Origin of the sequence: Roseiconus nitratireducens (assembly GCF_008629675.1) — a bacterium.
GTDB classification, from domain to species: Bacteria; Planctomycetota; Planctomycetia; order Pirellulales; family Pirellulaceae; genus Stieleria; species Stieleria nitratireducens.
Window position 1 is genome coordinate 1 of the sequence record NZ_VWOX01000027.1, and the last position, 57,671, is coordinate 57,671.

Annotated in this window: 42 protein-coding genes (1 of these 42 running past the window's edge); 29 read left to right on the forward strand and 13 right to left on the reverse strand. The window is 57.9% G+C overall.

Annotation, left to right across the window (positions count from 1 at the left end; translation table 11 throughout):
• Positions 1-431 precede the first annotated feature (431 nt).
• The 3 genes from FYK55_RS26640 (at position 432) to FYK55_RS26645 (ending at position 3,746) form a co-directional block, all read left to right on the forward strand.
• Entirely contained in the window at positions 432-1,706 is a 1,275-nt protein-coding gene (locus FYK55_RS26640) for a DUF1559 domain-containing protein (RefSeq protein WP_150079686.1), read from the forward strand.
• A 354-nt stretch (positions 1,707-2,060) separates the two neighbouring features.
• Positions 2,061-2,225: a hypothetical protein gene (locus FYK55_RS29295; RefSeq protein ID WP_161604772.1), complete on the forward strand. Its 165-nt coding sequence runs from the start codon at positions 2,061-2,063 to the stop codon at positions 2,223-2,225.
• A gap of 243 nt (positions 2,226-2,468) precedes the next feature.
• The gene (locus FYK55_RS26645) at positions 2,469-3,746 is read left to right on the forward strand and encodes a DUF1559 domain-containing protein (RefSeq protein ID WP_150079687.1); all 1,278 of its coding nucleotides are present in this window, start codon (positions 2,469-2,471) and stop codon (positions 3,744-3,746) included.
• Positions 3,747-3,882: 136 nt separating this feature from the next.
• Here FYK55_RS26645 and FYK55_RS26650 read toward each other — a convergent pair whose 3' ends face one another.
• The 9 genes from FYK55_RS26650 to FYK55_RS26690 form a co-directional block, all read right to left on the reverse strand.
• Positions 3,883-4,827, reverse strand: coding sequence for an SRPBCC family protein (locus FYK55_RS26650; RefSeq protein WP_161604773.1), 945 nt, complete (start codon positions 4,825-4,827; stop codon positions 3,883-3,885).
• Between the two features lie 263 nt (positions 4,828-5,090).
• Positions 5,091-7,391 carry a CehA/McbA family metallohydrolase gene (locus tag FYK55_RS26655; RefSeq protein WP_150079689.1) on the reverse strand — a complete coding sequence of 767 codons (2,301 nt, stop codon included), beginning with the start codon at positions 7,389-7,391 and terminating at the stop codon, positions 5,091-5,093.
• Between the two features lie 22 nt (positions 7,392-7,413).
• Positions 7,414-8,769, reverse strand: coding sequence for a Gfo/Idh/MocA family protein (locus FYK55_RS26660; protein ID WP_201743821.1), 1,356 nt, complete (start codon positions 8,767-8,769; stop codon positions 7,414-7,416).
• 80 nt (positions 8,770-8,849) lie between these two features.
• Positions 8,850-11,573, reverse strand: coding sequence for a glycoside hydrolase (locus FYK55_RS26665; protein WP_150079690.1), 2,724 nt, complete (start codon positions 11,571-11,573; stop codon positions 8,850-8,852).
• Positions 11,570-14,644: a CehA/McbA family metallohydrolase gene (locus FYK55_RS26670; RefSeq protein ID WP_150079691.1), complete on the reverse strand. Its 3,075-nt coding sequence runs from the start codon at positions 14,642-14,644 to the stop codon at positions 11,570-11,572. The genes FYK55_RS26665 and FYK55_RS26670 overlap by 4 nt, the downstream gene beginning before the upstream one ends.
• Positions 14,645-14,655: 11 nt before the next feature.
• A complete protein-coding gene (locus FYK55_RS26675) occupies positions 14,656-17,319 on the reverse strand; it encodes a CehA/McbA family metallohydrolase (protein ID WP_150079692.1) in 2,664 nt (887 codons plus the stop codon).
• 1 nt (position 17,320) lies between these two features.
• Entirely contained in the window at positions 17,321-19,579 is a 2,259-nt protein-coding gene (locus FYK55_RS26680) for a CehA/McbA family metallohydrolase (protein ID WP_150079693.1), read from the reverse strand.
• On the reverse strand, positions 19,579-21,189 hold the full coding sequence (locus FYK55_RS26685) for a CehA/McbA family metallohydrolase (RefSeq protein ID WP_161604774.1): 1,611 nt from the start codon (positions 21,187-21,189) through the stop codon (positions 19,579-19,581). The genes FYK55_RS26680 and FYK55_RS26685 overlap by 1 nt, the downstream gene beginning before the upstream one ends.
• On the reverse strand, positions 21,182-22,273 hold the full coding sequence (locus FYK55_RS26690; RefSeq protein WP_161604775.1) for a carbon-nitrogen hydrolase family protein: 1,092 nt from the start codon (positions 22,271-22,273) through the stop codon (positions 21,182-21,184). Before FYK55_RS26690 ends, FYK55_RS26685 begins: the two co-directional genes overlap by 8 nt.
• Positions 22,274-22,605: 332 nt before the next feature.
• On the opposite strand from FYK55_RS26690, the gene FYK55_RS26695 reads away from it, so the two are divergent.
• The 6 genes from FYK55_RS26695 (at position 22,606) to FYK55_RS26720 (ending at position 30,060) form a co-directional block, all read left to right on the forward strand.
• A complete protein-coding gene (locus FYK55_RS26695; RefSeq protein WP_150079696.1) occupies positions 22,606-23,136 on the forward strand; it encodes a sigma-70 family RNA polymerase sigma factor in 531 nt (176 codons plus the stop codon).
• Positions 23,137-23,140: 4 nt separating this feature from the next.
• Positions 23,141-25,057 carry a lectin-like protein gene (locus tag FYK55_RS26700; protein ID WP_150079697.1) on the forward strand — a complete coding sequence of 639 codons (1,917 nt, stop codon included), beginning with the start codon at positions 23,141-23,143 and terminating at the stop codon, positions 25,055-25,057.
• A gap of 284 nt (positions 25,058-25,341) precedes the next feature.
• Positions 25,342-26,583 carry a DUF1559 domain-containing protein gene (locus FYK55_RS26705; RefSeq protein WP_150079698.1) on the forward strand — a complete coding sequence of 414 codons (1,242 nt, stop codon included), beginning with the start codon at positions 25,342-25,344 and terminating at the stop codon, positions 26,581-26,583.
• 92 nt (positions 26,584-26,675) lie between these two features.
• Positions 26,676-26,861: a hypothetical protein gene (locus tag FYK55_RS26710; protein WP_150079699.1), complete on the forward strand. Its 186-nt coding sequence runs from the start codon at positions 26,676-26,678 to the stop codon at positions 26,859-26,861.
• Positions 26,862-27,204: 343 nt separating this feature from the next.
• Positions 27,205-28,641 carry an FG-GAP repeat domain-containing protein gene (locus FYK55_RS26715; protein WP_161604776.1) on the forward strand — a complete coding sequence of 479 codons (1,437 nt, stop codon included), beginning with the start codon at positions 27,205-27,207 and terminating at the stop codon, positions 28,639-28,641.
• A gap of 141 nt (positions 28,642-28,782) precedes the next feature.
• Positions 28,783-30,060, forward strand: a complete 1,278-nt coding sequence (locus FYK55_RS26720) for a tetratricopeptide repeat protein (protein WP_161604777.1) — start codon at positions 28,783-28,785, stop codon at positions 30,058-30,060.
• Between the two features lie 233 nt (positions 30,061-30,293).
• Here the strand turns inward: FYK55_RS26720 and FYK55_RS26725 are convergent, their stop codons facing one another.
• Complete coding sequence (locus tag FYK55_RS26725; protein ID WP_150079702.1) at positions 30,294-31,583, reverse strand: tyrosine/phenylalanine carboxypeptidase domain-containing protein; 1,290 nt, start codon at positions 31,581-31,583, stop codon at positions 30,294-30,296.
• Between the two features lie 490 nt (positions 31,584-32,073).
• Between FYK55_RS26725 and FYK55_RS26730 the strand changes: the two genes are divergently transcribed.
• The 10 genes from FYK55_RS26730 (at position 32,074) to FYK55_RS29300 (ending at position 45,577) form a co-directional block, all read left to right on the forward strand.
• Complete coding sequence (locus FYK55_RS26730; protein ID WP_150079703.1) at positions 32,074-34,059, forward strand: sigma 54-interacting transcriptional regulator; 1,986 nt, start codon at positions 32,074-32,076, stop codon at positions 34,057-34,059.
• 307 nt (positions 34,060-34,366) lie between these two features.
• The gene (locus FYK55_RS26735) at positions 34,367-34,699 is read left to right on the forward strand and encodes a putative quinol monooxygenase (protein WP_161604778.1); all 333 of its coding nucleotides are present in this window, start codon (positions 34,367-34,369) and stop codon (positions 34,697-34,699) included.
• Between the two features lie 38 nt (positions 34,700-34,737).
• A complete protein-coding gene (locus tag FYK55_RS26740; RefSeq protein ID WP_235909010.1) occupies positions 34,738-35,649 on the forward strand; it encodes a YybH family protein in 912 nt (303 codons plus the stop codon).
• A 516-nt stretch (positions 35,650-36,165) separates the two neighbouring features.
• Positions 36,166-37,056 (forward strand): hypothetical protein, encoded by an 891-nt coding sequence (locus FYK55_RS26745; protein WP_150079705.1) that lies wholly within the window; start codon positions 36,166-36,168, stop codon positions 37,054-37,056.
• A 32-nt stretch (positions 37,057-37,088) separates the two neighbouring features.
• Positions 37,089-38,327 carry an efflux RND transporter periplasmic adaptor subunit gene (locus tag FYK55_RS26750; RefSeq protein WP_235909011.1) on the forward strand — a complete coding sequence of 413 codons (1,239 nt, stop codon included), beginning with the start codon at positions 37,089-37,091 and terminating at the stop codon, positions 38,325-38,327.
• An 83-nt stretch (positions 38,328-38,410) separates the two neighbouring features.
• Positions 38,411-41,470: an efflux RND transporter permease subunit gene (locus FYK55_RS26755; RefSeq protein ID WP_150079707.1), complete on the forward strand. Its 3,060-nt coding sequence runs from the start codon at positions 38,411-38,413 to the stop codon at positions 41,468-41,470.
• A gap of 341 nt (positions 41,471-41,811) precedes the next feature.
• A complete protein-coding gene (locus FYK55_RS26760; RefSeq protein WP_150079708.1) occupies positions 41,812-42,261 on the forward strand; it encodes a potassium channel family protein in 450 nt (149 codons plus the stop codon).
• Entirely contained in the window at positions 42,254-42,970 is a 717-nt protein-coding gene (locus FYK55_RS26765; RefSeq protein WP_150079709.1) for an LOG family protein, read from the forward strand. The genes FYK55_RS26760 and FYK55_RS26765 overlap by 8 nt, the downstream gene beginning before the upstream one ends.
• Positions 42,971-43,270: 300 nt before the next feature.
• Positions 43,271-45,400, forward strand: a complete 2,130-nt coding sequence (locus tag FYK55_RS26770) for a transporter substrate-binding protein (RefSeq protein ID WP_235909012.1) — start codon at positions 43,271-43,273, stop codon at positions 45,398-45,400.
• A 39-nt stretch (positions 45,401-45,439) separates the two neighbouring features.
• Positions 45,440-45,577, forward strand: a complete 138-nt coding sequence (locus FYK55_RS29300; protein WP_161604779.1) for a hypothetical protein — start codon at positions 45,440-45,442, stop codon at positions 45,575-45,577.
• 91 nt (positions 45,578-45,668) lie between these two features.
• On the opposite strand, the gene FYK55_RS26775 is transcribed toward FYK55_RS29300, so the two are convergent.
• Positions 45,669-46,865: a hypothetical protein gene (locus tag FYK55_RS26775; RefSeq protein ID WP_235909013.1), complete on the reverse strand. Its 1,197-nt coding sequence runs from the start codon at positions 46,863-46,865 to the stop codon at positions 45,669-45,671.
• Positions 46,866-47,353: 488 nt separating this feature from the next.
• On the opposite strand from FYK55_RS26775, the gene FYK55_RS26780 reads away from it, so the two are divergent.
• Positions 47,354-48,463: an amidohydrolase family protein gene (locus tag FYK55_RS26780; protein ID WP_150079711.1), complete on the forward strand. Its 1,110-nt coding sequence runs from the start codon at positions 47,354-47,356 to the stop codon at positions 48,461-48,463.
• A 9-nt stretch (positions 48,464-48,472) separates the two neighbouring features.
• On the opposite strand, the gene gltS is transcribed toward FYK55_RS26780, so the two are convergent.
• Positions 48,473-49,693 (reverse strand): sodium/glutamate symporter, encoded by a 1,221-nt coding sequence (gene gltS, locus FYK55_RS26785; RefSeq protein WP_150079712.1) that lies wholly within the window; start codon positions 49,691-49,693, stop codon positions 48,473-48,475.
• 197 nt (positions 49,694-49,890) lie between these two features.
• On the opposite strand from gltS, the gene FYK55_RS26790 reads away from it, so the two are divergent.
• The 3 genes from FYK55_RS26790 (at position 49,891) to FYK55_RS26800 (ending at position 54,042) form a co-directional block, all read left to right on the forward strand.
• On the forward strand, positions 49,891-51,159 hold the full coding sequence (locus tag FYK55_RS26790) for an outer membrane protein assembly factor BamB family protein (RefSeq protein ID WP_150079713.1): 1,269 nt from the start codon (positions 49,891-49,893) through the stop codon (positions 51,157-51,159).
• A gap of 508 nt (positions 51,160-51,667) precedes the next feature.
• A complete protein-coding gene (locus FYK55_RS26795; protein WP_150079714.1) occupies positions 51,668-52,915 on the forward strand; it encodes a tyrosine-type recombinase/integrase in 1,248 nt (415 codons plus the stop codon).
• A 389-nt stretch (positions 52,916-53,304) separates the two neighbouring features.
• Positions 53,305-54,042 carry a DNA-methyltransferase gene (locus FYK55_RS26800; protein WP_150079715.1) on the forward strand — a complete coding sequence of 246 codons (738 nt, stop codon included), beginning with the start codon at positions 53,305-53,307 and terminating at the stop codon, positions 54,040-54,042.
• A gap of 26 nt (positions 54,043-54,068) precedes the next feature.
• Here FYK55_RS26800 and FYK55_RS26805 read toward each other — a convergent pair whose 3' ends face one another.
• Positions 54,069-54,500, reverse strand: a complete 432-nt coding sequence (locus FYK55_RS26805) for a hypothetical protein (protein WP_150079716.1) — start codon at positions 54,498-54,500, stop codon at positions 54,069-54,071.
• A gap of 464 nt (positions 54,501-54,964) precedes the next feature.
• On the opposite strand from FYK55_RS26805, the gene FYK55_RS26810 reads away from it, so the two are divergent.
• From FYK55_RS26810 to FYK55_RS26835, 6 genes are all read left to right on the forward strand, one after another.
• Entirely contained in the window at positions 54,965-55,210 is a 246-nt protein-coding gene (locus tag FYK55_RS26810; RefSeq protein WP_150079717.1) for a hypothetical protein, read from the forward strand.
• 314 nt (positions 55,211-55,524) lie between these two features.
• Positions 55,525-56,418 (forward strand): tyrosine-type recombinase/integrase, encoded by an 894-nt coding sequence (locus FYK55_RS26815; RefSeq protein WP_161604780.1) that lies wholly within the window; start codon positions 55,525-55,527, stop codon positions 56,416-56,418.
• Complete coding sequence (locus FYK55_RS26820; protein ID WP_150079719.1) at positions 56,408-56,779, forward strand: DUF2513 domain-containing protein; 372 nt, start codon at positions 56,408-56,410, stop codon at positions 56,777-56,779. Before FYK55_RS26815 ends, FYK55_RS26820 begins: the two co-directional genes overlap by 11 nt.
• A gap of 1 nt (position 56,780) precedes the next feature.
• Positions 56,781-57,107, forward strand: coding sequence for a hypothetical protein (locus tag FYK55_RS26825; RefSeq protein WP_150079720.1), 327 nt, complete (start codon positions 56,781-56,783; stop codon positions 57,105-57,107).
• 87 nt (positions 57,108-57,194) lie between these two features.
• Complete coding sequence (locus FYK55_RS26830; RefSeq protein ID WP_150079721.1) at positions 57,195-57,482, forward strand: hypothetical protein; 288 nt, start codon at positions 57,195-57,197, stop codon at positions 57,480-57,482.
• A gap of 84 nt (positions 57,483-57,566) precedes the next feature.
• On the forward strand, positions 57,567-57,671 hold the beginning of the coding sequence (locus FYK55_RS26835; protein WP_150079722.1) for a helix-turn-helix domain-containing protein. The gene runs 180 nt beyond the window's last position; only the first 105 of its 285 coding nucleotides appear in the window; its start codon is at positions 57,567-57,569; its stop codon lies beyond the right edge, outside the window.

The following is a 57,671-nucleotide window of genomic DNA, read 5'->3' on the forward strand; positions in this document are numbered from 1 at the left end:
CCGGGGATGAAAAACTTTCTGATTTTTTGTGATTTGACGAGTTCGGTTCGCGACCCATTTCACGCCTCGGAGTTTAACAGGGTGCGGAGGTCTTAATACGCGAATTGCGTCCCTTCGCATCTTCTCTTCACATAGGAGCCTCGCTCGACCCGAATCCTCCAAGATGCGCAAGCGAAGTTTTGCTGCACGAGGCCCGAGCGTCGTGGACCCGCCCTCATCGCCGTCATCGGCTAGTGGTGAGGCGCCCGTTGAATCAGGGATTCTGACAGGCTCTCGTTGTGCGCACGCGCCGGGTTGTCTTTCGACGACCAGACCGGACGCGAAACCTGCGCTCGGATTCCATCGGGAGTCGAACAGTGCAGTTCGCGATTGATCGACGATCAATGTTTTCTAGTGATCTGATTGCGACTCTTCTCTCCTATGGAATCTACATGAATCGAACTCATTCCCGAACCGGCTTCACGCTGGTCGAACTGTTGGTGGTCATCGCGATCATTGGCATTCTGGTCGGACTCCTCCTGCCTGCCGTTCAAGCCGCCCGCGAAGCGGCACGCCGAATGAGCTGCAGCAACAATTTCAAGCAGGTCGGACTGGCTGTTCACAACTACCATTCGGCATTCAAACAGCTTCCGCAACACATGAGCGGGACGACGAACATCGCCAACTCTGGCACCCCGAATCCGATGGCAACCGCTGCCGGCGAAATCGCGACGGCGCACAACCGATTTGAGATCAGTTGGCTGGTCGGGCTGACTCCGTTTTTGGAACAGCAGGGACTTTGGGAAACGATCGCCAATCCTTATGACCCGGACAAGGACGGAGTCGCTCCGTTGATCCCCGGGATGGGGCCCGACCCGCGGCGGTCGCTCGGCCACCACGCCGCCGTCCCCTATAACCCCTGGATGACGGACATCCCCACGCTGCGTTGCCCCAGCGACCCGGGATATGGCTTGCCGTCCCAAGGACGTACCAACTACGCCGCCTGTCTGGGCGACGCAACGCATCACCAACACACCGGTCCCTGGAACGACAACAGATTCGGCACCGGGATCCCCAATCAGGGCTGGGCGGAGAATGCCAACGCCGCCTGTCGCGGAATGTTCGTCTCGCGCAAAGCGATGAAGTTTCGAGACACCCTGGACGGCTTGTCCAATACCATTTGCGCCGGCGAAATCACCACGGACTTGGGCGACGAAGACATTCGCACCCGCCCGGCCCACTCGCCGATGGGCACCGCCGGCAGCGTCACCGCGGACAATCAGATTTCCGGCGCCGGTGGCGTGACCTCGTGCCAGCCGGGCATCAGTGCGGCAAGGCCACGGTTCTGGGATCCGACCCTGGTCGACACGACCAACATGGGCGGGGCGCAAGACCGACGTGGATACAAGTGGGCCTACGGCCGACCGCTGTACAGTGCCATGTCGACGATCGCGCCACCCAACCGCGAACTGTGCATGCAGTGGAACCACCACAACGAAGGCGTGTTGCCTCCCAGCAGCCGTCACCAGGGCGGGTGCCACATCCTGATGGGTGACGGAGCGGTGATCTTCATCACCGATTCGATCGAATCGGGCAACCAGCAAAGCGCCATGGTGCGCCGCCAGGCCGGTTACCTTCCGGCGGGCTCCGCCAGCCCATTCGGGCTTTGGGGCGCCCTGGGAACCCGGGCATCGAACGAAGTCATCCAGGAACAATTGAACCAATAACCCTGTCGTCTTTTGTACGACACCGTCTTCGTCAAGCCATCGTTCCGTCAAGGGAACGATGGCTTGATGTTTTGACGGACTTGGCATGATGTGTCCTGGCTCTCTGGCGTCCGCCGAGAAGCTTCCTCGGTAAAGATGGCAAAACAGTCGGGCACGACCTCCCGTCGCGAAACGAGGACCTAAGTCCCGATCACGCGGATTTAAAGCGTGACCGGAAAATTCCCATTTTGGTGTTCTCGGCTACCCCTTCCGCCTGTGATGCCGGATATCATGTGACTGCACTTGTCTAACGCGACGTCGCCAAATCGTTTTGGCTGGCGACTCGCTAAACTTTTCTTGCTTGAGAAACGGCGAATGAATGCTCTCTTGAAACTGTGTCTCCTTGCAGTTTGCTTGCTTCCGCTGACCGTCGGTTGCGGATCAAGCTCCGGTCCAGGTGAAACCGTCGCCGACCAGGACGAACTCTCTTCGTACCTGGAAGAACACGGCGACGACACCGACCTGGAAGCAGATGAATGATCACGACGTGATCGGATCGGTTTCCCGATGACTCTCCGGAAAAACATTTGAGATTGAAGCAACTTCATCGAGTCATCTCATGCGCTGACTAGGTCACGATCGTGGCAACTTGGTTGAGCGCTCGCGCATGAACGTATCAATCGCATCCCGGTCGATTCGCCGGGGTGTCAAATGGCAATCTTCTCTGCTGCGAATATTGCTATTCATTTCATAGCGTTCCTTTTCTGGCTTGATGGTAATCTTATGAATCGTTCGAAAAATCTGCGCGCCGGCTTCACGCTGGTCGAACTTCTGGTGGTCATTGCGATCATCGGCATTCTGGTCGGGCTCCTCTTGCCGGCCGTCCAAGCTGCTCGTGAAGCGGCCAGACGAATGAGTTGTAGCAACAACTTCAAACAGATCGGGTTGGCAGTTCACAACTACCACTCGGCATTCAAACAGCTTCCCAAGCATATGAGTGGGACGACCAACGTTGTGAACTCCGGCACGCCCAACCCGATGGCACGCAACGCCGGCGAGATCGCGACGGCACACAACCGTTTCGAAATCAGCTGGCTGGTCGGCCTGACGCCGTACTTTGAACAGCAAGGCCTGTGGGAGCAGATTTCCAACCCCTACGATCCCGACAAAGACGGTGCAGCCCCGCTGATTCCCGCAATGGGTCCCGACCCGCGGCGGTCCCTTGGACATCAGAATACCGTGCCCTATGACCCTTGGATGACGGACCTCCCCATGCTTCGCTGTCCGAGCGATCCCGGCTTCGGTCTACCCTCGCAAGGTCGTACCAACTACGCCGCCTGCCTGGGCGACGCGACGCACCACCAGCACACCGGTCCGTGGAACGACAACATGTTCAACGGAAACGGCCCCAACAACGGTTGGGCGCAGAATGCCCAGGCAGCCTGTCGAGGAATGTTCGTCTCGCGCAAGGAAATGAAGTTTCGCGACACGCTGGACGGACTTTCCAATACGATTCTCGCCGGCGAGATCACCACCGACCTGGGCGACGAAGACAAGCGGACGCGTCCGGCCCGCTCGCCCCTTGGCCAGGGTGGAGGCGTGACCGGAAACAATGAGATCTCCGGTGCCGGAGGCGTGACCTCATGCCGTCCCTTCGTCAATGCGGCTCGCCCCCGGTTCTGGGACCCGACGCTGGTTGACACCAGTGGCATGGGCGGCGCTCAGGACCGGCGTGGGTTCAAGTGGGCCTATGGACGCCCGCTCTACTCCGCGATGTCGACCATCGCACCGCCCAACAGTGAACTGTGCATGCAGTGGAATCACCACAACGAAGGCGTGTTGCCACCGAGCAGTCGTCACCAAGGCGGATGCCACATTTTGATGGGAGACGGTGCGGTGATCTTCATCACCGATTCGATCGAAGCGGGCAACCAGGAAAGCGCGATGGTCCGCCGCCAAGCGGGATACCTTCGTCCGGGCTCGGCAAGTCCCTTCGGGCTGTGGGGAGCTTTGGGAACGCGCGCTTCCAGCGAAACCATCGAAGAACAACTCAACCAGTAAAACGGTTCGCCCAAATATTGGTTCGCCAATCTCGGTTGATCAAACGAACAGGCCACGGTTGCATGTCAGCCGTGGCCTGTTTTGGTTCCCCGTCCTGATCTTCCCCCTTTTCGCCCCTCACGACTCCACCGGCGGTTCACTTGACCGGAATGTAAACGTGCGTGATTCGCTCCTCGGGTGCCAATTCCGCCGGATCCCCTTCGTAAACCTCCCAGGCAGACAGTTTCCGATTGGGCTTCCGCTTCCCTGCCTGCAGGTGTTGGTACGCTGCAAACCAGGCATTTCCAAGAAACTCATAGCTACCGGTGTGTTTGACGTGCATCGCTTCGCACCCGGGCAGATCGGCCTGGTTTAACGTTGACGGCGTCTCCATCGTGTCCGACACGATCATTCCGCAGGTGTAGCTAACCCGTCCGGTCTTTAGACACAGATCGTGATACACCGAGGCCCACTGCCCACCGCAGGGCAGGGAAGCCTCCTGAAACACCTTCAGCGTCTGTGTCAGCGTTTGCGAAACGGAAACGCCGATATTCGGCAGAGTGGTCTTGGCTGCCAGCCCCACAACGCGTTGATGGGGCAGGTGTTCGATACCGACAACATCGGTTTCGGAATCAACCGATCCCGTTTCGATCAGTGCCTTGGCCATCCGCAGCCCGCGGTCGTAATCCATTCCGACCAATGATTCCATCATGGACTTCATCCAAAACAGAAACCATGGCAGCTTTCCGTTCATTTCCCACCGAACGTCCGTGGCCTGACCAGCATCGGCCGGCGTCAGTTGAAATCTTACCGACGACGTCGACTTCCAAGGCCGGGTAAAACACAGTTCGTCTTGAATGGAAGCCATCCCGGCGGCGTCTGGAGGATTCAGCTGTCGATGCGTCATCGATCCCGCTCCGACCACCGCTCCGTCCCAGCGATAACTGCCGCCGACCTGATCCGGTCGGTCGGAGAAGTTGACCTCCGCCTGCGGTTCCGCCAGCAGCCAAGGCGACCAATCGGGCCACGTCCCAAAATCGCTGAAGGTTCGATAGACGGTTTGCGGATCAGATTTGATTTGAATCGACCGCGAAACATTCATTGCAGGCATCGGACGTCATCCCAAGCAATACGATGGTTGGAGCGTTGAAAAGATCAACGACTGCGACGATCCCGAAGACAATGCGCCCGACCTCGTTATTGGCATGGTCCCAAAATCGCCGGCCGACGATTCTAACGCTAGTGACCGCTCACTCGCACGATTTACCGAGGGATGATTCGCATTTTTTGAACGGCCAGAGCGTTCCTTCGCCTCTGTCCGTCGCGTTCCGGGAAAGACCATCAGCGGAAATGCATTCTCGACGATCAGCCACCGTCTCGTCGCTGTGATTCGGCCGACCACTGCGTCTTCAAACGCTGGTAGAACTCTCGTGCCGCAGAGACGTCCTCGAGCACCTGGTCCGATTGGTCCGCTGTTCGCCGACTCCAATAATCCAATTCGGATTGCTCAGCCAACCGCTTCGCCTTGCCAACTTCGGCTTCAATTTCATCAAGCGTCCGAAGTTGCTTCTCGATCAGTTGCGGCACTTGGGTGACATTCCAATGGCGGAACCCTTCGCGGGTGACATAAACCGGGGTCGTATGCGCTTCGGAGCCGTCGTGGCCAGTCGCGTGGGCTGCGATCCAGAACCCGTGGCGGGAATCGACGGTCAATTCAACCGACAATTCGGTTTGCAGCGCGTCCTCCGAGGAAACTTCCGCGACCGTTTCACCCAGCTTGATCAAACGCAACCCACGCGGCGCCGACCACCCCGCCGCCCCGATCGCCTTGGCGCGAACTCGCAAAGGTCGATCGTCATCCACAAGGATTTCTTCGCCGGGCAACCGGCCGTCGACCTGAAACTCAAGCATCGGCCCGTTGGTGACGAACGTGTTGCCGCGTTTCAAGGCGGCGAACCACTGATCCGGCGTGAAGGAATCCCGATTTCCACAGTAAGCATACGTGCGCACGGCACCGATGGTCCCACCGTAGGGCGTATCGGCTCCGGCCGACGCCGTCATCTTGAATCCCAGGTTCAAAAAGTCATAGAACAGCTCCGTTCCCAGGGTGGCCTGCATGATGCTGTTGAAATCGACGATCCCGTGATGCGTCCACAATGCCATCTCGCGGTGAACGAAGCACGCCTGAGGGCCAACATGCGTGTGCCCGTAAAGTCCACCCTGACGGTGAATGTTGTCGGCCACCCAGTCATTGGAAAGGTAGCGATTGACATCGCGAACTCTGGACTGCAGGTTCAAGCCGATTGCATGCCCAAGAACCGACCGCGGATCCTCCTGGCCGGGGACCACCCAATGATCGCCGTCGTGGACGCGAAACGAACGGCCAAAGCCTCGTTGCGGGTAGTACGTCCGCATCACATCCCCCATCTCAAGCACGTTGGCAACATGAATATCGACCGCTGCCGTGTAATCGATCAACTTTCTCGCATCCTCACTGGTTTGCAGCCGGGCATGAACGTGGTCATCACCGGAGTACCAGCCGCGCGATGGCATCTCGATCCAACGTTTCGGCTGCAATCGGATCCGCGTCCAGCGTCCCTCGTCGACCGAGACGGTTTCTCGGAGGGGTTCAAATTCCAAGCCACGGATCACGGAAATGTCCCATTTCCCCGTCGGCAATGGCATCTCCAACGGCGGTTTGACGATCCAGTAGCGTCCACCGCGATCGCCCGGCAGGTAAAACGGGTAACCGCGACCGGTTGAACTCAGATGCGGAACGATGTCATTCAGCAACGGACGCAGGTCCAATGCTTCGGCCGGTTCCCACAGTTCGCCGCCGTCGTGGGCCTCGATCCGCATCAACACCGGAATCGACTCTCCTTCGTCATCCACCACGTCGACCGCCAACTGCCCCCGCGGTTCGGTTTCCAACTCCATCGCGATTGTTTGCAACGGCAGGTCGGCGCGAAAGTCGTGCAATGAGAGGTACGAAATGTGCCGACCTTCCGGCATGTTTTTCAGATCCAGCAGCAACCAGGTCACGCCCTCGGACGCAACATCGATTCGAAAGTGCTCTCCCTCTCGTTCGCTGGCCCAGTCCCACGTATGAATCGAAAACCTCATCGGCGAAGCCGGTTGGGTGTCGGCTGATTTGCCGGAGGGGGCAGCCCGCGTGCGCCGATCGACCCGCAGCAGGATCGTCTGGTGTTGCGCTCCGAAGCGGACAATTCCTATGTTAGAAGGTTGGTCCGCGCCCGCTTGAAATACCAGCGAGACGATCTGTTCATCGGGTAGGGTGCGCAGCAATTGCAGCAACGTTCTTTCGGCGCGCCAACGAAAGTATTCCGCCACACGAGCTTGTTCCCAGAACTGCAGTTTTCGCTCCGTGTTCGCCTGTCCCTCGCTGATACGACGCATCCATTCCAGTTGCTGGTTGGTCTGGTCCAGTCGCTCCATGGCGTCGGCCGGCAGGCGATTCCGAAAATGCGTGATCAGCCGTCGAGCAAATGGGACGGCTCCGTCCAAAGCGGGTTGAACTTCGGACAACTGCGCGGCGCTCGGCCATTCAGATTCGGTTTCATGGGCCAGCACGCTTCCGGACGCGATGCTGAACGCCAACCAACTTGCCGACAACAATCCGGGACGAAACAATCGGTTCGGGTTCAATGATCATCCTCCACGGATCAAACTAAACGACTTCGAAACCGTGCCGCTGCTCGCGCCGGAGCCACCGGTTCGCTTCCGGATCGTCGATCACGCTGCGGGACTCTGGATCCCAATGCACGTCGCGCCCCAACCGTTGGCCGATGTTTGCCAGATGGCAAAGATTCAGATGACGGACATGTGAGGCCGCATCAGAAATCGGCTGCTGGCGGCGGTGAACACATTCATAAAAATGACGTGTGTGGGACATCACCGGACGCCCTCCGCGCAAATCGGACGTCAATGCCTGTGAAAGGTCTTGTTGGCTCAAGTCTTCAATCGGCTTTCCAGTCAACTTGCCGCGATTGACAAAGTACCGGCCACCTTCACATTCGATCAGAATGCCGTTTTCGAACCCCAGATCGGGCGCACTGTCACGGATGATCAATTCGGCGCCGCCCTGCATCCGACAGCGGATGTCAAACGACGTGGCCGTGTTGTACCGGTCAGCCTGAGTCGGCTGTCCGTTTCGAAGGGGGACGGGATGTTCCGACCGCACAACTTCGATGCGAACCTTTCCTTTGGCGGCGGTCCCCAGTGCCCACATCGCGATGTCCACGTGATGAGCTCCCCAGTCGGTCAGTTTTCCGCCGGAGTATTCGTACCACCAGCGAAAGTTTCCGTGGCAGCGTTCGGGGATGTACTCGGTCATCGTGGCTTGGCCCAACCAGCGGTTCCAATCCAGCCCACTCGGAACCGGACGGCTGGCAAAGGGGCCTCCCGCCGGTCCGCCACCGATGGCGACCGTTACCTTGCGCACCGCTCCCAGTCGTCCGCTGCGAGCCAAAGCGACCGCGGTCTGAAAGTTCGGATCACTCCGCTGCTGCGTTCCCACCTGAAGGATGCGATCCGTGGCGGCCAGCGTCGATTCGATCACGCGGCCCTCGTCTACCGAAAACGTTAACGGCTTTTCGCAATACACATCTTTTCCTGCACGCAGTGCGTCGACCGTGATCTTGGCGTGCCAATGATCGGGGGTCGTCACAAAGACCACGTCAATCTCGTCTCGTTCCAGGACGTCTCGATAGTCGGGCCCCACCACCTCCGCATCGGGTGCCACAGCGCGATACGCTTCGGCCCGGGTCTGGTCGACGTCACAGATTGCGGCGATATGAAAGTGCGGTTCAAGTTGATGCTGGGCGTGAATGGTTGCCATGCCGCCACATCCGATCACCGCTGCCGTCAATCGATCGTTGACCGCTGGCGCCGCCCCCAAGTCCGATTGTGGCAGAGAGAACCAACCTCCGGCTGTCGCCGCCAACAGCGTGGTCTTGTGAAAGTCCCGTCGCGACGGGCCCCGCTGGGGCGAAGCGACGGGCCGCATCCGAGTCGTATCGGACATAGAAACCAACTCCTGTAACGATTTGAACCAGCTTGAAAAGCGTTCCGGCGGAACGCCGCCTGTCTGAGCGATTGAGTTATTCAATGGGCGTTTGGCGGAAGAACATCGCCGCCGCGGACGTTTGCTTGCTGACGGATCAAAGCGAAACGCCACTGCTGTCGATCGCTTTGAAATGACACCACGCCATCATCGCCCGGTGAGGCCACCGCGCCGCAGATCTCACCAACGGAATCGGTCGCTGCCAATTTCACCGGTCGATCTCCGCTCCAACCCGTCACGCGAGGGACGTGTAAGTGGATGTCGGCCCCGGGCGGTGCAAATAAGTTCCAGCGGTTTTCGGTGACGCGGAAAAGCGTGACCCGACCGTCAACACGAACTCCTTCGATCATTCGGCTTCCATCAGACTGAACTGTTAGGTAGCCCTGCTTGTGAATGACCGTTTCGTCAATCGATCCACGGCGCAGACGCGACTGTTCAATTCTTGGCCCCTTGACCCAAAAACCTTGGGGTGAAAGCACAACGATTTCACCATCCACATCGTAGGGGTAGGGCTGAGACGAAAAATTCACCACCACGGTGGTGCCATCGCTGAATTGCGTGCGTTGGACGGATCGGTCCGCTACCAGAAACTGATGATCGACCATGGCCTCAAATGCGAGCACCTCATGCAGCGGGCAGGTTTCGTGGAACGTTCGCAGCAACCGAAACTCTTGGTCGGGCAATTGGTATCCGGTCCCATTCATCCAAATCAACGGCGCGGTCCCGTACAGGATGTTGAACAGATCCTTGCGGTCGGCAAGCTCGGGTGACGCCTGATGCAGCAGGCCTGCGTTGTCCCCCCAATACCAGGTGGATCCGACGCAATCGTGATAGACCAATTGCCACAGCGGAATTCGGTGGGCGAATCCCATCCCAAACTTGAGGTAGTTCGGCGTCAGCTGGTCTTTGCTCGGCGCGTCCAAGTAACCCGCCGGCCAGGAAGACCACCAAAATGGCCCGCTCATCGATCCTTCGGTGTAGTCGACTTGATCTGCCACCCAGTCATTTCCGTGCTCCGCACCCACGACCAGTCCCCGCTGGTTCATCCGCTCAAACACGCCGCGGCGGAGCATGAGGTCGGTGCGACGGTCGGCGGGATGCTGTGGGTGATAGTCTTCCAGCAATTCCGCCGCAGCTGCGACGTCAACGAACCGAGAGTTCTGTCCGGTTTGCGACAAGTGCAGATCGACATAGGCGTTTTCGGCTGCCTGCCACCTGGTCGACGAACGCCAATACATTTGGGTCCCGTCACGATGCCTCCATCCCAGTTTTGCCGGGCCACCCGGACGGGGACGCAGGGCCGCGGCGTCGACATCATCCCGCTGAAAACCGGTCACTCCCGAAGTGAAATCGGTGTAGCTGTCATAACAACTGGTCAGGTACCCCTGCCGGTTCAGTCGAGCCACAACGGCCGGATCATCGCACGAGCCGATGATGCCGCGGCGAATTCCCAGCGGCCGCATTCGGTCGATGAAGGCCTCGGCATTCGGCCATCCCCACAGCGACGGTGCACCGGACAAGCGTTGCAGCTCAGGCTTTTTCGCCAGCTTGTCCGCAAACGTCACCAGTTTTCCCCGCCGCAGTAATTCCTGCCGATAACAACGCGCCAGCCCCACGTACCCGCCGGATTCAACGAATCTCAGCGAAACGGCGCGTTTGTATCCAAACTGATCCAACGAAGGCAGCCAATGGACTTCAGGCCAATGTCGGCCGTCGTCATCCGATCGAAAGGCAATCTCCGCATCGGCCGCCGTTTCCACCAGCAACATCATCGCGTCGCGACGCTGTTCATCGAACCAGCCAACCCAGGGGAGATCCAGACAGTGCGTATTGCCCCACACTCGTAACGGCCAGCCCGCATAGGTCGGATCCACTTGATCCAACAACACGCCGCAAGATCGGTCACAGAAGACAAACATCCCCTGGTCGGACGCGCACCGGAACCGGGGTGGGAACTCCGCGATCGTCTCCATCGGGCAGGAGGGATCATCGGCTTCGATTTCGAATCGGCACGTCGACTCCTGCACCGAGACAGCGATGGTGAAATCACCTTGCGAAAAAGAATCGTGGATCCGTAGTTTCAAACCGGTGTCGCCGTCTTTCTGCACCGATTTCATTGATAACCAAGACGAGATCGGATCACTGACCCACCGTCGCCCGGTCGCGTGATCTCTGATTTCGAAGAGCCTCTTTTTTGATTCAAATCGGCATTGCAGACGTTCCGATTCGATGGCGACCGGAGTCTCCGAAGTCGGTGCAAGCGAATCGGCAGCGACGGTCGCTTGCTCGATTCTCTCGCACCGGATGCCGTCGATGCTGACTTCGTGTCGTTGAGCTCCGAATGCGATTCGCAACCGGTCGACCGTCCCCGTCGCCGACAGGGGAATCCGATAGGAGTGCCAACGCCCGTCCGCATGAAAGGGGATCCGCCGGAAACGTTTCCATCCGCTATCCCCCACCTCATGCCAAAACAACACGTACTCTCCAAAGTCCGCTGCTACCGCGGTCTTCAAGCGGAAGTGCAGTATCACCGGACCGGAGACTTCGACGATCGGTGCTTCCACGGTGCCGATTCCGTCTCCCGTGACACGAATGCGAAGTGTTCCATCTTGCCAATCAAATTCGCAATGAGAGGTCTCCAGTGACTGACCGTGGAAGACGTCGCTGAGCGACGGATTCGGGGTGGCGACCAACTCGCTCGCCAACAACGCGGCAGCGATCAGGACCACCAGCGACATCGTTCCGCAACGCAGAATCCGTATCATCGAGCCGCCTCTAACTTCTGCCGATAGAATTCCACCGCTTGCCCGTATTCCTCCAACGCCTCGTCTGACAACACACCACGCAGTTCCCCCATCACCTTGCTAACGCGATTGACCAGATAGTCCACTTGCTCGCGTCGCGGGATAAGCGGTCGGTCCGGAATGTCCATGTATACCGGGTTGGTGTGGGCGAATCGCACACGTCCCGACGGGTGTTTCTCGAAACACCGAACGGCCACCCAATACGAATCTGGATCGTCGACCGACACGTCCAACCGAGTCAGATAACCGCCATCTTCAAGCGGAAGGTTTTGCGGGGAAACAGACTGCCGCACGATACCGTTGACAACAATTTCGATGCGTTCCAGTGGGCGGCGACTTTCGCATTGCCCCGTCACGGCAATCCTGGTCTGCCCGCCGGACTCCGTCGAGAATGTTTCTCCGGCGTGTCGCCCGTTGAATCGGACATCCAACATGGGACCGTTTGTCACGAAGCTTCGTCCGGCATCCAGCCCGCGGATCCACTTCTGATAGCTGAACTGACCCGGAACATGCACGTACACGCGGCTGAAACCAATTTGCACCGGGTGAACTCCGGAGGCGGTCCCCGCGGAGACACGCATCCGCAGCCCGCAATTCAACAAGGCGTAATAGGTTTGAAAGCCGTAGTCGATCCAACCGCTTTCGCTGAAGCCGTCCTCGTCTTTCTCCACATCCATGTATTCGGCGTCGGTCCCCGACGTCCAATCTTTGAAGCCGAAGCGTGTTTGCCAAACGTGGTTGTTTGAAAGTTCGAACAAATCCACCTCCATCACGGGCGCGATCATCAGCGACCAGGGCCAAGAATGCTTGTCAAGATCCAACAACGCATCCTGATCGCGTGCCAGACGTGCCACCGGACGGACCGGCGGTGCGGCAAGCTGCAGCGGCTGACGGTGATTGAGCACGAACACGGCCCCCAGTGTCTGTCGGCGTCCGGAAACCTGGGCAATCTCGTACTCCGTATTGACCGGGTAAATCACGTGGGTCGGATCGACTTGGATCAGCTTGTCGGGAACCGGGCGCGCCGCCCGGGGAGAATCAGGCGTTTGCCCAGCGCGGGTGACCCAATAGGTCAATGGAAAGGTGACGTTCAGATCCTCGGCCAGCATCGCGTTGGGCAATTCATCCAGCGAACGGTGCAAGTGCGTGTCACCGCTGTACCAGCCGCGTTCGGCCAGGTTTGCCCAGCGTCGAAGCCGAAATTGGCGGGTCACCGATTCCCCCCCAACCTCCAGGGTCTCCTCGACGGGCAAGTACTCCTTTCCCCGCTCAACACGAATCGTGTAACGTCCGGCAGGCAACGCAACGCTGAAGGGGTCGGCCGTCAATGTCGTGTGGACTTCACTGCTGCCGGCCATCCGCGGAGGCCGGCGGTCGTAGTGAATCGCGTCTCCCCCCACCGACTGCACCAACTTCCACGCGCCATTTGCATCGCGAAGGTGGATCCGCGAAGGAATCGGTTTGCCAGTCCGTTCGTCAAAGACCGCACCGACCAGTCGGACTTCCTCTTTTTCCGGGACGCGCCATCCGGATTGCTCGATCCGAAGCAGTTCCTGATAGATTTCGTCGCCGCTGTAAAACGACAACCAGCCACGCAAACGCTGCGTCTGCCCCGGACGGCAGTCGGGGAATTTCGGATCGGAATGCAAACACGGACAACGATCGTTTCCCCAAGCTCGATCGACCGGATCCCACGCGGTAATGACCCAGCGGTCTCCGTTCGCGTTGCGACACGCGGCGTAGGGCCCCCAATGGATCTTGTTCTCGTTCGTCTGCGCTGAAAACTGCTTCGCCGCTTTCAGCATCACACAGTTTTGGACACGCAGTCCGGTTAGCACCTGATCGGTCCCGTTGGTCAACCACATTTCCATGCGGACGCTTTGACGGGTTGGTTTGACCACCGTTCCGAAGGCGATGCCGTTGGGCAACGTCCGCGACATGGTCAAGGATCCATCTTGCTGCCGATCCCATTCGGTCCGATCCAAATGCTGCTCGCGTTGATCCCAGATCGTCGGGATGTGCGTGTGGGCCAGGTAGGTCAGTCCCAGGTTGGACCAAATCGCCTCGGGAACATCGACCACCACATAGGAATTGGGGTCCCAGGGCGTAAAAACGCTGACCTTCGTGTCGCGTTGCGGATTGATCGCCCCGTCCAAAAACCCGGTGCGGGGATGCCTTCCGCCTGGGTACGGAAGCACCAACAGATCCGCATCGGGACCTCGCTCCGGCCGGTTGTCGACACGTAGATCAAACTTCTTCAGCGCCGCCCGGATCGCTTTCGGCGTCAATCCGGTGGCCGCACGGATTTCGGCTTGCGAGTAGCGGTGGTGCCAAACCATGTTCTCAAGCCAACGCCGCAAGTCGGCTTGAGAACTTGCCGGCCGGGCGTTGGCCAGATCCGCTTGACAATTGAAGGTCAGCAGCACGTCGTTTCGAAAACCGATGTCCGCAGTTCCTTGACCGACATCGATCGCGCACAGCGCCGACCGAGTACCAACCTGATCGGTTCGAAAGCGGACAATCCGATACTCAAGTGGCGTCCCCGAAAGAACGCGAGGTAAAGATTCGTCATCAATGACTTCGATCTCAACCCAGCGGTCGCGCGCAAGCTCCCGATTCGGTTGACGCTGCTGGTCGCAGTGCAGTCGCAGGGGAGCCGTCACCCCGGCGAGATTCTGTACCCGAATCAGAAAGGTGCCCCAGCGACCACTGGGCAGGAGCGGATCCGCCGCGCCTTCATCCACTTTGACTCGTGATTCCGCGTTGATCGAAACGTGAATCAAACTGAAGCGGTCCAGCACCGTTTTCAGATCATCCGCATCGTCGGCGACCTGCTGCCGAATCTTGTCCGCGAGCGCCCCGTCGACGGAGTCCAGCGATTGCAACAGTTCGTCCAAGTGCTGACGATCGACGGTCACCGAAGCGTCCAGCGTGTGACAGCTCTCGTCAACGCAGTGGGGCATCGGCTGCGCGACCGCCAATCCGGCGATGCCAAATGCCAACAGTGTGGCGATCAATCGTGAAAAACTCATTCCAACCCACCTCACTGTGCGCACTCATCCAGAATCTGTTGAAACACGTCTCGAGCATGATCGTACGCTTGTCGGGCGTCTTGTTGTTCCTCGATTGCGTAGGTGGGCTGCTTTTCCTTCCAACATTGGTCGATGCACGCCAGAAACCATTCCGCGCTGGCCCGCGAGGCTCGAATCGGCTGGTCGTCAACCGTCAAAAAGAATGGATTCGTGTGGGCGTTTGGGAACACCCGCAGAGCGACCCAACTGCTCTGATCAATTTCTGCCTGCAACGTGACGTCTTGGAGCGTTCCGTCTGCCACGATGGTTTGAGTCGCACGCGGGTACCCGTTGACAATCAATTCCACCTCAACCGGATCTGCCGAAGCGGACCGGTGCTGATCAGGATCCAGCAGGACCGCGCACTTCGCGCGACAGTGAATCGTTGTTGGTCCGGCAGCGACGAGTTCGCTGCCTTGATCACCCACCGCCAGGAAGTCCGTTTCGGCATCGGTGCGTGCTTGAAAGTCCAGCAGATGAGCCTTGCCGTCGCTGACGTAGCTTCGACCGTCCTGGATACCTTGCACCCAGTCTTCGAAATTCAGTTGGCCGGGAACGTTGACGTACACCCTTCCGATGCCGACCCGTTCGCCGCTCATGCAAGGAAAATCTGTCTCACCGCTCGCCCGAACTCGGAAACCACAATTCAAGGTGTGGTACCACATGTTCCATTCGTCGTGCCGCGGCGTATCCATCGTGGAGATGAAATCGATCGCTGGAACCGGAATTCCATCAGGTCCGGGAACTTCGTGCGTAATATCGACCACATACTCGCACGCACCGATTCCATCGAAACCCGGAATGTTGAAGTGCGGCAAGCCGTTCGGTCCGTCATCCTGTCCCGGCAACCGGCCGACGTAGTTTGTCAATCCGTTTGCCGAATGAGCGGGTCCACAGATCGCTCCCTGGCCCTTCGCCCAACGCAACGTGTTCAACCCCAGCGTCGGCCAGTGATGCTTGGAGTCGCCCCCCGGGTAAATCTGTTCTTTCAACCGCAACAGATTCAAGTGTCCCGACGCATGGGATCCGAAACCGGAAACCTCCACGTCGTATCGAATCAGATACGGGTATTGCGATACGTCATCGACCGCGCCGGTAAAAAACTGTTTCTGGTAGTCAAAGCAAGGCCCCCAGGTCAGACAACATCCGACATTCAAATCTTCGCCCATCGTCTGTCGCAGCATATGCTCCGGCAACACGCCTTCGGTCGGATTCACGTAGTGCAGGCATCCGGCCGCATGGATGTGATGATCCCCCGACCACCATCCGTCTTCGGTCGGATCGCACCAGCGTTGGATCTGAAATTCGACGGCCTGCGGCGATTCATGGACCACCACTTGCTTGGTGACCGGAAGACTGTGTGGACCTCGCCAGCAGCGGACTAGGTATTCGCCCGGAGGGAGGTGAACGATTTCTCCATCCCGCCGGTAGATCTGCGGGTGAAAGAACAGATCGGGCGCCAGTCGTTTGGTTTGCTCGGGATAGGAGCGTCCCCTCATGTCCCTGATTTCAAACGCGGCGACCACCGGACGGTCCGGTTGATCGCGAATCCGCAAAGTCACCGGAATCGATGGCTTGGCGTCGAATGTCAGATCAACGCTGGAGAAGTTTTCTCCCTGGCGACGCGAATGCAATAAGTCGATCCAGTCAATCCGCATGGCAGAGGGTTTGACGTTGGGATCGATACGGATGCCGGCGAGCACGCCCTGAACGGGAATCGAGACTTCGTACTGATGGCTTCCCCCGGGGATGATCGGCACGTTGATTTTGCGTTGCCCATCCGGTTCGGGGCGCCCCTCCGTCCACCAAAACACCTCGATGATTCCGCCCTCATCGGTCGCGGCGCGAAACCGCAGCAGAAGTTCGCCCGAGACGCCGCCGACGTCGGCCCCGATGAACGGGTCGTTACCGGTGCTTTTGATTTGCAACGCACCTTCGGAAGCCTCCATTTGCACTTGATTCATTGCCCGCCAACCGTCGGTCCCTTCATCGAAACGCCATTCGCGAATGACGCGTCCCGGTTTTCCGTCTTTCAAGTCGACGTGAAAATCCAACGTCGCCTGTTGCTCACCCGCGTCGCGGCTGTAGATCTGAATGATCCGGTACTCCAATCCCAAACCGGACAAATTGGGTTGTAGCGGTCGACCATCGAACATGGTCATTGCCATCCACCGGGAGTCGACATCTTCTTGTTTGGCGTGAGGCAGCGGACGTGCGTTGGGGCTTTCGACTGTCAGGCGGGAACGCAGCCCGGCCCCGTTGCAGACCTTGACCAGGTGATGCCGCCAGCCCTGCTGGATCAATTCCGGTCGCCTCGCAACTGCGGTGGTCTCCAAACGTCCTTCGCCAATGCGGACGGCTGCGACGCACAATGGATCCAGAATCGCCTGAATCTCTGCCGTCACCTTTTTGTCGTCCGGCTCCCGGCGAAGCATCCGCAGCTTTTCGACATCGCCGGGCGGTAGCGGACTGCCAATGTATTCCAAGGCTTCCTCCAATCGCTGAGTCTGAAGCAGCAATGGCTGCGCAGCGACGCGGTCAACGGTCGGCCAGTTCGACTCAGCGCCGGGGCAAGGCATGGGAAGGACACAACCGACCGCCAACACCAGCAGTCCGGTCCACATGGGTTTGATCATCTCACTTGTTCTCATCGGAGGATGTCGCTTGTTGAATCATGGTTTCAAACCGGTCGATGCCACTCCGGACATAATCAATGGCCTCCGCCCGCTGCCGCTGATTCGCAAACCGACCCTTGGTTTTGATGTCCAGAATGTGTTGACGCATCCGATCCGTCCACAGTCGTGCGGCGTCCGGGTTGAATCGGGGGCGATCGTCAATGTTCACGTAGACGGCACTTGTGTGGGCCGCATCACGCACCCAAATCGGATTGTGATGTTGCCCCTCGGGGGCCACGACAGACTCGGGGAAACAGCGTGCGACGATCCAGCGGCTTTCCTGTGCCGTTATCTCGAATTCCAGGACCGCGTGCGATTCTTCGGTCGTCGTTTCTCGCAGCACTTGTTTGTTGCTGATGACTTGCAGTCGACCGATCGGATCTCGCGACATCACCTCGCAACGCACACTCAGGCGATCCGAAGCGGCGACCGTTAGTGTGTCGCCGATGCCGGCCTGATTGACAGACAGAAAGATCAATGGCCCCGAGGTCGTGAACGTTCGACACTGTCGAATCCCGTCGATCCACTTGGAATAGCTGAACGGCGGTTCGATCTTGACATAGGCGCGAGCACTTCCGACCAATCGTGCCGGATGATCACTCCCGTTGGTCAGCGGCAGGTGGAAGCCGCATTCCAAGAAGTTGTAATACTCCTCCGGCCGAATCTGATCCAGCGAATCGGTCAGCTGATGCACCACGTTGACGGGGACATCCTTATTGCCTCCCAATCCATGAGCTTCACAGCTGATCCCACCTTGCTCTCGACAGGCCAGGATCGCGTTCTTGTTGATCGGGTAGTCCAGAGTGTCCTCGCCGGCAATCATTCGCCCAGTCCCGATCGGCATGACCAGCCACTTGAGATTCAAAAAACACAGGTGCCCGTAAAGATTCTCGTTGCGGTATTCTTCGCCCATCTGCAGGTGATACTGGTCATCGCAAAATGCTTGCACCGGTCCCATCGGCGCCTGGGACGGATTGACGAAGGCTTGATTCTCCGTGCGGTGCAGAAGGGTCAGATTATTGACAACACGAACGTCTTCGGCTCGTTGGATGACGGACAACCATTCCAGCGGCAAATCCACGTTCCAGGCGTTGGTCACCCAATGGACATGTGTGTCGCCGGAAACCCAGCCTCGGTCGGCCATGTCCACCAGCCGCTTTGCGTGCAGCACCACTTCACGCACTTCACCGGGCTTCAGATCTAGCGTTCGGCGGTCTCGGTGGTGCTCGAAACCGCCTTCAAAACAGACGCTCGTCCGACCGGGCGGAACGGACACCTCGAAGGCGCCATCGCTGTAGAAAAAGGGTACTCGGTAATTCCGTCCCATCGGCATGAATTGCAACAACTGCTTTTCACTCATTGCCTGAACCGCGGCAAAACGACCTCCATGCCGATACTGACCGTCGCTGCCTTCCACGTAGACTCGGCCAGAACACGGGTCACCCGACAGCGCATCGACCAACGTACCCCGCAGCGTTGCCGGCTGGACAACACGGATTGGGATTGAGACCTCCCGCCAGTCGTCCGGTGAACTTTGATCACAAACAGAAACGTCACAACGTGTCGATTCAGCAGTCACGTTCCAAATCCGCACCGGAATCAATTGAGTCCGGCCGGGATGCACGGTGAAGGGAACGCTTTCGGACTCGGCGAACTTCGCAGCCAATTCCAACGCGCGTTCGGTTTGATTGGCCACCGACAATAAGACGACACGTGCGATCCCGTCCGCCAATTCCAACCGTTCCGGACGGTCGCATTCCATCGATGCACCGCTCCAACGGACGGGGATAACGGTGTGCTGCCGTGCCAGGTCATCGACCATCTGCTTTCGCATCGCCGTCAACCGCTGCTCTTCCAACGCGTGCGGCGAATCGTTCGCCCGCAGGTGCTCCGCATAGGCCAGATCGACCTGAGCCGTTTGCAGAGGGCTGGGAGCGGTGCGTGCCAATTGGGTCAGCAGTTCAAACTGCGCCAGCGCGAACTGGCGTTCTTGCTCCGACGGCTTGGGTATCGTCACTTCCTTCGGCACGTAGTGATCTTCGTGAGCCGATGCCTCTCGATCGACTATCGAACCGACCGAAGCCAACAACACCGCGACCACACGGGGGCCAAACATCGCGCGGACGACGCCGCTCACCTTGCTGCTGGTGCAGCAACGAACCTGCAAGTCGCCGGCACTGCGGGACGGCAGGCATCCAACCAGCAATCGAAATCTCGCCATCACTGATCCCCGCTTCGACGTTTCCAAAAGTCGATCGCCGAGTCCTGCGCTGCGAGAACCTCCTCCTTTTCGTCGCCGGACAATTCCTGCGTCAATTGCTCTCGGCGTTCCCGAGCCCAACGGAGGAAGAAGGCCACGGCCGTCGGATCGACCGACTGTTGGCCAGATGCGTCGACCAGATAGAACGGAGCCGTTGATGCGAATCGAAATGTCTGATCGTTGGTCGTGATCGCCCGCAATAGAACCCATCCCGGCTGATCCGATGGCAACGTCACATCAAATGCCTGGTCGCGGTGATTCGCAACCGGAATCTCTTTGACCACGCTCCCGTTGCGAATCACCTGCAATTGTCGGATCGGTTCGCGGCTGTGCAAACGACCCTGGATTCGAAGTTCCCCGGAAGCGGCCAACACACTCCCGGCGCGTTGTCCGTTGACGGTTGCCAGCAGCAGCGGCCCGTTGGTGACGAACACGCGACCCGCCCGCAGCCCTTCCCACCACTTCCAATAGTCCATGCCATCGTCCAAATGAACGTAGCAACGGTTGTAGCCCACGGGGTTGGGCAGCACACCGGATGCACTTCCGGCCGACGGAGGGATCCGAAAACCCGCGTTGAGCACTTGGTAGTAGAGGTGCTGCGTCCACAGCCCGTTGCCGTGGGGCGCAGGCCATTGCTTGACGTCTCGCGGTCGGCCCCAAGCCTCGTTGTCCAAAACGCCCTCGCGCCACAGATGGTTGTGGGCTATCCCGATCGAATCTACCTGGCCGCTGGCAAGCCACAGCGGAACATCACGCCAAAACGGTTTTTCCACATCGACGTGACAGCCCGGATTGAGCCGCTTGGCCTGTCGAAGGTAGCGAACCGAAGCCGGGTACTCGCGACTGGCCCCCGTGATATCGATCGGACGATGAAGGTGGAAGAAGAGCAGGGCACCGCCTCCACGTTCGTCTTCACCGGCAAGCAACTCGTAGAATCGGCCGTCTTCGGTGTGCCGCAAATCATTCTCCGGCAACGAACCGGGACTCCAAATGTTGGTGGCGTTCCACCAGGTGATGAAGGGACCGACGTACAAATCGCTGGCACCAAGCAACCACGGCGCCTGATCGTAAGGCCGGTGAATGTGCAAGTCACCGCCATACCAACCCTGTTCGGCCAGATCGACGATCCGGGCCAGTCGCACACTCAGCCGCCGCGGCTCTCCTGAGCTTCCCGGCGAAACGTCCCACGCTCCCTCCACTGACTCATATTCCGGACCGCGTTCGATCGCGTACCGATATCGGCCGGCCGGCAGCGTGATCGACAACCGCCCCGAACAGGCGAAGTGATCTTTCCAAAACGGCACTCCCTCCGGTTGAACTGGCTGCCCTGCGCTGTCTTCCAGAAACACCATGCAGGCCGTCGGCTGCCCCCGCTGATCATCAATCTGAATCTCGCAGGGCAACATCGTCTTCGAATCGGCTTGCTCAGGATCCGCTCCAACGACGCAACCCGCCCACCATCCGGCAAGCATCAGCGCGTAGCACCACGACGTTCGCAACGCATGAAACGACCACGCGTGACGCAAATGGTTCCTGCCTGACGCATAGCCGGCTGAAAAACGTTCATTCAACTGCATCGGTCGGGCCTTCGGGAGCGTGGCGAAAAGGAACCAGCTCGGGATACGCCGTCCAAGGCTGCCAAGCCTGGACCATCGGCTGGTAAATCTGGGGTCGACGCTGGTGATGCATCCGATGGTTCAGTCGCTGCTGACGCAACTCCTTCAAATCCAAGTCCGAGACCAGCAAGGCCTCCGACCCAGGTTCGGGAGCGGACTTGTCCAATCTCCAACCCGGATAAGAACAGATTGCCGATCCGCATCCCACCGATTGATTGGAGGCCACTACATGCGTGCAGGTCACAAAGCTGGCCGCCTGGATCAGATGCGGTTCCACCATACCACCCCGCGAATTGACCCACACAAGGATTTCCGCCCCTCGAAGCGATGGCATTTGAAAACTTTCAAAGAAGTAGCCGTCGTAGCAGGTGAGCAGACCGATGCGACCAAAATCTAAATCGATCACGCCATTTTCTTCGCCCAGCACCATCGTGTTCTCACCTCGCTCACCCGGGTCGGCCGGCCAACAGTAGGGCGACTGGGAACCGATCGCCGCGTGCATTTTCCTGTGCTTCCCGGCGACGTTTCCTTCCCGGTCAATGACCAGCACGGTGTTGGCGTAGGTCCCCGGCTCAGGCGACTGCTCGATCGCCGTTCCTTGAAGATACTCCCAGCCCCCGACGATGACGCTCAGATCGCGGCGTTTAGCTTCGTCGCACAATTTGTCGGTTTTCTCATCGGGCAGGTGAAACGGCCCCAACAGGTACTCGGGAAACACAATCAAATCTGCCTGGGCCTCGGCCGCTTGATCTATCCACGGCAACAACGCGTCGACGGTGTCCTTCCCGTCCCGAAGAAATTCCGGCGAGATCTTCATCTGGGCAACCGCCACGCGAACGCTGTCGGCCGAACGGGCAAGCGGCGGAACCGGACGTGGCAACCGTTGCGTTGACGGCTGGGCGGATAGGGGCGTTGCCAGACAGACGAGCCCACAAGCCAGCACGCATGCTCGTCCCCAATCGAAGCAACCACGCTTCGGTTCCCCCCGATCTCCGTGCCACGACAAACTGACCGTCCGCAACAAACTGATGGTTCGCATCTGACCCACTGTCCTCTCAACCGTACCGCCGCGAAAACATGGCGCCGCGTCCGCTCGCAATCCGCCCCGATTGACGACACCAGCGCCGCTCCAACTCGGCCGCCGATGATGATTCGTTGTGCGGGACACGAATCTAACGGCAAAAACAAGGCAATTCTCGCGATTCGCCGCTGACGGAGAATCGCCATGGGCGGTCGCGGCCACCCTCCAACGTGGGTTCTGAACCAGGGGCCGATTCGTCATTTTTTTGCAAACAATCCGTTAGTTTCTTCGATGACACAACGATCCAGTTGTCGAGGGCGGTTCTCGACCCACATGACCGGCGGTGCCCGATGAGCAAAGAAAGCCAAAGCGAATTCGCGATGCTGTACATCCAGAATCAAGGCCGGGTTTACGGATACATCGCAACGCTGATTCCGAATCGATCCGATGCCGAGGACATCTTGCAACGCACCTCCATGGTGATGTGGCAAAAGTGGGATCAGTACGATCCCGATCGAGGTTTCGTCAGCTGGGCCAGAGGCATCGCGCTCAACGAGATCCGAAACTTCCTGCGACGAAGCGAGCGCAAGAACGTCCATCTGTCCGAAGCCGTCGTCGACATGCTTGCGGAACAAATCGAAACCTCAACCGATCCGATCCGCGCCGAAGCGTTCGAGCAATGTTTCTCCAAGCTGGAACGCAAGCAGCGATCGCTTCTAGAGCAGTGCTACCTGGAATCCATGGGTGTCAAAGTCGTCGCCGATGCGCTGGGGACGACTCGCGATGCGATCTACATGCGTTTGCATCGCATTCGCAAATCGCTCATCAATTGCATGAACCACCAACTTTCCGACGACAACGTCGCGCAGCAGAGGGTCTGAGGGGATGAACGAATCCGATCAGAATGTTGGTGACCCGGACGAAACGTTTCTTGCGCTGACCAACCGGATGTGTGACGGAACGATCACGCCGGACGAGTTGGAGCGGCTTGGCGGGTTGCTGAGGGAAGATCCCGAACGGCGTGAAACCTATCTCGCGTATGTCAGTTTGCACGCGCATCTGATGTGGCAATATCGAACGGGAGAATCCGCAGCGAACCTTGCCAGCGACCGAGCGGCCGATCCGGGCGTCGCTACCGGCGGCGATTTATCGTGCGGGGTCGAACCATCGCAACGCGTCTCCGGCACCGCAGGTGGGTTCACGACGTGGCTCGCCTCACGGCCGGTCACCGTGGGTGCCGTGCTGGCGACCGCCGTGCTGGCCCTGCTCGGCGTCACCCTGATCCCGTGGTCGGGCCGCGCAACGATTGGGACGGAGGATCGTCCGACGACGACCGCCACGCCGTTCGTGGCCACGCTGCGAGAAACCAGCGGCGCGTTCTGGACCGATCAGCAGGTCGCGCTGAATGCGGGGGCGCGCGTTCCGACCGGGGAGGTTCGAATCGAACGGGGGGAAGCCGAATTGGTGTTTGATTCTGGTGCCCAGCTGATCTTGCGAGGCCCGGCCAGGATGACGCTGGAATCTTCCCTGTCGGCGTCCCTGCATTCCGGTCAATTGGTGGCTCACATGCCCAGCACCGCGGTGGGCTTTCGCGTGCAGACACCGACGGCGGTGTTCGTCGACCAGGGCACCGAGTTCGGATTGCTGGCAGAACCGGACGGGACTTCGGAAGTTCACGTGTTCCGAGGTCAGGTGGATGTTCTCGCACTGGCCGAGGACGGGGGCGCAGCCGCGGCAAATCCGCTGGAACTGGTCGATGGTCAGGCGCGACGGATCAGCCAGCGGGGAAATGTGGGAAGCCAAGTTGCCTATTCGAAGGCCAGGTTTGGATTGCTGTCGCAGCGAGTCGCCGAACCGATTGCTTGGCCAGTCGCCGAAGGTGGCAACGGGCACTACTACCAGTTGGTGATCTCCGACAAACCGGTCACCTGGCACGAGGCGGCTCTAAAGTCCGCCAACACCTACTTCCGCGGTCTGCCGGGACACCTGGCCAGCGTCACCTCCGCCGCCGAAGACGAATTCATCGTCGGACAGTTGATCCGCCAAGAACCGATTCGAGGGATCTGGATCGGCTTGACCGATGTGCTGAAGGAATCGCAATTTCAATGGATCACCGGAGAACCAGTCGAGTACACGCACTGGGCAAATGTCCCGACGCAACAACCCGATAACTTCCGCGAAGCCGATTGGCACGGCGGCGAAGACTATGGGATGTACAGCAAATTGCTACCGAAGTATCCGTGGGCCTGGAACGACCTGAGCATCGACAGCATGCACGAGAAGGTGTCGGCGTACTTGGTGGAATATGAACCGGCCGTCAACACGCTTCGTCAGACCAGCATGTCCTTGCCCCCGGTTCGATGGGACGAATCGGAAGGTGGCAATGGGCATCACTATCGGCTGGTGCTTTCTTTTGAATCAGCGAGCTGGCAAGAGGTGCGTCAGCGGGCCCAAGACAGTCAATTCAATGGCGTCGCCGGCGACCTGGTGTCGCTGCAAAGCGATGCGGAAATGCAGTTCGTGATCGAAAAGCTGTTGCGTGTCTGCGGCATCCCGGAACAGATGATCGGACTGTCCGGCTCCAGCTTTGAAGACTTGACATGGACCGACGGGAGTGATCCCGATACGGCCCAGATCGGCAAACCGCTGCTACCGGCCAACGGTTTCTATGGGCTGCTGCGTTGGGACGCTACTCGCAACCATCCGCCCAGCTACGGATGGTCGATTCAAACCCGTGCCATGGACGTCCAGCCGTCGGACTGGTTCGGCTACATCGTGGAGTATCCCGATGACATCCCCTGAATCTTCGATCAGAACTTCATCCTTCGCCGTCGGTTTCGGTCACCAGCAAGGTCCAGCGTTCGCGTGGAAATGCGTTCCATTGCCTTGCTGTGTTTTCCCGCGTCCCACGATCTGCGTCCACCAATGCTGACGACGAAAACCGTCTGCCACCAACCCACTTGATTGACGGATTCGTGATCCGTTTTCCCCACCAACATCGGAATCTCGACTTCGGACGTGTTTGTTGCGACTCGGCCCGTCCGCCATACCAACGTGTATTTTTCGTAGTTGCTAGGAGAAACCTGATGAATAGGTCCGTTGTAAAGAACCGACAGGGCTTCACGCTTGTCGAATTGTTGGTCGTCATTGCGATCATCGGAATCTTGGTGGGGTTGCTGCTGCCGGCTGTCCAGGCCGCTCGCGAGGCCGCGCGTCGAATGAGTTGCAGTAACAACTTCAAACAGATCGGGCTGGCGCTCCACAACTATCACTCGGCTTACAAACAATTGCCCACACACGGTACGGGGACCGGCCTGGCTCCCGGTGCCGGAGGTTGGGCCGAGCCAACGCCCATCGAGGGCGCGTCGCATGAACGTCTCAGCATGCTCGTCGGGACCATGCCGTTCATCGAACAGCAGGGGCTGTGGGAGCAAATTGCCAATCCGAGCACGCAGTACATCAGCACACCCCCGGCTTCCGGAACCTGGAATCCGATGGGTCCGGTGCCTCAGGATGAATTCGATTACATCCCGTGGATGACCGAAATCCCCACGCTCCGCTGTCCCAGCGATCCCGGGACCGGCGCCCCCGCCCAGGGACGCACCAATTATGGTCCCTGCGTCGGCGACTCCTGCCATGCCAGCTTGGCCCACGGCTGGAAGAGTTGGACGTTGGCTCCGGCCGATTCCAACATGGCACCGTTCATCCGCTCGGCCGACCGCGGAGTGTTCGCGTTCCGCAGGGCCTGCAAATTTCGCGACATCCTGGATGGTTTGTCCAACACCATCGCGATGGGCGAAATCATGTCGGAACTGGGCGACCGAGACATCCGCACCGCAATTTCTCTGGGCAACGGCGAAGACAACTTTTCGGTCGGGGCCAATATTCCCCAAGCCAACCCGTCCCATTGTCAGGCCACCGGACAAATCAGTCCCAGCCGGCCAAAGTTCTGGTCCGACGGAAGCGATGGCGGGACACCTCCACCGTTTCTGGTAACCAACTACCCGGTTACCCGTGGCATGATGTGGGCCAGCTTCTTGCCGTCGGTTCAGCAAGTCATGACCATCTTGCCTCCCAACCGCGAACTGTGTGGACCGAACCTGGTGGTGGTCCCTGGCGTGTATGGCCCCAGCAGCCATCACCAGGGCGGATGCCACGTGTTGCTCACCGATGGATCCGTCAAATTCATCACCGATTCGATCGAGGCCGGCAATCAGCAAGCCCCCGTGATCAGTCAACCCAACGCTCCGGGATCCAAGAGCCCTTACGGCCTGTGGGGATCACTGGGGACTCGCGCGTCCAAAGAAATCGTTGACGAGTCCCTCTGATTCGGCCGGCCGCTCTGCCGTGGTTCCGCCGGAAGCTCCTGAACGCTCCGGCGGCTCCGGAATCTCCTATCACAATGGATCGGATTGATCTCATGAAATTTTGGATATTGTCGGGTCTGCTAGTCGCCCTTGGTTGCTTCCTCGTGCCCGGTTGTGGTGACGATCAAAACCGCGTCGTCGAACAGCCCGATGCGGCACAGCTGAAAGCGAAACAGGAAGAGTTCGCCGCGTTTCAAAAACGGATGTCGCAACAATCAAAGCTGCCAGGCGCAAGGTAGCTCTCCGGGCGGTTTCTTGACGCCCGACGAACGATGATCGACGACCTTCACCCGGCGCGGTCTGGAGAGGGGTGGACGACAACGGGCTGCCGGGGAGGGTGCTTGGCAAATCGGATCTGCTAAATTGCAAGCCGGGTGCCAATCCGATCGTTGGCTCCCGCCACCCTTCCGATTGTCGCCTTGTTCCTCGTTCGCGTCTGTGCCCACTGCCTGCCCCCGCCCGCCCGTGTTCACGAAAGGTCACCTGCCGTCTGCTTTCCCTGCCGTTGTGCTCAGCTTGGTCGCTTCGATCGCCGGCTGTGAATCTCGGCAGACCGAGTTTGCAAGCGAGCGACTATCACAAGTGCTTGATCCGGTCGACGCACCGCACGACGCCGCCGCGATCAAAGCCTTTTGTGGCGATTGCCACTTGGTCCCCCAATCGCATCGATTCGACAAGGGCCGCTGGAGAGAAGAGGTCGAGCAGGGTTTCCGGCTGTACGCCAATTCAGGGCGGGACGACCTGGTCCCGCCAGACTTTGATGCAACGCTGGCCTTTTTCCGAGACACCGCGCCCGACGAGCTCGAATTCCATCCGCACGACAGCCAGCCCGACACGCGATTCCAGCGACAGGAGTACGAATTGATCGGCCAGCCGGAGCTGATCGGGATCTCGAATGTGGTTGAGACCCGCCCAAGTGACGCCTCCGCCTCGTCGGTGCAATTTGCCATGACCGACGTTTGGACCGGAAACGTTTCGACGGTCGATCAATTGGATTCCACGTCGACGACCTTGCGTGCCAATGTGATCGCCAAGGTTGCTCACCCCGCCCACATCGAACCGGCGGACCTGGACGGTGATCAGGCGACGGACTTCGTCGTCGCCGACCTTGGCAATTACGCACCGGACGAACAAACGAACGAAGGCACGTTGTGGATGCTTCGAAATCAAGGCGGCGGGAGCTTTCGGCGGCACCCTTTGAAACTCGGGCTTTCCCGCGTGGCCAGCGTCCGTTCCCTAGACCACGACGGAGACGGCGATGTCGACCTGGTCGTCTCTGACTTTGGTCTGCATTTCGTTGGCTCCATCTACTTATTGACCAACGAATCCACAGTGAACGGGATTCCCAAATTCAGCTGGTCGGTTCTGGACGACCGTCCCGGCGCGATCGATACCCCGATTGTGGATTTCAATGGTGACGGGCGTCCGGACATTGTGACTCTGGTCTCCCAGCATCACGAAGTGGTCGATCTGCATTTGAACCTGGGTGGCGGCAAGTTCGAATCGCATCAGCTGCATCAGGCCCCCGACCCGGCGTACGGTTCCAGCTCCATCGAAGTTGTCGACCTGGATGCCGACGGTGACCTGGATGTCGTCTTCACCAACGGCGACACCTTGGACGACTTCTTGGCCAAGCCGTACCATGCAATTCATTGGTTGGAAAACCAGGGATCCTATCCATTCAAACATCACCAAATCGCAACGATGCCGGGCGTTTACTGCGCCCGCACCGGAGATCTTGATCTGGACGGAGATCTGGACATCGTCGCCGTCGCGATGTTGGGCGAGAAAGAAATGTCAAAGCAACCCTCGGGGACTTTCCAGGGCGTGATCTGGTTGGAACAAACGTCTGGCGGCCAGTTTCGGCGGCATCACATGCTGGTGAATGAGTGTGATGCGATGGCTTGCCAATTGCTGGACTGGGACGCCGACGGAGACTTGGACGTTCTGGTCCCACCGGCAAACAACTCACAGCGTGTGAGCAAGACGCTGGCCGTGTACGTGAATCAAACACGGTAATCGACCGCAATGGGACGCAAAAAACCAACACGGGAGTCTCGTCCGAAGCGGACACCCCCATCGACAGGATCGGCCGGGGAACCTTCGGAAAGTCGATCAAACGGTTCACCTGAACGCCGGGTTGGTCGCGGCGTGATCGTGTTGGCTGTCGCAGCAATTGTCATCGCGGTCGGGTTCGTCGCGTGGATGGGAACGCACCAAATCCTGGCCCGATATTGGGCGGCCAAAGGAGCCGGTGCCGTCGCGGTAAGACAACTTGACCGTGCCGAGGCCGACTTCCAAAAGGCGGTTTCCTACGATCCGAATCTGGGCGCGGGCAAAATCGGCCTCGCCCGCGTGGCTCGATTGCGCGGACAATTCAATCGTGCCCGCGAGATCCTTCAACAACTGGCATCGGCTGGCATTGCCTCGGAAGGCACCAACCGCGAGCTTCTGCTCGTCCAGATTCATGAGGGCCGAGCCAGAGAGCTGTACGGCAACTTTTCCCGCTTGATCTCACAGCGTCCGGACGACGTCGACGCGGTCTGGCAGGCCTTTGTGGACGGTTTCGAGTTCTCCGGCGAAGCAGAACTGGCAAGGGAACTTGCGTCCAACTGGCTGAAGGAATCCCCGGACAGCCCCCTCGCGCACCTGTCCATGGCACAGCTGGCGATGGAGCGGGACGAATTTGAACCAGCCGAAAGGCATTTTGCTTTGGCCGCACAGCTCCAGCCCCAGTTGATCACGGCATGGCAGGGGCTGATGCGTGTCAGCACCATCAACTACCAACATCGTGACGCCTTACTTTACAGCGAGCAGGTATTGGCGTTGGACCCGCAAAACATCGAAGCGCAGGTCCGTAAAGCCGATTGCTTGCTGGTCCTGCATCGTGACCAGGAAGCGATGCGTGAGTTCGAAGGCGCGTTGGAAAGTCATTCAAACAACTTTTCGGTCCGCTACGAATTGGCCTCGCTGCTGCTCAAACACGACCAGGCGGACCGTGCGTTGGAAGTGATGAAGCCGCTGACGGCCGAATTCAGTGACGATGTTGCGATCAATTACCTGATGGCGGTCGCACACCAGCAGCTCGGCAATGACGAAGCGGCGGAACCGTACCTACAGAAACACCTGGACGGACGCCAGGCGTTGAATCGCCTGACGGAAATGAAATTCCGCACGGAGCCCGGTGACCGCGACTTCTCGTTTTGCAAAACCGTGGGCTTGGCCTATTTGAGGTACCAATGGGACGCCGCATTTCCTTGGCTGGACCAAGCCGTACGGATCAACCCAATGGACCCCGAGGTGCAGCAGGCGTTGGGCGATTTCGCCCACAAACGGGGCGACGGGGAATTGGCCAATAGGTACCATCGCCAAGCCGATCTGGTGCGACAGATGCTCCGTCGCGGGCATGCGGGCCCCGGCCTGCCTCCGCCCCGTTGACCCGCCCACGCAAAGTCCGCATGAAGGCGATCAGCCACAGAGCCCACCGAGGACACCGAGAAGCCAGCGTGTGCTCTGTCCCCGGATGGTGCTCTGTCCCCGGTTGGTGCTCTGATTCGGGGCAACGCCCCGATGTTTGCCCAGCCCAGCCCGAAGGGCTGGGTAAAACGGCCAAAAAGAAAACTTAGGGCCAACGGCCCGGCCGTTGACTTGCGACGATCCGGGCCTGCCGATCATTGAATCGTGGTGCAGCCGCCTTCCGTGCGATTGGCGGCTTCTACAAACCGCTGCAGCGTGACGGGCGCCAGGTCGACGTTCATCATAAAAGAGGAATAGGCCAATGACGCAGCAAGACGGTCGGTGTCGCGGGCCCAGGGAGGTACGTAGCGGGGTGGATCAATGAAACCGTTCTCAAAGTATGGGGCTAACGTGATCGTATCGCTCATTGCCAGCCTCCCGGCGAAAAGACGGTTCAAGATCTGAGGCTGGTTGTCGCGGATTGCGACGTTCATCAAGACGTGGGCTTCCATGAGCCCCTTCAGGTAAGCGCTGTCTTTTGTGAATGCGATCCGTCCGCGAACATCGCCACCGCGAAAGATGCGTTGCGTCGACTTGTAGGCCTCCCGCTCGACTTGTCCCCCGTCCAGAAACAGCTTGAAGCATTCGATGAAGTCTGCTCCCTCCAGAACCCGTTGCAACGCCTTGATCCGCAAGGCCAGCCGGCGAAGACGGTTGATGTCGATCGACCGAGTCACAAGCTCGGCAAAGACCGCGATCCCCTCCTGCGTCCGCGTCGTGCGCGGCGCACCCAGACTAAGGACCTTGAGGTTCACTTGCCTACGACCGTTGATAGCGGTGGCAGTGTGAACCAACGCCTCGTGCTGATAGAGCTGATCGAAGTCAAGCTGTGAGAAAAGAGCGGAACCACGAATCCGAATCCGTGTTGTTCCGGCAATTGCCTTAGAAGACAACTGGTCGTCAACCACAATCCGGATCTGGTCATCCACAAAATAGTCATCGACGGCTTTTTGCAGTCGCTCAGCAAAAAGCGCTGCGGGCAAATCTGCCTGTGCCGGTGTGATGTGACTGGCCCGCATCAAGTGGTCGGTCTTCTGCAGCAAGAACGTCGCGGCATCGATCCCGGAAAATGACTGTGTCGCGTACACATCATCCGGACGTCCGTAAAGGTGAATGGACCGCTCGGTGAACTCTGGCGTCCCCGCTGCCATGAGCATGCGTGCGGCCTCACCGTAGCTAAACGCCGTCCGCCGAAGATACTGGAGCAGGACATCGTCGCCGTCACAACGGCTGACGTAATCGTCTATCCCTTCAATCGTGTCCGTCCAGTCCGGAACGCTGATCTCGATGTCCGGCAGGGAAGGGCGACCCGCACGCCAACCTTCAAGAAAAACATGCTCGACCGAATCAGGCCAGTTGAGATACTTCAGAACATTGATCGGCTTCGCCAGCCGAATGAGTTCAGAATCCAGCTCAACGAGGCGTTGCTTGAATTCAGGTGTCATTGGCGTGAATTCCAGGAGTCATCTCACTCACGCGACGCCGCGAGGAAAGGGCAGCGGATTGCGATGGTCTCTGTGCCGTGACCACGGTCCCGGTCGCCCTCATCATCCCATTCGAATTCATCGCCGCCAAGAGATCCTGGCACAAACTTGAGAACACATCGAGCGTCACAAGATCAGGGTCTCAGATTCAATTCGGTAGTCGACCCCGTGCCAGCCAAACCATGGCTGGAGCGTCCGTTATCACAACGTGTTCTGTAACGGACGTCGCGACGACCCTGGATGTGCCGACGACCATCGGACCGAACGTACTGAATCCAAAATGGAACTTCTTCGGGACGTGCCCGAAATCCCCGTTTGACGTCGCGTGTCCTTGCCGGGGCGTTCAGGCCTCTGCTCGCATTCGGTGGCACGTGCGGCCTCCCAAACAATCAAACCTCCGATATACTGGAGCCGGTGAATTCCTGGGAGTCATCTGAATCGAAGACGTGCGATGGGCAACGCGAAAACGGCATCATTGAAGAACCAGGCCGGTGGTCTCGACGACATCACCAGGATGGATTATCAGCTGCTCTTCGATCGTACTCCGGTCGGCATTTACGTGGTCCAGGCGGGGCGTTTCCACTACGTCAATCCTGCGCTGGGTCAGATACTGGGCCGCTTGCCCAAGACAGTTCATAGCCAGCCGCTTTCGAGTTTCATTCATCCCGACGATCGTGTGGTTGCGGAAGACTGCAGGCGGCGGCGGGACAGGGAAACATGGTCGATCCGCTTTCAGACACGAATGATTCAAGCAGACGGGAAGCCTGTTGCCGTTGAAGTGGTAGAATCGCTTTTCAACGATGGATCACGCGTGGACCATTCGGACGGACCAGCGTTCGTCGGAGTGGTGATCGACATGACGGATCGCGGACAGGCAGACAAGGAGGCCCGGCAGCGGCTCAACTTTGAGCAATTACTTGCCAACCTCTCCGCACGATTCGTCAATCTGCCGGGCGATCAGATAGACGGGCAGATTGACGCAAGCCTGAAATCCCTCGTGGAGTTCTTGGGGAATGATCGTAGCACACTCGTCGAGGTTGAAGGCGACGACGAGCATGTGATGATCACACATTCGTTTGCCGTTCCGGGCTGCCAACCGTTTCCGATCGGTCCATTCCCGGTCGCAAGATTACCTTGGTTCATCAACGAATTCCTCAGTGGCCGCGATGTATTTGTTCGTGTCATCCCCGACGACCTCCCTCCCGAGGCAACGGATGAACGAAAGTATTGCCGGGAGCACGGAATTCAGTCTAACGTGACCGTGCCCCTGAAGGCGGGAGGTGAATTGCTCGGCGGGCTGACCTTTGCGTTCATCCGCAATCAATGCGAATGGCCAAGCGAAATCATTGTCAGACTGGGCCTGATCGGCGAGGTTTTCGCAAATGCACTCCTACGGCGGCGCACCGAGCAAGCATTGCAGAAGGCGATCGAAGAGAAGAATCGTCTCAGACGGCAGTTGGAGCAGGAGAACCTGTACCTTCGCGAGCAGGTCATCCTCAAGCACCAACACGGGCGAATCGTGGGGCATAGTGACGCGATCACACGGGTACTCGCTGATGTTGAGCGTGTCGCAACGACCGATGCGCCCGTTTTATTGACCGGAGAGACCGGGACGGGCAAAGAATTGCTGGCGCAATCGATCCACGAGCTGAGTAATCGCAAGGACCGTCCCATGATTGTCGTGAACTGTGCATCGCTTCCGGCGACGCTGGTCGAAAGCGAATTATTCGGCCGCACCGCCGGCGCCTACACGGGCGCCGCCTCTGCGCAGGTCGGTCGCTTCGAATTGGCTGACGGTTCGACGCTGTTTCTTGACGAGATTGGTGAGTTCCCGCTTGAACTACAGGCGAAACTGCTGCGAGTCTTACAGGATGGCCACTTCGAGCGTTTGGGCGCGGCCAAAACAATCTCGGTCGACGTACGGATCGTCGCAGCTACGAACCGAGACCTTGAAGCCGCCATGTCCGAGAACAGGTTTCGCGCCGACCTCTATCACCGATTAAATGTCTTTCCAATCCGCGTGCCGCCATTACGCGATCGCCGCGACGACATTCCGCCGCTCACCTGGGCGTTCGTCGAAGCGTTCGGGCGACGGATGGGGAAATCCATCCAGTGCATTCCGCGCAAAACGATGCAGCAGTTGCAAGATTACGGATGGCCGGGCAACGTCCGGGAGTTGAGCAACACCATTGAACGCGCGATGATCCTTACGGGCGGTGACACGTTGCATATCGAGATCCCAGCAATGTCTCGCGATGGCTCCGCTTCTCACAAGACGCTTAAGGAAGTCGAGCGAGAACAAATCCTACGCGTGCTGGCGGAAACAGGCTGGCGGATCCGCGGAACCGGGGGAGCAGCCGCCCGTTTGGACGTCAAGCCGACAACGCTGGAAGCACGGATGGCAAGACTAGGAATCACCCGGCCGAATCGGTCGTAGGCACGAGCAGCGATGGCGGCATGCCATGCAGTCTTCCTGGCGGCGTGTGACCCTCGGGCGATGGCGATGGTGAGGCCCCTGACCAAATCTCCAATATGCTGGAGAATCTCCAGCACTTGGGGCGCCGCGCGGACCCTCAAGCATCCACCTCCGTCTCTCTAAGCTGTTGCTGCAGTACGATTTGCCTCGCCTGTTGGCCGGCTGCTCCAAATCGGCACAACGCTTGCTTACCGCGTTTCAAACGTAAGCAAAACTGTGCCTGTCGAGATGACCCGTTGTATCGGATATGCGAGGTGAGGGAGGTCACATGCTCCAAGCCGTGTTGCGATTGGTAGCACCACCGGACAAGCGGGATGAGATTCTCCGGGTCTTCAGCGGCATGTCCGGTCCCACGGAAGTCACCAAAGGGTGCCGACGTTGCAGAGTACTTTGCGATGTAAACAATGACGATGCGATCATCTACTGGGTGCAGTGGGACACACGCGAAGAATTGGAAGACCACCTCCGGTCGGAACGGTTCCGCAAGCTTATTCCCTACATCGAAATGTCCTTGGAACCGCCCGAAGTCGAGATCAGCCAACTGGACGTGATCGGCGGTATTGAGATCGTTGTATCGGCGATTGAAGCGCGTCATTCCTGATCCAGTCGCCATGCCTTTTTCCGTTGGGAGTTGAAATAGTGAAGCTGTTGACTTTCGCACTGATGTCCGTGACGTGGGCATCGCTGTGCATCGCACCCGTGTTCGCAGATCAGGAAGCCGACGAGGCCGCAATCCGTCACGCGGTAGAGGCTTACGTTACCGCCTACAACAGCGGTGACGCCAAATCATTGGCGTCCCTGTGGTCACCCGAAGCCGTCTACTCCAAACCCGGCACCCAGGAGCAGGTAGTTGGGCGCGAAGCGATCGAACAGGAGTTCTCGTCCATCTTTGGAGAAAACAATGAATCGAAGCTGGTTGTTGATTCCAAGTGGATTCAATTCATGTCACCGACGGTAGCATTGGAGAGTGGCATCGCAAGGTTGACCCGGCCAGATCAAACTGCAGAGGAGACCGAGTATTCAGCGGTCTACGTCAAGCGTGACGATGATTGGCTCTTGGATCGGGTGACGGAAAAACTGACGCCATCGATGGGGCCCAACTATGAGCATTTGAAGGAATTGGACTGGCTGATTGGAACGTGGGTCGATGAAGACAACGATGCGCGAGTGGAAACAAAATATGCGTGGACGGCGAACCGCAATTTCATTTCACAGATGTATTCATTGTCGATAGGCGACCAAATCGAGCATTCAGGACTTCAGGTGATCGGATGGGATCCCACCAGTAGAAGGATCAGATCGTGGACGTTCGACTCTGACGGTGGGTATGGCGAAGGGCGGTGGAAGAAAAGCGGCAAAGTTTGGCATATCATCAACCTGGGAACTTTACCAGATGGCACCAAATCCAGCTCTTCCAACATCATTAAGTACGTCGATGACGACACGTTTACCTGGCAATCTGTCAGCCGCATGTGTGACAACGAACTGCTGCCCAACGTCGACGAAGTCGTTGTGGTGCGGCAGAAGGATTCAGCGGCGGAAACAGAATGATCATTCAGGATCTGCAATTCTCATCAGGAAGATATCGTTGTTGACGAACTGAACAACTGTATGTGTTAGGGATCTAATCCGATGAATCGTTTGATACTTTTTGTGGCTGTCGTAGCGATCGGTTTTTGGAGTTCAACCGAAGCGGTCGCTCGTGGAGGTCGCGGAGGTGGAGGGTTTCGGGGTGGTGGCGGGGGGATGCGAGGCGGTGGGTTTTCACGACCCTCGATCAGCCGGACGCCGTCGATGAGTCGCCCCAGCTATTCACGCCCCAGCTATTCACGCCCCAGCGTCTCGCGTCCAAGTTATTCCCGTCCCAGTGTCTCCCGTCCCAGTGTTTCGCCTCCCCGGGTCAGCTCACGTCCAAGCGGTTCGCGTCCGTCGTCTCCCGGCACCGGCTCGCGTCCGGGAGTCGCTTCTCGTCCCGGCGTTGCGACCCGACCGAGTCAAGGCCGGCCACCTAATTCCAATGAGCTGCGGAACTTCCTCGATCTGCCGAGTGGTGCGAGGCCTAGTCAATTGCCGTCCTCAGGACGCGGCAATTTAGCTGGCAGCATTGCCGGAGGCGTTGCCGGCGGAGTGGCCGGAAGTGCCGCTGCTGATTTTCTTCGCGACTCCGGCCCGCGACCGGAGACCCGGCCTGCCGAACGTCCCGGCATCGCCGAACGCCCCGGAATCGCCGAACGCCCCGGTGCTGGTGACCGACCATTCGCCAGTAGTCGTCCCGAGCGGATCGAGAATCGTGGCGACCGCCAGGAGATTCGACAGGATCGGCGTGACCAGATCCGCGACCAGATCGACGATACGCCGTTACGCGATTTCTGGTCGGATCATCCTCTCTGGGGTGCCTGGGCGATTACGCGACCGTATCGATGGGCTGCCTGGGGAGGCGTCACCGGCTGGGTGGACTACGGATGGACGGAACCGGTGTCCTACAACTACGGCGAGAACGTTTACTACGAAGATGGTTCCGTCTACTACGGCGACGAGGTCGTTGCCACCGAGGAGGAATATGCCCAGCAAGCGGAAGCGATCGTTGCGAGTGCGCCCGAGGTTGCCCCCGATCAGGCCGAATGGATGCCGCTGGGTGTCTTCGCGCTAACTCCCGACGGACAGGAATCGGGTCCTGAACCGACATTGTTCTTGCAACTGGCGATTAGCAAGCAAGGGATTATTTCAGGGACTCTGAACAACACCGCCAACGATACCACGCAAACCATCGAAGGAATGGTGGACAAGAATTCGCAGCGTTCCGCTTGGAACGTGGAGGGCAAGTCGCGGCCAATTATGGAGACCGGCATCGTGAACCTGACGAAGGACACCGCACCTGCGCTGGTCCATTTTGCCGACGAAACGACACAGCAATGGTTGTTGGTTCGGCTGGAAGACCCGGAAGGCCAGCAAGAATAATGGAGCGCTCAATGTTGCAGATGAAATCAACCATGACCGCGACGATATTCCTCGCGGCTGCTACCGCGATTGTGTTCGGGTGTGCCGAACCGCAGGCGGAGCCTGCCCCCATTCGTCCCGTTCGCACCGTCAAAGTCGGAGACCTGTCGGCGATCAGCGGGCGTCAGTTCCCGGGACGTGCATCGGCAAAGAATGAGGTAGAGCTTTCCTTTCAAGTCGCCGGTCCGCTTGTCTCGCTGCCAGTGGACGTGGGATCGGTTGTCAAAAAAGGTGATGTGATTGCCGCGATCGATCCCCGGGATTTTGAAACGGCTCTTGCCAGCAACCAAGCAAACTTGGATCGCGCGAAAGCAAATCTTCTGGCTTTGGAGAGCGGTGCTCGTCCGGAAGAGATTTCGCAGTTGAAGCTGGATGTCACCCAGGCCGAAGCGTCTTACGAACAAGCCGTTGCGGAACATGAGCGAAGTGAGAGACTGATCAAAGTCGGCGGCGTGTCGCAATCGGATTTTGACCTCTCGTTGGCACGCAAAAAGCGAACCGCTGCCGAAGTGGAGGACGCGAAGGAGGCGCTGAACATTGGAATGAAAGGGGCCCGCCAGGAAGACCTGGATGCCAAACGAGCGGAAATACGTGCACTGGAGGCCTCGGTCGAAGCCGCGAAGAACCAACTCGATGACGCGACACTGAAAGCACCCTTTGACGGTGAGATTTCTGCTCGCTACGTCGATAACTTCCAGCGAGTGCAAGCCAAGCAACCGATCGCACGATTGGTCGACATCTCGGAGATCGAAGTGACGGTCCAGGTTCCGGAATCCCTGATCGGCCTTGTTCCTCAGGTCAAGTCGGTGGTTTGCCGTTTCGATGCGTTTGCTGATCGCGACTTTGTCGGCAAGGTCATCAGGATAGGCAGGGAAGCGTCGCCGACCACGCGAACCTATCCCGTGACGGTTGAGATCAGCCAACCCGAAGACGCCAGGATCTTGCCAGGCATGGCTGCCACGATCCGGAACCGCGTCGAAGACGATGGAGAATCGGAAACCGGGGAATTGATCGTTCCTCCTAGCGCGGTCTTTACAGCACCCGAAGACGACAGCCAGACCTTTGTTTGGGTCTTCGACGACGGCACCGGCAAAGTTTCGCGGCGACCCGTGGAGACCGGCGAACTGACACCCGTCGGACTCAAGATTGATCAAGGACTGGAGGTCGGTGAGCGGGTTGTGACCTCGGGTGTGAATTCTCTGCGTGAGGGTCAAGTGGTCAAACTGCTATGAACCTGTCAGCGGTTTGTGAACGCGTGTGAAAGACTCTTTCGATCAACTTCTTAACCAATACTCGATTACTCGATGATGCATTCATGAATCTGGCTGAGATATCCATCGAGAAACGCGCGATTACCTATTTCGGCATCGCGCTGATCGTTGTTGGGGGCGTCTTCTGTTACTTCCAACTCGGGCAGTTAGAAGATCCTGAGTTTTCCGTCAAAACCGCGGCCATCACGACCACTTACCCCGGGGCCAGCGCCGAACAGGTGGAACTCGAGGTTACTGACCGGCTGGAAACGAAATTGCAAGAGATGACGGAACTGAAGAACGTCTACTCCAATTCGCGACCTGGCCTGTCCATCATCAAGGTAGATATCAAGAGCAACTATTGGTCCGAGCGATTGCCGCAGGTTTGGGACGTTCTGCGAAAGAAAGTGGCCGACGTTGAACCGTCACTCCCGCCTGGCGCTGGCAAGCCGAAGATCGGTGATGACTTCGGGTACGTCTTCGGTTTCTTGCTGGCTGTCAGCAGCGACGGATTCAGCTACGCAGAATTAGAGAATTACGTCAAGGAGATGCGGAAGGAGTTGAGTGTCGTCAAGGGCGTGGCCCGTGTCGACCTGTGGGGCGTTCAGGAAAAACGAATTTATTTGGACGTGTCCTCAGCACGATTGGCCGAACTCAATCTCACACCGGCTCAATTCATTCAGACGTTGCAGTCGCAAAACATGGTCGTTGACGCCGGGCACGTCGATTACCAGACGCAGCGGATGCGAGTGTCGCCGACCGGTGCGTTTCTTACACCGGACGAGATCGGTGATTTAGCCGTTACGAGCATCGTGGATGGCCAAAATGAGATTATCCGCATTCGCGATTTGGCGACCGTGAATGTCGGCTACGTTGACCCGCCCAACCATTTGTTGCGGCACAACGGGCGGCAAGCGATCGCCCTGGCAATTGCGCCGGCAGGGGGAGAGAACGTCGTTCAGGTCGGCTCGCGGATTGATCATCGGATCAATGAATTGTTGGCCGAACTACCTGTCGGAATCAATGTTGAGCGTATTTCTTGGCAATCTGATCAAGTCAGCGAATCAATTCGGGCCTTCATGATCAGTCTGATCGAAGCCGTTGCAATCGTTCTGGCTCTGCTAGCGGTGACGATGGGGATTCGGCCAGGCATCATCATCGGCATCAGCGGCTTGGTGTTTCCGATCCTGGGCACCTTCATCGTGATGGCAATCTGGGGAATCGATCTGCACCGAATCTCGCTCGGTGCGTTGATCATCGCGATGGGCATGATGGTCGACAACGCAATTGTGGTCACCGACGGAATCATGGTCCGCATCGCTCAGGGCATGGATCGCAAACAGGCTGCGATCGAGGCAGCTGGCGGACCAGCAGTTCCACTGCTGGGCGCAACCGTCGTCGCCTTCATGGCGTTCTTTCCGATCTTCGCTTCGACTTACGATACGGGAGAGTATGCGGGGAGTTTGTTTACCGTTGTGGCCATCTCGCTGCTGTTGAGCTGGGTCTTTTGCCAAACCATTGCGCCACTGCTGTGTATCGCGATGCTACCTGAACCGAAAGCGGGTCAAGCTGCGACCGATCCTTACCAGGGCAAGCTCTATCGGTCTTTCCGCAATCTGCTCGGATGGACGATTCGATATCGACTGTTATTCCTAGGTAGTATGGTCGGATTTCTGGCCATCGCCATGATCGGCTTTCGTTGGGTACCGCAGCTGTATTTCCCGGACTCCAGTCGTCTGCAGGTGATGATCGACTATTGGGCTCCCGAAGGAACACGGATTCAGCAAACGGACGCAGATTTGAAGCGGATCGAACAGTTTGTTGCGGGGCACGAAGCAACGTCGTCGGTCAGCGCGTTCGTTGGAAAGGGGCCACCCCGCTTCTACCTACCCGTCAGTGCGGAAGACCCAAACACCTCGTACGCCCAAATTATCGTCAACACCAAGTCGCTTGACGGAGTCAACCAACTTGTCGCTGACACCGATGCCTGGGTCAAGGAGAACGTACCAGAAGCGATGGTGCGCGTGCGCAAATATGCTGTCGGCGCGTTCGACGACTGGAAGATCGAAGCCCGCTTCAGTGGCCCCGCCAATGCCGATCCAGATACGTTGCGGCAGTTAGCTGAAAAAGGCGCCAACATCCTCCGAGACACACCGTTGGCAAAGGAGGTCCGTGTCAATTGGCGTGACCGCGTCCAGGCACTTTCACCGCGGTACAACCAGGAACGTGCCCGCTGGGCCGGCGTCTCACGTGACGACTTGGCCCGCGTCATGAAGCGTTCCTCCGATGGCGTTGTGGTCGGCCAATACCGGCAGGATGACGATTTGATTCCGATCGTGGCACGCAACGTGGAGTCCGAACGACAGCAAGCGGCGACGTCCTTGGACGAATTGCTGGTCACGCCGAAGCTCGCGACCCATTCGGTCCCCGTTTCGCAGGTCATCGATGGAATTGAGGTTCCTTGGGAGAACCCCATCATTTGGCGGTGGGACCGTCGTCGGGCGATCACCGTGCAATGTTCACCTAACAACGTGACCGCTCCGACGCTCCGCAATGCAGTATTGGAACAGTTTAACGCACTCGAACTTCCACCCGGTTACCGGCTAGACTGGGACGGCGAATACTGGAGTGCGAAACAGTCCCAGGAAGCGTTGGTGCCCGGGATCGTCCCCGCCGTCGTCGTCATGCTGTTCATACTGGTCGCGCTTTTCAACAGCTTTCGGCCGATGCTGATCTGCATCGGTGTCATTCCCTTTGTCATGATCGGGATCACCAGCGGAATGCTGTTGACCCAGACTCCTTTCGGCTTCATTGCTCTGCTTGGCGCCATGAGCCTATCGGGCATGATGATCAAAAACGTCGTGGTGTTGCTGGATGAAGTGAACGCGAATCTCGGACGAGGCATGACGCCTTACAACGCAGTCGTTGAAGCAGCTGTTTCGCGTTTGAGTCCCGTGGTCAATGCGGCAGGGACAACGGTGTTAGGCGTGCTGCCAATGCTACAGGACGTTTTCTGGGTGGCCTTGGCAGTGACAATTTTTTTCGGCCTGATCGTCGGGGCGCTGCTGACGATGGTGATGGTGCCGACGATGTACGCGCTGCTCTACCGTATCCCTGCGGAGTAACAACGAATTGATTTGCGACGACCCGACCTTCTTCTGTGCTGGTCCTTTAGCGAAGCTGAGACGGTACCGCTGAAAACCGTTGGCCATCGGCAAAGCAGGGTGAACCTGTACTCCAATGCGGCAAACGACAATGTGCTGTCAATATTGCGTGCCGGGTTGGTGACGTTAGCCCATCTCTGGAGCGCCGGGGCTTCGAGCGAGCGTGAAAACGTCTGAGTGCATCACCGAGTGACAGAAGCCAAGCCGGAGTCAAACGCTGCAAATTGAAACAACCGAAAACCGATCGGCGGAGACGTCAAATTATCATTGGTGAATTCAACGCCGCCGTTCAAAATGACTCAATGATCAAGTTCCTGATTTTCGCGGTGCTGTTGACCGCACTGACCGTCGCGACGCACTGTGTCGGCACTTACGCGGCGATGACGCACGCCGTTGTGTTGCACCCTGCGAAGTTTACATGGCGTTGGCTTCGGATCGTTGGAACCCAGGCGTTCGTCGTGTCAGTGTTGCTGATTGGACACCTGTGCGAGGCTGCGATCTGGGCGGCCGCTTATTGCTGGCTGGACGCGCTACCTGAATTCTCCACGGCGCTCTATTTTTCGTTAACGAGTTATTCAACGGTCGGCTACGGCGACATTCTGCTTCCGCAACCTTGGCGAATGCTTGGACCAATCGAATCCGTCGTCGGTGTACTGATGCTCGGATGGTCGACGGCCGTTATCGTCACCTTGTTGCATAACACACTCCGCGAAAACACTCAAACGCTACCGCAGGGAACGAACCATGAGTAATGCTGAAGATTCGACCGTCAGCCTGGCAGACGAGGACAGGGTCAAAGAGGTGCTTTCCGACGCCGTGCTGGGGCTGTGGGATGTTGTTAACAGCCTGACGCGTCTGCGACCGTCCAAGCGAGACCGATACCGGGTGACGATTTTCGGCTCGGCCCGCGTGGAACCCGGCAGTTTCGGCTACGAAGAAACGAAACGTTGTGCCGCTGCGCTGGCTGAGATGGGCTGTGATATCATTACCGGTGGTGGACCGGGATTGATGCAGGCTGCCAACGAAGGTGCGTCAAGCGCTCCCGAACGGTCAAAGTCGATCGGTATCCGCGTCGACCTGCCATTCGAACAAGAAGTTAACTCATTCGTCAGCCAAACGTATGAACACCGGACGTTTTTTACGCGGCTGCATCAGTTCGTACTCACGTCGGATGCGTTTGTGGTTGCCCCCGGTGGTATTGGCACCGTGCTGGAGACTCTGATGGTGTGGCAATTGCTGCAGGTTCACCACCTCAGCGATACACCGCTGATACTGGTCGGCAAGATGTGGCCAGGGTTACTCGAATGGGCAAAGATCTCGATGCTGTCCACCGAACCGCCCCTCGCCAATGCTCAGGATATGCAGATCCCAATGTGTGTCGCAAACGCCGATGAAGCACTAGCCATCATCAAAGAGCACCGTGAATCGCTGCTTCGGATTCAACCTCAGGCAGATGCCTAGAAGACGTGCAGCGGCCGCTCAGGGCGGTTGTCCAAAATACTGCAAGACGAGTGCCAGAACTGTTCCACACCTGTTGATTGCCAGCTAACACAGATTGCCATGTCGTCGGAAAGAGATCAGACAACCGACAATCTTCACAAAGGTGAGGTGTCTGAACACTCGCAACTCAATGAAACGAGGAGCATTGATGCTACTCCTGGCGATACGGCATCGATATCACAGGGGACTCATCACGCGCAGAACTGGATCGGGAACTCTCTGGGGAAGTATCAAATAACCGGGGTGCTCGGACAGGGGGGCATGGGGGTTGTGTTACGAGCCTACGATCCGACGCTAGAACGAGACGTGGCAATCAAGATCCTGCCCGAACACACGGCTGCCACTTCGACGGCGCTCAGTCGCTTTCAGTCAGAGGCAAAGGCGGCTGGAAAACTTAACAATGCCCACGTCGCATCGATTCATGAGATTGGGCAAGAAGGTGAGTGCCACTATTTGGTCATGGAACTGCTGACGGGAGGCAGTGTTTCTGAGGAAATCCAGGCACATGGTGCTTGCACTCCGCTTGAAGCGACGCGGGTATTGATGGATGCCTGCCGGGGCATTGCGGCCGCTCATGCCGAAGGATTGGTGCACCGCGATATCAAACCGGCAAATCTTTTGCGTGCTGCTGACCGCGCAGTCAAGTTGACCGATTTCGGATTAGCCAAACTATCGTCCGCCAGCTCCGCAATGCAGCTGACTCAGACCGGAACAGTGATTGGCACTCCCTACTTCATGAGTCCCGAGCAGTGTCAGGGCCAAGCCGTCGACACGCGTTCGGACATTTATTCGCTTGGTGCAACTTACTTTTGCCTGTTGACCGGACGACAGCCCTACGATGACTCCGACAGTGTTGTCCAAGTCCTGTATGCGCACTGCAACAAAAACATTCCCGATCCACGCGATTTTGACCCATCGATCCCGACAGCCTGTTCGTCGATTGTTTCCCGTGCCATGGCGAAGGACCCGGACGATCGATATCAGTCCGCGGAGGCGATGCTGCGGGATCTCGAGGCGGTGGCTGCTGCGTTGTCAGGTGAAGCCCGAATTGAGCTTCCCAGCCAGACCGGAACAGCACTCCAAGCAATCGTCCCGACCAAACCGCGACATCGGCGTCACTGGATGCTCGGCGGGGCAGTCGGCCTCGTCTTGATAGCGGCAGCCGCTTTCGCTTTGTCCAGGATCTTGCCCCATTTTGCAGCGTCACTCGCTCCGCAGGGTGAACCGATCAAGGTCGGCGTGCTGCAATCTCTCAGCGGTACCATGTCGACGAGCGGCACGAGCGTGATTGATGCAACGCTGTTGGCAATCGAGGAAATCAACGAATCCGGAGGTTTGTTGGGCCGACCCGTGAAAGCAGTTGTGGCAGACGGTCGATCGAATACCGAGACCTACGCTCGAGAAGCTGAACGACTGATTGCTGACGAACAGGTCTGTACGGTGTTTGGCTGCTGGACATCCGCGTCTCGCAAAACCGTCAGGCCGATTTTCGAGAATCACGATCACTTGCTGGTCTACCCTGTCCAGTACGAAGGGATGGAGACCTCCCCAAACATAGTTTACATGGGAGCCGCACCGAACCAGCAAATCATTCCGGCGGTGGCCTGGGCCCAAGAGCATTTGGGGAAAAAGCGTTTTTTCTTCGTCGGATCCGACTATGTCTTTCCTCGCACTGCCAACGAAATCATCAAAGACCAATTCCAAGGCACGGAAGCGAGAGTGGTCGGAGAAATGTATGTTCCGTTGGGCAGCACACACTTCGAGTCAGTCGCTCAAGCGATTCTCGAGGCCAAACCGGATATGATTCTGAACACCGTGAACGGCGATTCAAACTTGGCATTTTTTCGCGAAATGCGTAACGCCGGCATCAATCGGAAAGATATCCCCTGCATGTCTTTCAGTCTTGGCGAGCAGGAACTCCGAAGCCTGAGTATCAGCGATGTCGTGGGGGATTTCGCTGCCTCAACATATTTCCAGTCATTGGATACGGACGCGAATCGGGCCTTCCTTGCGAGATTCAAGGCAAATCATCCACATCGTGTGGTTTCCGACCCGATGCAGGACGCCTACGTGGGAGTCCTGCTGTGGGCACAGGCGGTGCGTGAAACGCAGAGTATCGAGCCCAAAAGGATTCGTCGGGCAATGCTGGGGCAGCGAATCGCCGCTCCGGAAGGCAACGTCCGTATCGACCCGGAAACCCAACATTGTTTCAAGACCCCACGAGTTGGCCAGATTCGCAGCGATGGACAATTCGAGATTGTTTGGAGCGCACCCGAACCGATTGCGCCCGAACCATATCCGGCCAGCCGATCCGCCGCAGATTGGAAAGCGTTTCTCCACGATCTTTACATCGGTTGGGGGAATCAGTGGATGTCGCGGATGAAAGACTAGCCGGCGAAGGCGACCGTAACAGCCAAAAGAAAAACAGCCATGTTCAAAGCAAGAACATCGGTCAAAGTTCGGTGCGTGCCTGCATCCGATCGTCCCGTCCTGCTGCTGGATTCACTCAGCAACGAAGAAGATCAGCCGACCGAGAATTCCACGCCGACGCGAATAGCACAGCGTTGATCCTCGCCCCAACGCCAGTCAGAATGAATCGGCCATTTCTTCATGTGTTGAAATCAATTCCGCGCGGTAAGTTCATGATCGCCACAACCTTTCACAACATAAACGAATAAACAAGCACGCCGATCAGTAACAAGGGATAAAGAACTCGCGACCACCGGCGGACCGTGTCTGCCAGGTCGCGTTTCTCTTCCCGAATCATGACGGTGTTCCAAGTTGACTGGATCAGTCCGGCGAAAACAATCAGTGTGGAAAGCAAGATAAAGCGATCCATCCGCGTTACATAAGAGACGCGAGGGAGCAGGACAGTGATCGCAAACAGGTACGCGACCAACGTCAGGAAGGCCGAAGTGGAGATACCGATGTTCGTCCCGATCTCGTCGAGCGCGATCCAGCGAGGCAGCCACGACATGATGACAATCAAGCAAAGTGGGATGATCACTTTCAGGATGAAGTACGTTGGTTGTCTCTCGATAGTGATACGCAGGAGGTATCCCGCCACTCCGGGATGTCCTTCGCGGGGATAGTAAGGCTTGGGCATCGATTCAGTTGAAACGACATCGAAATCGGGCAGCGAAAAGTGCTCGGCAATCCCCGAGGATGTCCCCGTTTCGGTCACCAGCGGAACGATTTTTACGTCATCTTGCAAAAGTCCGGCTGCAACCACATGAAGTGTTAGCTCTTGGTCGTCAAATGGGAAGTCCTGAAGCGTCAGGGGCTGTGAGAACCTGCCCCATATCTTCTGCCGGTAGACAACGGTTCCATCTGGCCGAATTTCTACGGACTCCGGGTACGACCTCCAAAGCATCTGCTGCCCAATGATGGTCAATCGAGGATTCCAAACTTCCGTCAGATTTCGAAGCTTCGGCCCCGGTCCCTCGTGCTCAAGAACCGGATTATTCCATCGCGCCTCAAGATAAACGCTCGCTGCAAAGCTCTGATCAGCCGAGTTCACCTCGTCAACGTCGATCACGTAAACGCCGATCTGCACCTCCGTTGGTTCGCCCCACGCCGTGGGACGCGCCAACTCCGGTTTGGGTTCCTCAAGAATCACGGAAGACGTCGAAGCGTCGACCGCCCCCGCGTCAGCACTGACGGTGTTTTCCATCTGTGCCTCCGCCGAACCCAGAGACAACACAAGAAGCGCGAACACAAGGACGGGGGGTCGAAAGGACATGGCAATTACGTGTCCGAGCAATTGCGGATTCCTCATACGGGAATGCGAAACGGCAATCGCCTCGTCGGCTAGAATCCGCAAGTGATGTGCCACAAGTAACGCAATTGCGTCCACAACCTTCCAGACATCACGGCAGCCGGGAGCGGTCGATGATGCAAGCTAATTGCACAGCTTGAATTGCCGTTCGGGTGCGCGGATTCGCTCACGCCACAGTCGTAGTGCACGCTACCGTGTGCCAATTGGGGCTACTCTACGTCCATCAAGGGAGATTCGTTCTCTCAATTCCCAGCCCGGTATTGCATCGAGGTTGCCGTGATCGTGCCCCGGCAGCCATGCGCGGCGATCGCAGCGTGGGCTGAAAGCCGCGAACTCAGCCCGACGGTCGTCGACTCACGGTGAGATAAAGGGACCGGTCGTTGGGCCGCTCGATACGACTGTTGAGTTGCCGTGAAATGTTGGACGGCAGATTCGATCTAGCTAGATTGATACAGGCATCTGCCCGGAAGAACTCCGTTCGTCCGCGGCGCTTAGTTCGAAGTCATTAAGTCGTCTTTCGCCGACATCGAACTGGAATACGTTGACCGACCAACCGGAAGGCTCCCATGTTGAATTTTATCTGTACGAATCTCATTCCATTACTCGGCGTTTTGGTCCTCGTGTCGCCGCTGACGGTCTTCGCCCAGGAGTCATCAGACAACGAGTCCCCGATTCTCTTTCATGACTCCCACTTTCATTTGACTAATTACGTCCAGGAGGGACCTGACATCCGAGATTTCCTTCAGATCATGGGTGACGAAGTCGGCCGCAGTATGGTCTGCGGCATCCCATTGCAGCAACAATGGATGCATGCCAGCACAGGGGATTTTGCTCCGACCTATTACACCCAGACCGATGCGCCTCTTTACTACTACTCGTTCACTGATGCGATTATCGCCCACGCGTATCTTCGATTGACGCCGGAGGAACGGGATCGATTCGATCCAATGATCACCGGGTTCAACCCCACGGATATGTACGCGGCGGATCACATTCGCAGGGTGCTGGCAACGTTTCCCGGAGTCTTCTCCGGCATCGGAGAATTCTCGATTCACAAGGAGTTTGTTTCGTCAAAAATTGCCGGTGAAGTCGCCACGGTTGAGAACAAAGCCCTGGATCGCATCCTCGATTTTGCGGCCGAAGTTGGACTTCCCGTTGTGCTTCATTGCGATGTCGATACACCCTTTCCGAAACCCAATCAAGACCCATACATTGTCACGAAACTTCGGGAGTTGGCTCGTCGCCATCGCGACACAGTCATCATTTGGGCGCATCTTGGTTTGGGGCGCGTGGTTCGACCAGTTGAAGATCAACTGGGGATGGTGGAACGTGGATTTCGCGACCCCGAATCGAAGAACGTGCACTTTGATATTTCGTGGGACGAGGCCGCAAAGTACTTGGTGGGGTCGCCGGAGGCGATCGAGAAATCTGCCGCCATCATTAACCGCTTTCCTGAACGGTTCCTATTTGGAACGGACTGCGTCGCACCGAAAACGCGAGACGACTACCTGCAGGTTTACAAACTCTACGCCCCGCTGTTTGCTAAGTTGACCCCGGAAGCGAAACAGATGCTTCTCAGGGGAAACTACGAACGGATCTTCGATGAGGCACGTCGTCGCGTCCGGCAGTGGGAGGCAGGAAACTTGAACAAGAATCCGTACGTGATCTCTAAATAAGCTTTTCCGCTAGGCTGACGGCAACGGCGCATTTTGCAGCATCGGAAGGCCCACAAAGAACTTGATTACCATCGCGTTGATCAGGTCAATGAAGAATGCGCCAACGAGAGGGATCACCAGGAACGACTTGAACGAGGGGCCATGCTTGGCTGTGATCGCGTTCATATTGGCGATCGCAACCGGAGTAGCTCCCATCCCCAGTCCGCAGAATCCACCCACAATCACAGCCGCATCGTAGTCGGCCCCCATGACGCGAAAGATAATCGCCACCGCGAACAGCGTGATCACAACAATCTGAATGCAGAGCACCAGGAAGATCGTACTGAAGGCACCGGCCAGGGCTGACAGGTCCATGCTCATCAGACTCATCGCCAAGAACAATTGCAGGGCGATTTCCCCCACCTTGTCGTAGTCACTGATCCGCAGTGGGCGATGGACCTTGTCCGCCACATTCGTGATGACGATACCGATCAACATTGCCGTCAGAAATCCAGGCAGCTTGATGTCGTTGGAGAACAGCCAACGGTTGACGACCTCACCAAACGACAGACATATCGCGATCACCATCATGATGCCAAGTGCGCGTCGCAGTGAGTATTCGGGTTCAATCTCGGACGCACCGGTCTCGCTGACCAACTCGTCTCCTGCGTCCGTTGGCGAAAGATTGTGCTTGTTGATCAAATATTCCGCGACAGGCCCGCCCAGGATCCCACCGGCAATCAATCCAAATGTAGCGAATGCGATACCAGCCAACGCGGCATCTTTCAGGCCCGCCGCTTCCGCATCTTTTCCCCAAGCAATCGCCGTTCCATGACCTCCGGCCAAGGACACGCTCCCTGCAAATAGTCCATAGCCTGGATGAACACCAATGCCTTTCGCGATGAGCACCCCGGTAACGTCCTGGACAATGAGAAAAGCAGCCGCACAAACGACGAGCAATCCCAGCGACCTTCCGCCTGCCGCCAGACGTGAAAGCTTCGCAGAGGTGCCAATGGTTGTGAAAAACACCATCAGGAGCGTGTCACGGATGGTCATGTCGAATACGATTTTCACTCCACTGACGGTTGTGATGATCGCGACCATCACGCTGCAAAGCAGGCCTCCTGTCACAGCAATCGGTATGCTGAACCGACGCAAAGACTCAATTTTTTGCGTGATCGCGTTGCCGGCCACGAGAACCAAAATGGCCACGATAATGATGTCCGATCCAGTGACATTGAGTTCATTCATTTTCAATTCATCTTGTCGAGGGACGTTCGCGGCGTTGGACCGACGCGAGCGATTAGCAGTTGTCCACATTGAAAATCTTCAAGCAGACCGTCGGGTCCCCCAAGGCGGTTTTTACTTCGCTGGGTTTTCCTACGTCCGTCACTGCGGGCTCTCGTTATGATGCACAATCCTTTTTTCAAGCCGGTCGGGGTTTTCCTATGCGTTCGCTATTCAGTGCGTTGATCGTCGTCGCGGGTCTGTTTGTGCCGTCCGGCCCGCTGCACGGTGAGAATTGGACTCGCTTCCGCGGCCCTAATGGGCAGGGCAAAACGACCGAGAACAACTTACCGCTTCAATGGTCTAAAGACAGCAATATTGCCTGGAAATCAACGATTCCTGGTCAGGGCTGGTCGTCGCCGATCGTGTGGGATGACCATGTTTTCTTAACAACGGCAACGGAAGATGGTGCTTCGTGTCGCGTGATCGGAATCGATCGCGTGAGCGGTGAAATCCTTTGGAACACGGAAGTCCACCGGCAGGTTCCCGGTCCCAAGCGAGCTCAGAATTCTTACGCCACGCCGACGCCGGTGACCGACGGTGAACGTGTCTACGCGGCGTTTTACGACGGAACGATTGTCGCCGTTGATCTCGACGGAAACCTCGTCTGGAAGAACAAAGACGTCGATTTCCACAGCTTGCATGGGCTCGGTGCATCACCGATTCTTGCCGGAGGGCTGATCATCATGCCTTTTGACGGCAGCAGTCGCGACGAGCAGCGTGTCGGCTGGAAGGAACCTTGGGACCAGGCCGTGCTGCTAGCGGTCGACAAAGAGACCGGCGACACGAAATGGCGGGGCAAGCGGGGACTCTCTCGGGTTGGTCACGTGACTCCAATTCTGATCGGAGATGAAGGGGTCGTGGTGAGTGCGGGTGGTGATCGGGTCCAGGCGCACGACGCAAAAACGGGCGAGCGAATCTGGTCGATCTACAGCCAGGGCGAAGGCGTGACACCCTCTCCCGTGCTGGGCGAAGGATTGATCTTCACGTCCTCCGGTTTCGAAGAGCCGACGATTCGAGCGATTCGACCAGACGGTCACGGGGATGTGACCGAATCGCACATCGTTTGGGAACAGAAGCGGGGTGTCCCGGCGCTACCGTCACCGCTGTACGTCGAGCCGTTTCTCTACACGATCACTCGCGACAACATCTTGCACTGCATCGACGCGAAGACGGGCGAAATCGTCTGGCAGGAACGACTCGACGGCAACTACTCGGCGTCGCCGTTGCTGGCCGATGGCCGAATCTATTTGACTTCGGAAGAAGGCGTCACGACCGTGCTGGATCCTGGGCCACAGTACAAGGAGATCACCACGAACAAGCTGGAGGGGAAGACAATGGCTTCGATCGCGGTTTCCCGCGGCAATTTCTTCATCCGGACCGGCGACAGCCTGTATTGCATCGGCGACCAAGCAGGCGCGGAACGCTGAGTGCATCGTCCCTTACAAACAACGCCAATCCGATCAGCAATCAAGTTGCTAGCCCGGTGGCCCTGACCCGGGATGATGCTCTGTCCCCGGGATGGTGCTCGCTGGGTTGGTGCTCGTCCCTGGGTTGGTGCTCTGATTCGGGGCAACGCCCCGATGTTTACCCAGCCCAGCCCGAAGGGCTGGGAAAAACGGCCAAAAAGAGAAGCCAGGGCCAACGGCCCGGCCCTTAATTGCCACCGGACCACCGGGATCCCCAGACGGGTTCACCCCAACCGACGCGGACTCTCAAACAACCGCATCAAAATATGGAATAGGGCTGACAGGAGTCGAAACGGTTCAGTAACCTAGCGACAGACGGGAAAAGCCAGTAAAAAGCGGAATAGAAATCACGGGCAAGTCGATCTTTCCGCCGCATTTCCGGCCAATTGGTAACCCGTGGTAGCCCGAGAATGCTCGCATCACCGTGGTGGGATGATACGAGCGATTCACCGACGCGATAGGTGCGCCGATGACCGTTCGAAAGGGTAGCAAAAAGCCCCGAAAACCGCGACCAGATTATCCGCTCTACGCGAACGGCAATGGGCAGTGGTGCAAGAAGGTCGAGGGACGTCACAAGTCCTTTGGCCCTTGGGATGATCCGGACGGTGCGGAAAGGGCGTTTTTAGACTGGCAAGCTCGTCAACGCTTGGGTGTCTCCGATCAAGATCCCAACGAGGTCACCGTGGACCAAATGGTGGACCAATACCTTGATGCACAACAAAAACGGGTGAAGCGACGCGCTGATGGACATACGGTCGATACTTTGTCGCCACGGACTTTCCGTGAACAGAAACGGCACGTTCTTTGGTTCGCTGACGCTGAAGTAAACGGTTGCCGCTTGGGTCGGCGTGCAGTCTCGTCACTTCGCGCTCTGGACTTCGCCGCAATTGCCGATTTGATTTCTCCGAAGCTCGGCGTCGATTCAATCAGGCATCGGATCAACTACGTGAACGGCATGTTCAACTGGGCAAGAATCAACGAGGTGATCGACCAAACACCGAACTACGGAACTCGCTGGCGAATTCCAACTGACAATGAAGTCGAAATTGAACGCACAAGCAAGCCGGACAAGGTTTGGCCGCGAGACCGTATTCGCGAGTTGGTAAGACGCTCTAAACCGACCATGGCGGCAATGATCTACCTTGGAATCAATGCCGCGTTCGGTAATAGCGACATCGGCCGCTTGCGACTTTCGGACATCGAGGGAGAGTGGCTTTCAGTACCACGCGGCAAGAATGGACGTCCGCGAAAGGCTTGGCTTTGGCCAGAGACGCGGGCAGCGATCGCAGCTGCAATCGAGATTCGACCGGAACCGCGGGATGAGTACCGCGAGTTGTTGTTTCTTACCTCCAGCGGCGGACCATGGACGGACGATGAAACTTTCTACGATGGGGTTGGTGACGAGTTCCGAGAGCTCAAGCGTGCTTGCGGATTCACAGGGAAAGAATTCAAAGGGATCCACTTTTACGCACTTCGGCACTCGTTCGCGACGGTTTCAAGCAATGCCAGCGGATCGAACGACGATGACGTTGCGATCAAACACGTAATGGGCCATCTAGAAAAAGCTCAATTGCGAAACTACCGCCGACAGATCGCAAACTCGCGAATCAAACGCGTCTGTCAGCACGTGCTCGATTGGTGGCGAAGAGGAGTACCAGACTGCTACAGATCCGTTGAAATAAAGCTCGGAAACGTAAAGCGGGTAAGGGTCAATTAGTTCGAACGCTGAGCAATACGAGGGCAAATGACGCATTGTGAATGCGAATCGGATCCAGAGCGGTCTGGCGAAGTGCTGGCATTGATGCGTCAGCATGGAATGAAGTTTGCCAACGCCTGCCGGCTCGTTGGCCTCCCTCCAGTCCGATTTTCCGCAAGAGGAGCCGATCGAATCCCGCACCTACCGACCCCTGAGCAAATCCGCGAGTGTGCTCGGCAGATCCGGTCCGGTGAAATCGTTTGCCGCTCGCGGGGGCAGCTGCCGCGGCCCCCACGTCTCGACGGAAAGGCCGGCCAAGCCGCCCGATCGGATCGATTCGAGATTGCTGGCCGGATCGAGGACGATGCGTGCACTGTACCGCCGTGGCTGCAATCAGCGAGAAATACCAAATGACCAAGCAAGTTGACGTGATCTGTGGAGATTGCCGCGAGATTGTGCCGACGGTCGGCAGGTTCGACTTTGTGTTTGCCGACCCTCCAGCGCTCGACAACGGCCAGGGCGCGGTCCCGACGGCCGAATACGATTCGTTCACCCGAGAGTGGATGAAACTCTGCTGGCGCGCGTGTAGCGGCATTCTGGCGGCCCACGGCGACGATAATCTGGCAGAGTCCTGTCTCGTCGCGGCGCGTCGGTTGAAGATGCGACGAATTGGGTGGATCAATTGGGCCTACAAGCCAAAGCAGGGGGACGGGAAAGCTTGGCCCGATGCCCGGCGGCACTGCTTGATCTTTGCCCGCGGGGATTCTCCTACATGGAATCCGGCCGCGGTCTGTCGGCAAACGGAACTCGGACGGATACGATTGCCCGGGACAATCTGGGGCGGTGAATGCGATGGACCGCACTGGGGACGCATCATTGCCAACAGCTACGAACGCTGGGAAAAGTCTCGAGGCCAACTGCCAGAGGTTTACTTGGCACGGCTGATTGGTGCGTACACAGCCCCCGGGGCCCGCGTCCTGGATCCATTCGCTGGGTCCGGTACCACTGCCGTCGTCGCACAGGAACTCGGCCGCGAGTGCGTAACAATCGACCAATCAAACGATGCCTGTGAAAAGGTGCGCCGTAGACTGCTGGTCGGTGCGCTCCGCGACATCGGCAATCACGAGATTGCAAGGTGCCGGCGTTAAACCCCCGCCGGCCCACGGTTTGCGTGCTACCTTCGAACGGCCTCTCGGAGCGCCCGTGCCGAGATCAGAGTATTGCTCTGAATGTCGAGAATCACTCTTATCCCCTCCGAGATTGCCATCAGAACCAAGCCGTAGCTGAGGCACGCAAAGCTGGGGACCAGTGTGAAGATCGCCCCGACGAAAACACGGCCGAAATTGACCTCTCCTGTGCCGATGGATGTGAGCATCCGAAAGACGGAAATCGTCGAAATGAGCAGCCAAATCATGCCCACGCTCGCAATGATCGCCGCAAGCGACATAAAGACGGATCGCAGGATCTCGAGGTAGGGGTATTTTCGATGCACCGGCAGTGACGAGCGGGATTCAATCTGCAGTGCCTGGTGCCGCTGCCCTTCAGCCGGATGCACTCGCGGCCGGCTGCGCGGAGTTTCTTTCGGGTTTGGCAGCGGAGGCGGCACCGGCGGATGCTTGTGCTGAGACACTCTTCGGGATCCTTTGGATCGGCGGAGCGAATTGGTCGAACAATGACGAAATTGGTAAGGGCGATGCCTCATTTGGTGATGATAATCGTCGTCCCCATCCCATGTGCCGTCATTCGGAGGGCGACCCCAAGACGAAACTGAATTGACGTCGGCCGCGAGACGCGACACACTTTGAGAATCTGTCACGGCAGGCGTCCCGGCTTAGACACCGGGTACGACTCGACCGCATCGGATGTTTCTCCCGAGCGGTGACAGTGCCGATTCAATCACCTCTTTGACAAATTTGAAATGTCCCAGCGTGCCGATGCGTGAATAGTGCGCGAAGCAGCGATCCGCAGTCGTGCGGGGAGTGATGCCCTATTCGGTCGGGAGTGATTGCCCGATTGTTTAAGCGCGTCGGTACGCTTGGCCATGCGCCGGATTAACCGCGAGAGTGAATCATGCCCGCAATCAAAGCCGCTGCTGGATACGTCCGCGACGACGAGACGGTCACCACAAAAGAGCTCGCCAATCGATTCGGAAGGTCGGAACGGTGGGTCAAGGATACGATTCGCGACGCGGATTTGATCGATGTTTCCTATGCCGATCTCGGAAGCGGCCTGTTGCTCGTTAGCGGCCGGCACTTCAGGTTGGCCGTGGAAGCGGTTGCCCGACGCCAGCGCGTCGAGCGAGAGGCTAACCAATGAGCGACCAGCCGACAGTCAGTGTCCAATGGTATTGGCGATCTAGTCGCAATCGCTATTTCCTCAAATGGCGGGATCCGCGCACGGGTCAGAAACGATCGGAGCGAACGGGGCTCGACACTCGGGGAAAACGGAACGATGGCCGTGCCAAAGAGCTCGCCATTCTGAAATCGCAAACGCTCTCAAAGCAGTGGGACGAACCAAATGAAACGACGTGGGAATCGTTCCGTGCCCTCTACTTGGACAGACGGCTATCCAAACGATCAGAGGGAAACCGGCGAAAGTTTGTCAATGCCGCCGCGATCTTTGAAGACGTGATGCACTCAAGCGTTCACGGCGTCCTGGAACTTCGTCATGTGACGCCGCGGCGTTTGTTGGACGTGGAGGCCGAGATGGACCGTCGGCTCTCCCCGGGATCAGTTTCCAGCTACATCGCGACGCTACGAGCCGCATTTTCATGGGCGGCGAGTCAGGGGCTCATGCCGGTATTGCCCAAACGCATGCCCGATCCGATCGACTATGAACTTCCGGCCATGCGTCTCGCTCCGATCACACAGGAATCGCTGGAACGCATGGAGGCCGCGGCCGTCAGAGTCGTGGGGCGTCGACATGCGGCCAGCATTCAAGAGTATCTGCGTTGCCTTTGGTTGAGCGGCTGCCGGCTGATGGAGCCGCTGGACATGCACGCTTTTCGACATGACAAACATCGGCCGATCGGCTTGAACAGTCCTGCGCCCATGTTTGCCTGGGTCAACACGCAGAAGAACCGGCGGGATCAAATCGCGAGAATCACGCTCGACTTCGCTCGCTGGCTGGCTCCGTTGGTAGAACAACGTGAATGGCTTTTTCAGCCGACATGCGAACACGGGCCGATCACTACCGGATCGAGGCTTTCAAGCATCATCAGTGAAATCGGCGAGCGAGCCAAAGTGATTGCAGAGCCCGGCGAAACTCCCAAATTCGCAACGGCCAAGCATTTCAGGTCGAGCTTCGTCACCCGTTGGAGCCAGCGAGGAATGTCGATCGAGCAAATCCAGGCGATCGTGCGTCACGCCTCACGCGTCACGACGGAAAAGTACTACCTTGCGCCGATCGAGCCTGTGGCGATCGCAGAGTTTGCGGAAGCCGATTGGATTCCGGCTGTCGAGCCGCGACACGAGCAGTATCAACGCGGGATGACCGAGAGAGAGACGATTGGCAATGAAACGTGACATGGAGTTGGTCCGAAACATCGCATTGTCAGTCCGGAATCATCCGAAGTGGCCGTACGCGAAGGATTTGCAGAAATTGCTCGAGGTCGAGCCCGACGTCATCACCGAACATCTGTGGATGATGCGTGACGGAGGCCTCTTGGATACGGAAATGACTGCTGACTTGAGTGGATTTGCAACGCTCCATCTGCCGGTGCGTCTTACGTGGAAAGGCCACGACTTCGCGGACAACGTCGCGAATGATGGCGTCTGGAAGCGAGTACGCGAAGTGCTCCAAGACAACCAGGTCAAATCCGCTTCGTTCTCGGTCATTGCACGGCTCGCCGCATCACAAGTCGCGTCTATGGTTGGCCTCGGCTGAAATGCAATCGAACCAAGAATTATCGAACTACCTGGACATCCTCGCCAGCATTCCAGATGCAATCGGTTGGTATGTCGTGCCACTGGAGGCCAGCGGCGTTCTGTTGCTGGCTGATTCTCGCGAATCGATGGCATTGCCGCTGATGGAAGCCCTGGCCGGTGAATTCGGGCACGTGATAGCAACGGCAAGCAAACGAGGCACGCATTGGGCGGCGTGCTTGGTCGATCCATCACAGGAGGATTTGGACGCCGCGGCCGGCAAACTGCGGGCGGCGTATGCCATCGGTACAACGGATCCATCCGACGACCACGAATCTGGGCCATTTTGAGAAACACATAGTTTTTCTGTTGACCCGGAGCTCACCAGCCGACATAATAGCTATGTTGTCAGTGAGTCATTCCTTGGAGTCGAAAACATGTCCAACCGTCCCCGCCCGCGAGCTTACTTCTACCGCAATGGCATCGAATTGACTGGCCACAAGATGAACGGCCGTTGCGTCGAACACTTCGGAGTTCCCACTGGAAAGATTCGCAGCGCAGTTTGTTTTTCTTCGATCACGGTCCGCACAACGCGAGACGAGATGCTTACTGAGGCAGATTTCGACGGACCAGTATCGGTCAAAGTCTGGTCCCCAGAACAGCCGGCCGCGTGGTTCGGTATCGCATCGGTCGACACAGTGGAACGCATCAACGCGGAAGCATAGGCCGCCGCCGGCCTGGACCAACACGGTCTCGGCGGTCCTCACCTGGAGGCCGCCGGGAAACTCTCGCAATGGACGTGGTTTCAGATGGCAAAGAAGAAAGGCAAGAAATCGCCCACGGCGCGGCGAATTGATGTGACGCAGTACGGGATCGATCTACCGGCGATGATCGCAGAGATCCGCAAGGATCTA

What these genes read in the sequence shown, in the direction of transcription:
- FYK55_RS26640 (WP_150079686.1), top strand. Translation starts at nt 432, where the DNA reads ATGAATCGAACTCATTCCCGAACCGGCTTCACGCTGGTCGAACTGTTG.
- FYK55_RS29295 (WP_161604772.1), top strand. Translation starts at nt 2,061, where the DNA reads ATGAATGCTCTCTTGAAACTGTGTCTCCTTGCAGTTTGCTTGCTTCCG.
- FYK55_RS26645 (WP_150079687.1), top strand. Translation starts at nt 2,469, where the DNA reads ATGAATCGTTCGAAAAATCTGCGCGCCGGCTTCACGCTGGTCGAACTT.
- FYK55_RS26650 (WP_161604773.1), bottom strand. Translation starts at nt 4,827, where the DNA reads ATGAATGTTTCGCGGTCGATTCAAATCAAATCTGATCCGCAAACCGTC.
- FYK55_RS26660 (WP_201743821.1), bottom strand. Translation starts at nt 8,769, where the DNA reads ATGTCCGATACGACTCGGATGCGGCCCGTCGCTTCGCCCCAGCGGGGC.
- FYK55_RS26665 (WP_150079690.1), bottom strand. Translation starts at nt 11,573, where the DNA reads ATGATACGGATTCTGCGTTGCGGAACGATGTCGCTGGTGGTCCTGATC.
- FYK55_RS26670 (WP_150079691.1), bottom strand. Translation starts at nt 14,644, where the DNA reads ATGAGTTTTTCACGATTGATCGCCACACTGTTGGCATTTGGCATCGCC.
- FYK55_RS26675 (WP_150079692.1), bottom strand. Translation starts at nt 17,319, where the DNA reads ATGATCAAACCCATGTGGACCGGACTGCTGGTGTTGGCGGTCGGTTGT.
- FYK55_RS26680 (WP_150079693.1), bottom strand. Translation starts at nt 19,579, where the DNA reads ATGGCGAGATTTCGATTGCTGGTTGGATGCCTGCCGTCCCGCAGTGCC.
- FYK55_RS26690 (WP_161604775.1), bottom strand. Translation starts at nt 22,273, where the DNA reads ATGCGAACCATCAGTTTGTTGCGGACGGTCAGTTTGTCGTGGCACGGA.
- FYK55_RS26695 (WP_150079696.1), top strand. Translation starts at nt 22,606, where the DNA reads ATGAGCAAAGAAAGCCAAAGCGAATTCGCGATGCTGTACATCCAGAAT.
- FYK55_RS26700 (WP_150079697.1), top strand. Translation starts at nt 23,141, where the DNA reads ATGAACGAATCCGATCAGAATGTTGGTGACCCGGACGAAACGTTTCTT.
- FYK55_RS26705 (WP_150079698.1), top strand. Translation starts at nt 25,342, where the DNA reads ATGAATAGGTCCGTTGTAAAGAACCGACAGGGCTTCACGCTTGTCGAA.
- FYK55_RS26710 (WP_150079699.1), top strand. Translation starts at nt 26,676, where the DNA reads ATGAAATTTTGGATATTGTCGGGTCTGCTAGTCGCCCTTGGTTGCTTC.
- FYK55_RS26725 (WP_150079702.1), bottom strand. Translation starts at nt 31,583, where the DNA reads ATGACACCTGAATTCAAGCAACGCCTCGTTGAGCTGGATTCTGAACTC.
- FYK55_RS26730 (WP_150079703.1), top strand. Translation starts at nt 32,074, where the DNA reads ATGGGCAACGCGAAAACGGCATCATTGAAGAACCAGGCCGGTGGTCTC.
- FYK55_RS26735 (WP_161604778.1), top strand. Translation starts at nt 34,367, where the DNA reads ATGCTCCAAGCCGTGTTGCGATTGGTAGCACCACCGGACAAGCGGGAT.
- FYK55_RS26750 (WP_235909011.1), top strand. Translation starts at nt 37,089, where the DNA reads ATGACCGCGACGATATTCCTCGCGGCTGCTACCGCGATTGTGTTCGGG.
- FYK55_RS26755 (WP_150079707.1), top strand. Translation starts at nt 38,411, where the DNA reads ATGAATCTGGCTGAGATATCCATCGAGAAACGCGCGATTACCTATTTC.
- FYK55_RS26760 (WP_150079708.1), top strand. Translation starts at nt 41,812, where the DNA reads ATGATCAAGTTCCTGATTTTCGCGGTGCTGTTGACCGCACTGACCGTC.
- FYK55_RS26765 (WP_150079709.1), top strand. Translation starts at nt 42,254, where the DNA reads ATGAGTAATGCTGAAGATTCGACCGTCAGCCTGGCAGACGAGGACAGG.
- FYK55_RS26770 (WP_235909012.1), top strand. Translation starts at nt 43,271, where the DNA reads ATGGGGGTTGTGTTACGAGCCTACGATCCGACGCTAGAACGAGACGTG.
- FYK55_RS29300 (WP_161604779.1), top strand. Translation starts at nt 45,440, where the DNA reads ATGTTCAAAGCAAGAACATCGGTCAAAGTTCGGTGCGTGCCTGCATCC.
- FYK55_RS26780 (WP_150079711.1), top strand. Translation starts at nt 47,354, where the DNA reads ATGTTGAATTTTATCTGTACGAATCTCATTCCATTACTCGGCGTTTTG.
- gltS (WP_150079712.1), bottom strand. Translation starts at nt 49,693, where the DNA reads ATGAATGAACTCAATGTCACTGGATCGGACATCATTATCGTGGCCATT.
- FYK55_RS26790 (WP_150079713.1), top strand. Translation starts at nt 49,891, where the DNA reads ATGCGTTCGCTATTCAGTGCGTTGATCGTCGTCGCGGGTCTGTTTGTG.
- FYK55_RS26795 (WP_150079714.1), top strand. Translation starts at nt 51,668, where the DNA reads ATGACCGTTCGAAAGGGTAGCAAAAAGCCCCGAAAACCGCGACCAGAT.
- FYK55_RS26800 (WP_150079715.1), top strand. Translation starts at nt 53,305, where the DNA reads ATGACCAAGCAAGTTGACGTGATCTGTGGAGATTGCCGCGAGATTGTG.
- FYK55_RS26810 (WP_150079717.1), top strand. Translation starts at nt 54,965, where the DNA reads ATGCCCGCAATCAAAGCCGCTGCTGGATACGTCCGCGACGACGAGACG.
- FYK55_RS26815 (WP_161604780.1), top strand. Translation starts at nt 55,525, where the DNA reads ATGCACTCAAGCGTTCACGGCGTCCTGGAACTTCGTCATGTGACGCCG.
- FYK55_RS26820 (WP_150079719.1), top strand. Translation starts at nt 56,408, where the DNA reads ATGAAACGTGACATGGAGTTGGTCCGAAACATCGCATTGTCAGTCCGG.
- FYK55_RS26825 (WP_150079720.1), top strand. Translation starts at nt 56,781, where the DNA reads ATGCAATCGAACCAAGAATTATCGAACTACCTGGACATCCTCGCCAGC.
- FYK55_RS26830 (WP_150079721.1), top strand. Translation starts at nt 57,195, where the DNA reads ATGTCCAACCGTCCCCGCCCGCGAGCTTACTTCTACCGCAATGGCATC.